Below are 57671 nucleotides of genomic sequence, written 5' to 3'. Positions count from 1 at the left end.
TAATTCCCCATCAATGAGTTCATAATTATCATGATCACCGTACTGATTAATAAATTCATTGACTGTGATCAGTTTTAGGGCTGATTGTACCATTATCATTTGTCCCCATGATTAGGTAGATATTAATAACGTAAGTTGCTAGTTAGAGAAAATGTCAGAATCAGGATGTCCAGGATTTAAGGATTAACAGGATAATAACAGCATTTTGATTAGCAATTACCTATTACCAGCCTTAACTAAATAACTAGCAACTTGAAGTTAATAATTAACTAAACTGTTCGATAATTCCCCCACCTAATACCTTATCCCCTTCATACCAAACCGCAGCTTGTCCAGGGGTAATGCTGAATTGAGGTTCATCAAATACCAAACGCACGCGGGAATCTTCTAAAGGAATTACTGTCACGGGTACAGGTGCGGAACGATAACGAATTTGCACTTCTGCACGAATGGGGGTTGCTGGTTCAGCAATGGAAACCCAATTTACTCGGTTTACTGTACATTCTGCCTCAGTTCCTTTAGAGCGATCGCCTACAACAACACGATTATTTACAGCATCTAGTTCGATTACATACAACGCTTCTGGTGCAGCAATTCCCAAACCCTTACGCTGTCCGATTGTGTAATGATGCACTCCATCATGCTGTCCCAAAATCTTACCAGTAGTATCGACAATATCACCTGGTTTAGGAGCTAGATATTTATCCAAAAATGCCCGCATGGAACCGTTGCTTTCCACTAAGCATAAATCTTGACTTTCTGGTTTATCGGCGGTTTTTAAGTTAAATTCAGCCGCCATACGTCGGGTGTCAGTTTTGTTCAATTCACCCAAAGGAAATATAGAACAACTTAGTAAATCTTGAGACAAATCATAGAGGAAGTAAGATTGGTCTTTGTTGCGGTCAACTGCGCGTAACAATTGGTAACGCCCGGTGGTTTCATCGTAGCGAATTTTGGCATAATGACCGGTAGCGATCGCATTGCATTCCAATTGTTCACGGGCATATTTTACCATTGGCCCAAATTTCACCGTCTTGTTACATTGGGAACAAGGCAACGGCGTAATCCCCACACTGTAACCAGTGACGAGGAAATCAACAATTTCTGTTTGAAAGACATCCCGAATATCGACAACTTCATGGGGAACGCCCAATTGTTCACAAATTTGAGCCGCGTCGATCATTCCTTCAGAGCAACATTGCCCTTTGCCTTTCATGAGCCAAAGAGTCAAACCGATTACATCATAGCCCTGATTGTGTAAAATAGCAGCAGCGACAGAACTATCAACGCCACCTGAAAGACCAACGACGACTTTTTTCATAATCCTAAAATCTTTTTAGGTTCAGTAGCTGCTAAGTTTGCAGCCTAATGGTAAATTACATTTTTTCAAAAGTTGGCTCCTGGTACTGGTAGAGGTTTTTCTGACCAGGACAACACTGGAGTAGTAAGACTGTTCAATTGTAGCACACATCCCTGAAAAGCCTTGATAGGAAAGCACTTCGGTTTTGATGATATTTAAATTTCCAGAATCGGCAATTGCTTGATTAAAATGGCTGGTAGAAATTTTTATTTTGCGATCGCTAGTTAAAAAATATGCCTACTTTAAAAACAAGTCAATTTACTCCCGTACCCATACTTTCCTTATTGGTGGGTGGATGCTTGGTGCTGACTTACCAATATAGACCAGCACAAGCCGAAATACCCAACAATGGTTTTTTAATAGCACAGACAGAATCACCTTTTGCTGAAATTCTCCTCAGTCAGCAGTCATTACCGCAGTTACAACAAATGGAACCTGTGGAGTTTTATCAAAAAAACTCAAATTCTCAGCCTTCTTCAACCGCACAAATTAGTCAATATGGTGAAAATTTTGAGCGGTATTTTGTCTACGTTGATGGTGACAACTCCCAAACATTGCAACGAGTTCGTCAGATTGAGAACAGCGCTTATATTCGACAGTATAATGGGCGTAATATTATCCAAGCAGGTGTTTTTAGCAAACCCTTGAATGCTCAACAGCGAGTTAGAGAACTAGAATTAAACGGTATAAATGGCGCTCGTATTGTTAACTTCTCAAACACGGAGGCAGTTTCCTACTATTCTGGTAGTAAAACATCCTATTCTACATCAACCAATGTTAATAACGCTAGTTCCAGTGTTCAACAGAAACAGTCTAATTTTTACTATGCGATCGTTCCCAGCAGCTATAATAATCTGCGCTACCTTAAAGACCAAATTCAACAGAGAATTGGTAGAAATATCAGTGTTTTCATGAGAACTCAGCCACGAGGAGCGCATATAGCTGTGGGGCCTTTTGCAGAACGTTCAGAAGCAGAACAATGGAATAATTATCTGCGAAATTTAGGTTACGGTAATACCAGAGTTTACTATGGAAAGTGATTGGAAACTGGGGACTAGGAACTGGGAAAAAACTCTTACCAATTACCAATGACTAAAGAACAAGTTATCGTTACTGCTGCCCAAATGCGCGATATTGAAGGGCGGATATTTGCCGCTGGTATGCCTGTTGCAGCTTTAATGGAAAAAGTAGCAGGATTGATTAGCGATCGCTTACAGGCTATTATTCCCCAAGGAAAATGTGTAGGAATTTTAGTCGGGCCTGGTCATAATGGTGGTGATGCTTTAGTTATAGCTCGTGAATTACATTTTCGTAGTTATCAAGTTTGGATTTATCAACCTTTTGCTAAACTCAAAGAATTAACTTCTCAACATCTTCAATATGCTCAAAGTTTGGGAATTCCTTGTTATCAAGAATTTGATAAATTACCAAATTGTGATTTTTTAGTTGATGGGTTATTTGGATTTGGTTTAGAAAGAGAAATTACCGAACCCATCGCTTCCGCAATTAATCATTTTAATGAATGGAATCAGCCAATTTTTAGTATTGATTTACCTTCAGGTTTACATACAGATACAGGTGAGGTTTTAGGAACTGCAATTCGGGCAAATCACACCTTTTGCTTGGGTTTGTGGAAACAGGGTTTATTGCAAGACCAAGCATTAGCATATATTGGCAAAGCTGAATTAATAGATTTTGATATTCCCCTAACAGATATCCATGCTGTTTTGGGAGAAGTAATTAAAGTCAAACGCATCACTGTAAAAACGGCACTTGCAACTTTACCTTTACCCCGTCCCCCAATTACACACAAATATAAAGTAGGACATTTATTATTAATTTGTGGCTCAAGACGATACGCAGGTGGAGCAATTTTAACAGGTTTGGGTGCGCGTGCTTCTGGTGTGGGGATGTTATCTATTGCTGTACCTGAATCTATTAAACCTTTGTTGGTTTCCCATTTACCCGAAGCTTTAATTATCGGTTGTCCAGAAACGGCAACGGGTGCGATCGCTCAGTTACAATTACCAGAAAATACCGATTTGAGTTCATTTAGTATAATTGCTTGTGGCCCTGGCTTAACTAAAGATGCCGTGCCGATAGTACAGCAAGTAATTGCTAGTGAAGTTCCTTTAATACTCGATGCTGATGCTTTAAATATCTTGGCACAATTAGGAACCATCCCCACTTTACAACAACGTCAAGCCGCAACCGTACTCACACCCCATACAGGTGAATTTCAGCGCTTATTTCCCGAAATTCCCTACACCAACAGAGTGGATGCAGTGCAGACAGCAGCCAAGCAAACAGGGGCTGTAATACTATTAAAAGGGGCAAGAACAGCCATATCTAATCCCCAAGGTGTCGTTTGGATAAATTCTGAAAGTACGCCAGCTTTAGCCCGTGGTGGTAGCGGTGATGTGTTAACTGGGTTAATGGGTGGACTATTGGCACAAGTCGCAAATAAACAAACTAATATTGAAGATGTTGTGGCAACTGCGGCTTGGTGGCATTCTCAAGCGGGAATTTTAGCAGCATCAGAAAGGACAGAATTAGGTGTTGATGCTTTTACTTTGACGCAGTATTTAATGAAAGTTCTGCTGGTTTGGAATCAGCGATAATTTTAGAGATCCGAACCTACGCACCCAGAGGAATAACAGTGGTTGCGATGCGATCGCTCTGCAAGGAATTCCAGAAGAACATATACTGCAAGATCAGCCGATAATTATAGTGTCAATCCGCTTGATTAAAAATGCGAACCATTGGGGAAATTAACGAAAAAATCAACCGGAAATGCGCCGTAGTGTGGACGGTTGAAGAATTAAAAACACGAGTAACAGAAATCGGTGTCACCAAAGCTGCTAAAGAAGTTGATGTGATTACCACCGGCACCTTTGAACCAATGGAGTCAAGCGGTGCAATTATTAACCTTGGACACACTGACCCACCAATCAAAATTCGGCGTTGCTGGTTAGATGGAGTACCAGCATATTCTGGTTTTGGCGCAGTAGATTTATACTTGGGTGCTAGTTGCGCTGCGGAAACCATTGACGGCGAAGAACTTCGAGAACGCGGTGGTGGTCATGTGATCGAAGATTTAATAGCAGGTAAACCCGTACAAGTCAGAGCATTAGGACAAGTTACTGATTGTTATCCGAGAGCAACATTTGAAACCAGTGTTACCCGTGACACCATCAATCAATTTTATCTATTTAATCCGCGTAATCTCTATCAAAATTTTATCGTGGGAGTGAATGGAGGCGATCGCCCACTTCACACTTATTTGGGTCCCCTCCAACCACGTTTAGGGAATGCAGTTTACTCAAATCCTGGTGCAATTTCCCCCCTACTCAATGATCCCGACTTACAACTGGTGGGGATTGGGACAAGAATATTCTTAGGTGGTGGTATTGGTTATGTAGCTTGGGAAGGTACGCAGCACTTCCCCTTACAAAAACGGTTAGCCAATCGCACACCCATTGGCCCATCAGCAACTTTAGCCTTAATTGGTGATGCCAAACAAATGGATACGCGTTGGGTGCGGGGCTGTTACTTCAAAAGTTACGGGTCTTCTTTAATGTTGGGAGTAGGTGTACCACTTCCGGTTTTGAACGAAACAGTAATTGCACACTGCGCTGTACTAGATCAAGACTTAGTAGCACCAATAGTAGATTTTTCCATCCCCCGTCGCGTCCGTCCCACCTTTGGTTTAGTGAGTTACGCTCAACTCAAATCTGGAAAAATCACCATTGAAGGTAAAGCGGTGCGAGTTGCACCACTAGCCAGTATGTTTCTCTCACGACAAGTAGCTCTAGAGTTAAAACAGTGGATAGAAGCCGGCACATTTACCCTTACAGAGCCAGTTTCCCCCATACCAATGGATCGAGCTTTTTTACCCCAAGACCGCTGGACAGACTTTTAGAGACTTCCAACTAAAAAAATATCCCGTCGTTGTGACTGCAAGGGAGCAGGGAGCAGGGGGAAGAAAAGTCGCTTTGATAGGAGTGAACTTGGATCATCCATCTTTTTTGTGGAGTTCTTTTAACAACAAGTGCTGAGTGGTAATTACACTACTCAGCACTCATCACTCAATCTTAATGACTCAATACTCAGCCCTCAGCACTTAAAACTCGGTACTCGGTACTGAGTACTCAGCACTCGGTACTCAGTACTCAGTACTCAGCACTCGGACTACTCCTCTACTGGTTTAGCCTTCTTGACTGGCTTAGGAGCAGGAGGTTTTGGCATAGGTTTAGATACCGCAGCAGCATCACCACTTGTTTTTTTGATCGGACGTGGAGTTTCTCCATTGCGTTTGGAGGGGAATGGTCGTCTACCAGGTCCACCACTACCACGAGGGCCACCTTTGAATGGTGGTTTGCGTTTTTTGGGTAAATCAGCGATCGCTTCCGCATTATCTATAACTAATACATCAGCTTCTCGTTTGACTTTAAAATCCCAAAACTTACCCACAGCTTTGGTAGTCAGCACACCCCGTAATTTCAACTTAAAATACTTAGCTTTATCAGTTGGTTTCCGTGGAGCCTGCTTAATCTTGACAACCAAACTTCTATCATCAAAAGATTGGAAAACTACCTCACCACGCACAGAAAACTCACCATCAGGTAGTTCTGATGAGGCTTTTGGGGTTTCGGAAATTTCTTCTTTACCAGCGGTAGCGCGGGGGGATTTTTTTCCTAAACCATTTTCTGTCCTTTCTAAGACTAGCGAACTTACATCTTGCTCATCTTCTGAGGAATCTTTGGCCAGATTTTCTGGCTCCCAAACCCCCACAATTTGGATATGTAATGAGTCGTTTTCTTGTCTAGTGCGGGGATAAACTACCCACAGATGTTCTTTTTCTAGGTCTAGGTGATTCTTGACTAAACTCATAATCCGACCTAACAGGACAGAATTGAGTTCTACATTATCAGCAGTTAGTAACGTTCCTTGGGTAAACTGTTCACTGCTGGCACAGTAACGGCCTCGAACTAAACCAATTGCTCGATACTGCATTGGTTCACTAGGAGGTGGAATTGGTTGTAGCCGATTGGCTAAATGCCCATTTCCAACAGTCTCACCAGAGTTAACGGGCGCATGATCAGATTTTGACACATCAGCTTCTGCTGTTTGAACATTAGCAGTTGCATCAATTTTAGTTGGAGCCTCTTGAGAGGCAGTAGAATTGGAAGATTCAGGAGACGGCATCAGGTCGGAATTCATAAAAACTCCTTGCGGCGGAGACACATCCCAATTATGGGATTTTACAAAAGTAGCTGGAAAGAGCGTTTGTATGACTGATAAAAGTATATTTCCTTTTAATCTAGCCATTCCAGAGCGCCCTGTGCGAACAGAAAGGCGCGAAATTTGGCATTTAGAGACTAAATGTGTAATTTAGCGCCTTTACACTAGTTTCGGAAGCATAGCATAGCTACAATTCTGAATGCTCCTCCTAAAGTCATCACTTACTTTAGCAGTGTAGATAGTTATTTGTTATAAAATTCACAGTCGGATGACCGTATTCCGCAAAGTTTTGGAAAAATTTAACTTTGCGATTTGTGTAAATGTTAATGTCGTTGAAATTCACCAGGAGAAAAATATTGTGTCTCAACCACGTAATCGGTGGATAATTCGGATCGTTTTGGGTTTAGCTGTTGTAGCTTTTATTGGGGTTTCCCTGATACCCATACTTGGAGCCTTAAATAATTCTCAACCTACAAGTCAAAATCCTAATAGTAATCCTAATAGTTCTTCTTCACCTGATCGAAAGTCACAATTGGCAGATACAGTTAGGGGTTATGAACTAGTTCTGCAAAAGGAACCAGAAAATCAAACTGCACTAAAAGGACTTGTCGAAGCACGGTTACAACTACTCAGTCAAAAAGGCAGAGGTGAAGTTAAACCAGCTGATATTCAAGCAGTAATTGACCCTTTAGAGAAGTTAGCTAAACTAAATCCACAACAGTCAGAGTATGGTGTACTGCTGGCACAAGCGAAGCAACAAATTGGCGACAAGGAAGGAGCCGCACAAAGTTACCGCTCAATCTTAGCAACAAAACCAGGGGATCTCAAAGCTTTGCAAGGAATGGTAAATTTACAAATTAGTGAAAAACGTCCTGAAGCGGCTATTGGCTTGCTACAGGAAACTTTATCTAATGCTGCTCAAGCTAATACAATTCAGCCTGAAAGCGTTGATGTGGTCGCTGTCCAGGTGCTTTTAGGTAGTGTGTATGCTTTTCAGAAAAACGAACCTCAAGCTATTTCTGTATACGATCAAGCAATCAAAAAAGATCCCAAAGATTTTCGTCCTGTGTTGGCCAAAGCTATGTTGCTAAAGGATCAGGGTAAGGTTGATGAAGCTAAACCTCTGTTTGAGAATGCCACGGATTTAGCACCTGCTCAGTATAAAGATGAAATTAATAAAGCCGCAGCTTCTAATCCTACTCCCACGTCATCACCTACAGGATCACCTACGCCCTCAGACTCACCTACGACTACTCCGTAAGGTGCAAGAGATAGAGGACGGGGAGAAAGAATTCAAAATCAATGATTTGTATCTGGGGTTTTTTAAAATCGTGTAAAAAGGCTGCCATCTGGCATAGTTGTATTGTTAAAGATTGCCTCTCCAGTCCAACAACTATGCCAATTCTTAACATCTAACAGGACAGCATTCGTTAAATTCGCACTGAATAAATTTGTTCCATGAACACGCTACATCTGATGAACCATTACACCACTTGTAAAGCTCATAAATTTCATGAAGAATTGGAAACTGTAAATCTTTGACTAAAGTATCAATATCGGCGTGAGAAAGTCCTGGTTGGAAAGGAGAATGGAACTGTGGTTGATTCTCCCAGTACCATACAGCTATTTTTTCTAGTACTGAAGTCAATTCCGACATCCAAAAATGCTACTATTTCAATGTTATGCACGATATTTTTTCCAAATTGACTTACAGACATTCCAATACTCGCGGTCATCGTTAAAGTAACCTAAATCATCCCAAAACTCACGTTCTGCTTCGATTACATCGGCGATGCCTGTCATCATACTGGTAATGTTGGGAAATACTGGCTTTCCTAATTCATCGTTTAACCAGTCAACGTCCCAAACAGGTGATGATTCCTGCTGTTGATCACTCCCAACTATGACAATAAGACCATTCTCGTGACTAAAGACCGGAAAGTGATACCAAGTTTTAGTGATCTGATCCTCATCGTTGTTCTCAAACCATAAGTCCACTGATTCCTTGAGAGGAATTACTGAGGCATTCGCCATGTAATCAATGTTGTAGAAATATACATCTGTCTGGGGCATCTGACGTGCTGCTGTGGGATTCACTCTTCCATTACACCATTGATAAATTTCATAAACTTCTTGCGGTACTTGAAATGGTAACGCCCCAAGCCAGTTTTCAACATCTTCAAATGGGAGTCCATGCGGGAAGGTTTGTATTACTTCGTAATCTGTATCTCTATACCAAGGCGTAATTCTTTGTAAGGTTTCTATCAGAGAGGACATTTTTTAACAAATCCCAATTTATTAAACAAAAAGTTTTTCAAAATTCTCGGATCAGCACTAAATAAAATGTACTAAATAGAAAGGTTTATTTAATACCAACAATCTTTTCAATTTAACCCACTATATTCACATGGTCAGAGTATAAGGGGCTTTTTGTATCTTAGGTAGGATAACTATTCATGAAACATCCATCTGCTAGAAACTTCCAACCTAGACGTTTAACTTCTTCAGAAGTCATCACATAAAGGAATATATCTGGTGACGCATTATGTTGTTTAAATTGATAGCCAGTTTTAAGAATCATAGGATTAATTTGACTGGCTAAAATTAAAGGATCATTTGGTGCTCCATCAGGGATGAGTGAATACTGATCACCATTCAAAATAAATGATATAGTTCCTGGACTTACTTCTTGGATATTTTGAGGTAGAAAAGCACCGCGAGATATTGCTGATAGCTTTTGAATTGTTTCTACAAGGGAATCAAAGTTGTATGGATTAGGATATTCGGCATAAAGAATATCGGCTGCTGCTCTCAAAACCCGTTTTTTATCCAATGGTACAAGTAGTACATCCCATCCTGGTATGAAAAGCTTGGAGATATCTGTTCGTGTTTCTGCTTGACGCAGACGGATGATCTCATCAGCTAATTCGTCATCTGATAAACCAATGTACTCTTCAAAAAAACCAAAATCTTGATAAAATCTGGTTTTTGCTATTAGCCACTCTCGCGTATACATAAGGCTGCACGTTAGGACTGTTGAGTTTATTTCCCTTCTATAGCGGCGACTATACCGAAGATTATGAATAGAAAGCCGCCTATGAAGGTGATTTGTCGTTCAGATATCTTACCTGCAATTAATTTACCACCGATAACTGCGATCGCAGCACAAATTGCGTGTCCTAATATTGCTCCCGCTGTCACACCAATGGCGTTGTTACTTGCTGCTAGGGCTATTGTGGCAAATTGTGTGCGATCATACATCCAGGATTCTCCGTAATTTAAGCCATATTTATCTTGACGAAGATTTACTACTTCTACAAGAGGCAATAAAGAGTATTGATGAAATGCGATCGCTACATCTGATGAACCATTACACCACTCGTAAAGCTCATAAATTTCATGAGCAATTGGAAACTGTAAATCTTTGACTAAAGTATCAATATCGGCGTGAGAAAGTCCTGGTTGGAAAGGAGAATGAAACTGTGGTTCATTCTCCCAGTACCATGCAGCTATTTTTTCTAGTGCTGAAGTCAATTCCGACATTAAAAATGTTCCTAACTCAATGTTAGATTTGATCAAGATAGAATAGATAGCTATTCATGAAACATCCATCTATCAGCTAGGAACTTCCAAGCTAGACGTTCAACTTCTTCAGAAGTCATCACATAAATGTATATATTTGGTGACGCATCTTGTTGTTTAAATTGATAGCCAGTTTTAAGAATCAGAGGATTTATTTGACTGGCTAAGATTAAAGGATCATCTGGTGGTCCATCAGAGATGAGTGAATACTGATCACCATTCAAAATAAATGATATAGTTCCTGGACTTACTTCTTGGATATTTTGAGGTAGAAAAGCACCGCGAGATATTGCTGATAGCTTTTGAATTGTTTCTACAAGGAAATCAAAGTTGTATGGAGGAGGATCTTCGGCATAAAGAATATCGGTTGCTGCTATCAAAACCCGTTTCTTATCCAATTGTAAAAGTAGTCCATCCCATCCTGGTATGAAAAGCTTGGAGATATCTCTTCCTGTTTCTGCTTGACACAGACGGATGATTTCATCAGCCAATTCTTCATCTGATAAACCAATGTACTCTTCAAAAAAACCAAAATCTTGATAAAATCTGGTTTTTGCTATTAGCCACTCTCGCGTATACATAAGGCTGCACGTTAGGACTGTTGAGTTTATTTCCCTTCTATAGCGGCGACTATACCGAAGATTATGAATAGAAAGCCGCCTATGAAGGTGATTTGTCGTTCAGATATCTTACCTGCAATTAATTTACCACCGATAACTGCGATCGCAGCACAAATGGCGTGTCCTAATATTGCTCCGACGGTTACACCAATGGGATTGTTATTGGCTGCTAGTCCAATTGTGGCAAATTGTGTGCGATCGCCCCACTCGGCTATAAATGTTAATGCAAAAGATTTCAGCAGCATCGACCAAATGCTTTTTTGCTGACTGTCTAAATGTGCCTTTTCTACGGCTTCTTTTGCCTCTTCTATGACTTCTTCCTCAGCGTGAACAGGCATTTTCCACGCATCGTAGAGCAGTTTTAAACCAAAGGCAATAAATAAAGCTATTTCGGCATAATAAACATAAAGTTTTGAACCTTGTGTTAAAGCAGACAATACTTGTCCAAATATCACTGATAAAACTGTCATTGCTGCTAAAGCTGCTGTCACACCAACGAATACTACTCGTCGGGGATGCTGCATTGACAAAATTACGGCGATAAAAAAGGTTTTATCACCTAATTCGGAAATGGTGATTAAAATTAAACCTGCGGTAAATGCTGTTAACAATCTCTCAAGCTCCTGTAGGATTTTTTACCTGTGTGGAGCTTCTAATGAGAGTTTAATGACCTCACTGAAGCTCACACAATCGTTTGTTGTGAACTCAGTGAAGGTCTCGCTTTCAAATATTTTATTATTCGCCATCCGAACCAGGCTCATCGCCAGTATGTTGACTCAGATGTACTAGCTTTTACGCCAGCAGCTACTCCCCTTCTATTCGTTATAAATTATACGTTTATGTTGGTTGGGTGTCAAGGGTTTGGGAATTCAAGAGAAACGTTCGCGGAGCGTGTCGAAGACATACCACAGAGGCACAGAGGACACAGAGGTAAGAGGTTTTAGAGAGATTTTGCGTAAGTTCTGAATTGACTATTGACATTTAACTCTCGTTTTGAGAGAATATATTTATTCAAATTTGTAAAAATATCATTGTCGTTCTGAAAATAACGAAGTGTAATGCAGAATTTCAATTCTACATTTATTGAATGTATTGAAATTCTTCATTCGGCTATTGTTACTTTCATAATGACAGTAATATTTTTGTAAATGTGAATATACTTTGTTTTAGTTTGTTTCGTGTAGTGGAAAGGATAAAACCCATGATTTATATCAATCAATATCGTTTCAAACCCAAAATATATGCACTTAATGTCTATACGCTCCCTCCGCGAAGATGCCGCTAAATATCCCGATATCAAAAAACAAATTGATAGTTGGTATGCAACTGTTAAAAAATTCGAATGGCAAAATTTAGAGGATGTGCGTAAAATTTACCGAAATGCTGAAGCAGTTGGTAATTTTACTGTTTTTAATATCAAAGGTAATGATTACCGTTTAATTGTAGGGATTAATTATGAAACACAGAATGTATACTACAAATACTTGCTAACTCACGCGGAATACAATAAAGATAAATGGAAAAATGACGATTACTTTTGACAATAAAACTTATAGTCAATTACTAGCAGAAATCGCTCCTCAAGTAATTGAAACAGAGGAAGAGTATGAACGCCTTTTAAAAATTGCAGAATTTCTAACTTTTAAAAAGAATCTTACTCCAGAGGAGCGAGTTTTATACAAATTGATTGTCAGACTAATTGAAGATTATGAGGAAGAAAATTATCCAATGGATAAATCTACACCTCATGAAATATTGCAACATATCATGGAATCTAGCGGAATTCGTCAATCTGACTTAGTACGTATTCTTGGTTCTAGCAGCGGTGTGGTTTCAGAAGTTGTCAACGGTAAACGTTCAATTAGTAAAGCACAAGCTAAAGCATTGGGAGAATATTTTAAAGTTTCTCCTAGTTTATTTATTTAGAGTTCGAGTTTCCCCCATTTTTATTGATGTATTTTTTGTCTGAATCAGGATATCCAGGATTTAAGGATTTTCAGGATTTTTACTGATGGATTATTCGAGAATACCAATATAGTCTTCTTGTCTGAATCAGGATATCCAGGATTTGAAGATTTTCAGGATTGCTATTGGTGGATTATTCAATAATTCCAAGATATTAAAGATTTACAATATTTTTATTGATGGATTTTTTAAGAAGACCAATAAATTAAGGAACATTTATTACTAAAAATCCTGTTCGCGTAGCGTGGCGTATGACTCCTAGGTCGTCACGCAAGCTATAGCCATATCAAACAAAAAGAACATCCTGTAAATCCTCAAATCCTGGATATCCTGATTCAGACAAAATAAATATCCTCAAAAACCCAACATAAAACAAAAAATAACATCCTGTAAATCCTGATTCAGACAAATTTATTAATCCTCTCCCAAATTTGTTCTAATAAATTAGGATTATCCATATCAACATATTCCATATTAGGCGCTTGTCTAAACCAAGTTCTTTGGCGTTTTGCAAATTGTCTTGTGTGTAAAACAATTAATTCCTTAGTTTCATCTAAAGAAATTTCACCAGCTAAATATTGCTTAATTTCTTGATATCCTAAAGTATTCAATAAAGGCAAATCAGCACCATACTTTTGAGATAAATATTCCACTTCAGCAACTAAACCATCCGCAATCATTTGTTCAGTGCGTCTACTAATTCTAATATCTAAACGTTCCGCATCACAATCTAAACAAATTTGCAAAATCGGATAATTTGGTGGGTTTTCTCCTTGTTGGTCAGAAATTGGGATTCCGGTAACATAATATACTTCTAATGCTCTTAAAGTCCGCACCAAATCGTTAGCGTGAATTTTCTTGGCTGCGATCGCATCAACTTGTTGCAATATCGGGTAAAGTTGACTTTGACCAAGAGATTCTAATTGCGATCGCAATTCTGGTTGAGGTGAAACTCTCGGAATCTTCATTCCCTGCACAATAGAACGGATATACAAACCAGTTCCACCCACCAACAAAACTGGAGAAACTTCCAAACTACTAATTAAAGCTTGTGTTTGCTCCTGATAATCTGCTAATGTCATTATCTCAGTCGGATCACAGATATCTATTAGATAATGTGGCACTAATTCCTGTTCTGCCAAAGTTGGTTTAGCCGTGCCAATATCAAAATCACGGTATACTTGACGAGAGTCAGCACTCAAAATTACAGAACCCAACCTTTTAGCTAAACTTAAAGCCAAACCCGACTTCCCCGTCGCCGTCGCTCCACAAATTACAATTAATTTAGTCATTAGTCACTGGTTATTAGTCATTTCTTATTTTCCCCCTGCTCCCTGCCCCCTTTCTTCTTCTGGGTTCCATCCCCCATATAAACTTCCCATTAAATTGCTCTACAGACGGCAGCAAGGCTTTTATGTTATAATTTTGGGGTGATTTGACTTTTTTCAGCCTTTAGGCAAGTTCAACCCCAAACATCAGGAGAATTTTCATGACGAGCAGTTACAGTGCCGATCAGATTCAAGTTCTGGAAGGTCTGGAAGCCGTCCGCAAACGTCCAGGGATGTACATCGGTACTACAGGGCCGCGAGGACTCCATCATTTAGTTTACGAGGTGGTGGACAACTCTGTTGACGAAGCTTTAGCAGGTCACTGCACCCATGTTGAGGTAGATATCAACGCTGATGGTTCCGTGACTGTAACAGATGATGGTCGGGGTATTCCCGTCGATATTCACCCAAAAACCGGAAAATCGGCTTTAGAAACAGTATTAACTGTACTCCACGCCGGCGGTAAGTTTGGCGGTGGTGGTTATAAGGTTTCTGGTGGTTTACATGGGGTGGGGATTTCTGTAGTTAACGCCCTATCTGAGTTTGTGGAAGTTACAGTTTGGCGGGATAGTAAGGTACACAACCAGCGATATGAACGGAGTTTTCCTGTTACGGAATTGGTTGCAACGCCTTATAAAGAAGCTAGAACTGGTACTTCGATTACCTTTAAGCCAGATACACAAATTTTTACCACCAGCATAGAATTTGATTACATTACTTTATCAGGTCGCTTACGTGAGTTAGCGTATTTGAATGCAGGTGTCAAAATTATCTTTAGTGACCATCGTTTAGAACTTCTCAAAAGCGATACACCCAGAATAGAAACCTATGAGTACAAGGGTGGGATTAAAGAGTATATCGCCTACATGAACCGGGAGAAGCAGCCCTTACATGAAGAAATTATTTATGTTCAGGGAGAAAGAAATAATGTTCAGGTAGAAGTTTCGTTACAGTGGTGTACTGATGCTTATACTGATAATGTCCTAGGTTTTGCTAATAATATTCGCACGATTGATGGTGGTACGCACCTAGAAGGTTTAAAAGCAGTTCTAACTCGGACTTTAAATGCGATCGCACGCAAGCGGAATAAAATTAAAGAAGGTGAATCTAATCTGAGTGGTGAACACGTCCGCGAAGGTTTAACAGCAGTCATTTCCGTTAAAGTCCCAGATCCAGAATTTGAAGGACAAACCAAAACAAAACTTGGTAATACAGAAGTTCGTGGTATTGTCGATTCTTTTGTCGGAGAAGTCCTCACAGAGTATTTAGAATTTCACCCCGGTATTGCTGATTCTATTTTAGATAAAGCTATTCAAGCCTTTAAAGCCGCAGAAGCAGCCCGTCATGCACGGGAATTGGTACGCCGCAAATCGGTGCTAGAATCTTCACCACTACCAGGTAAATTAGCAGATTGTAGTTCCCGCGACCCTTCAGAATCTGAGATATACATCGTGGAAGGCGATTCAGCGGGTGGAAGCGCCAAACAAGGACGCGATCGCCGCACCCAAGCAATTCTGCCTCTTCGTGGTAAGATTCTTAACATCGAAAAAACCGACGATGCCAAAATTTATAAAAACAACGAAATTCAATCACTGATTACAGCCTTGGGTTTAGGCGTTAAAGGTGATGAATTTGACGCATCCCAGTTGCGTTATCACCGCATTGTCATCATGAGTGTAGCTGGAGATGAACCAACCTTAGTCATGGACAATTCGGGAAAAACAGAATTTGTCCATATTGGGCGGTTCATTGATGACTGTGCAGAAGGACGACGTAACGTCAAAGAATACCAAGTTGTCTGTTTTGACCAAAAAACCCACGCCACCCGCTTCCGTCCCCTCAAAGCCGTCATTCGTCACGGACATGAGGAAGCTATGTACAAGCTAACCACCCGTTACAATCGCTCTGTCAAAGTCACATCTTCTCATAGTGTCTTTGTTTGGGAAAACGGACAGGTTATTCTCAAAAAAGGTAACGAAGTCAAACCAGGCGATACATTAGTCGCTAGTCGTCGCCTTCCTCGTCCCTCTACTAGCCCCACACGCATAGACTTACTAGAGACTTTCTACAATGCTGAGTTAACAAAGTCACTCTATCTCCAAGGTGAAGATGTGCGTCGGGTTGCTAGTCAGCGTTTGTTAGCTAAAGTAGAACGCCCAGACTTATTGAGTGAACCCCGGATTTTGCTTGACTCACAAGCATGGAAACAACTGATCAAAGCCCGACAAACAGCCGGAGTTAGTCAGAAAAAGGTAGCCAGCGTCTGCGGAGTAAAACAGCCTATTACTATCAGTCATTGGGAGAGAGGAATTAATCGCCCAATTTTGTCCCAATTCCTCAGTTACGTTGAAGCAATTGGCTGGAATGACAGTATTACCTATGAGCAGTTACCATCCAAAATAGATGAATTGCTGACTCAAGACGACAGCAGTAAAAATGCTAAATGGAGAGAGATTAGTAACTACAAGCCTTTGGATGAGTTTACATCCCTGGAAATTGCCCAATTAGGTGATGATGTACAACTTGTTCCTCAAGCGCACAGCAACAAGGCATTTGGACGTTATCTGCCTATTACTCGTGAGTTAATGTGGTTTTTGGGTTGGTACGTTGCTGAAGGTACACTTAGCCAGCACCAAGTTAGCCTCAATTTAGGCAAAAAAGATGAGCGTTTTATCCCAGAATTGACAGCAGCTATTGAGTCAGTTTTTGGCGAAACACCACGCCAATATCATGATCCTGAAAGTGATGGGATTAAACTTTACTTCCACAGTGTTGCTGCTGCTAGATTGCTGCAAGCTTATGGTTTAGCCAAACTAGCACATCAGAAACAACTACCTGATCTACTGTTCAGTCTCCCTGAACACCTGCAAATGGCTTTTGTTGAGGGTTATTTCCTCGGTGATGGAACAACAGGTGGTAGTCATTTGTCATTTACGACTAACTCACCAGAGCTAAAAGACGGGTTACTATACCTGTTAGGACAAATGGGTTTGATTGCTGCTAGTAGCCAACATCAGCCCGCAACCGCTCCTGATGCACTAATTCAAACACGCCACCCGTATTACAGCATTAGGATATGTGGTAAGGAGCAAATATCTCAATGTCGCCAAATTTGGCAGCGTCATGGTAATGCTTATAAGCTAGAAGCATTGTTAGCAAGTCCAACTCGCAAAGCCCAAGATTACGTACACATCAGTGATGATTTAATGGGTTTACGGGTGATTCGTGCTGAGGAAATAGAGTTAGTTGGCGACTATGTTTATGACTTCTCGGTTGAGGATGACGAAAACTTTGTGTGTGGTACTGGTGGTTTATGCGCTCATAATACTGATGCTGACGTAGATGGAGCGCATATCCGCACATTGTTATTGACTTTCTTCTATCGTTATCAACGGGCATTGATTGAAAATGGTTTCATTTATATTGCCTGTCCCCCACTGTATAAATTAGAACGGGGACGCAGTGAACCTAGATATTGTTATAGCGATCGCGAATTACAACAGCATATCGCTACCTTCCCAGCCAACGCCAACTATAACATCCAACGATTCAAAGGTCTGGGAGAAATGATGCCCCAACAACTCTGGGAAACCACTATGAACCCAGAAAGTCGCACTCTCAAGCAAGTTGAAATTGAAGACGCAGCAGAAGCTGATCGGATCTTCACCATTTTAATGGGCGATAGAGTCGCACCACGTCGGGAATTCATTGAAACCTATGGTTCTAAACTTAACCTCACTGATTTAGATATCTAACTTACAATCCAGATCAGCGTGAAAATTTGTCATGGGTAATAGGTTTATACCTATTACCCATTAATTTTGGCAGTTCTTATCATACAGAGGTCAATCCGAAAATTCTCTCTATAATTCCTCATTATTCTTCGCAGAAGCAGACAAATACTAACCATAAACATATTTATTTGCCAATATCGTCATATTAAGGTTATGGTAAAAAATAATGTCTGACTTGTCTTTGATGAGCTTTTTCATACATGATCGATCATCAACTGAAAAAGTGATTTATTTAAGAGTTGCCGGAAGAACAGCATAATTGCCTATTCCCCTTTCTTAATTATTAGCGGCGATTCTCCACAGAAGGAACTACTCTGAGCATAAAGCCATCACGAAGTAGTACTTCTGATAGAGCCTAGAGGCGTAAGCCATACCCCTATTTTCCAGTCAGACAAATGATCTAGTATTTTCGATGACAAATTATTTCTCGACTGATTAAAATATCTTTGTATACAATAAGAACAGTTTGTCAAGTTGCATAGGGCTGAAATCTCAGCATTGCGCTAATGTGTTAATAAGACCGAAACGAGTAAAATCTAAATTCATCTCTCAATCGGCTTATTCTGCCACAACCTTAACTCCTTAGTCCAGGTTATTGGCATAACATATACAAGGTTCAGTGTTTGGGAACAAGCACCACCACCGTTTCACGAATATCAGAACAGCCCAGCTTCGCTTTCTCAAAAAAGTAATTTATGAACGACTTGTCAACATGGGTGCATTAATACTACTAATTTGAGTTCATATGCAATGTGCTGTTGCCACAAAACTATTGTTGTGCTTAAAATCTAGAATCTCCCAGAAGCAAGAGTGCCTACCTTTTAATCTAATGAGAATGCCACTGCAAAACCAAAAAGTTTTAGACAAGATTTAATGGTGTGACTACCGTTTTTAATGTCTTTTTGATAAAAGTGGCTTCACCTTGCCCAATGAGTTCATGATTAATACACAAAAAGAGTGCAATTTCTGTGAAACAGGCTACAATCGGAACAGTCTTGACAGGTAAATTTGCTAGCAGTCATATCTATGTATGTCTAAAGTAGTGAATTCCTTGATCAAGGTGCGTCTGGTTGAAAACCAGTCCATCAGAAGTTGTGTACAACGGCGACAGCGATAAATTTTTACTTTCCGAACAGCCAATCACCTCAAAGTGATAGTTGCTACTTTGAAGTAAAAACTCCGCCTCCCAAAGAGGCAATACTACCGGAAATATAGGGAAATCACTCAAAAACCTATTTTTGGTAAGCAATTAGCTCGATAAAAAGAGCAGTAACCACATCTTGAGTAATTGATTCTGCAAGGAGCATGAGGAACGCGGCATGAACCAGGCTAACAACGTACTCGATAGCATATATCGGCCTGACCTAGAAATGATAAATCCGCCTGAGATCGAAGAAGAACTCTTATTGATAGAGGAAGAAGAAGAGGACTTACTCATTACCGATGACGGCGAAATTGATGATTTTTTAGAGCCTCAGTCTGATGAGGACGACGCAAAGTCTGGAAAAGCCGCTAAATCGCGTCGTCGGACACCAACAGCTAAGAAAAAGCATTACACCGAAGATTCGATTCGCCTTTACCTGCAAGAAATTGGTCGTATTCGTCTATTACGAGCAGACGAAGAAATCGAACTAGCACGGAAAATCGCCGATCTTCTAGAATTGGAAAGAGTGCGCGATCGCCTGCAAGATCAGCTAGAGCGTGAACCGCAATTTAAAGAATGGGCAGAAGCCGTAGAATTACCTCTACCAACTTTCCGTTATAGACTACACGTTGGTCGCAGAGCTAAAGACAAAATGGTGCAATCAAACTTGCGCCTTGTCGTCTCAATCGCCAAAAAGTACATGAATCGTGGCTTGTCTTTCCAAGACTTGATTCAGGAAGGTAGTCTTGGTTTGATTCGCGCAGCAGAAAAGTTCGACCACGAAAAAGGTTATAAGTTTTCTACCTACGCTACATGGTGGATTCGTCAGGCAATTACGAGAGCGATCGCTGATCAGTCTCGCACTATCCGTCTACCGGTTCATCTCTACGAAACCATATCACGGATCAAGAAAACAACCAAGCTACTATCTCAAGAAATGGGTCGCAAACCCACCGAAGAAGAAATTGCAACTCGCATGGAAATGACCATCGAGAAACTGCGGTTTATTGCTAAATCAGCCCAGTTACCAATTTCTTTAGAAACGCCCATTGGTAAAGAAGAAGATTCCCGCTTGGGTGACTTTATTGAATCTGACGGTGAAACACCAGAAGATCAAGTTTCTAAAAATCTTCTTCGTGAAGACTTAGAAAAAGTTCTTGACAGTCTCAGCCCCCGTGAACGCGATGTTTTGAGACTACGTTACGGCTTGGATGACGGACGGATGAAAACCCTGGAAGAAATCGGCCAGATTTTCAACGTCACCCGCGAACGAATTCGCCAAATTGAAGCGAAGGCACTCCGCAAGTTACGTCACCCCAACCGTAACAGCGTTCTCAAAGAATATATTCGGTAGTTATTGGTTATTTATTAGTCATTGGCTTTTTGACTGAGGACAAATAATCAATAAAACCAAAAATAAATAACCTGGTGGTTTTCATTAACTACCAGGTTCTTTCGTTTATATACTAAAAACGGGTTAAAAGTGCCATTCTGTAGCAAGATCCCGTAGGGTACGAAATGTGCCACGTCGTGGAGCTTTGCTAACGCGTAGCGTGCCGTAGGCTCTAAAATCTCCGAGATACTTCCCTGCACTACGTTACGGTCAGTATGACATAAGTCCAAGTTTGACCCGTTTGCAGTAGAGATAATTTTTTTTGGATCTTTAAAGCTTACAGGATACCCCAAAAATGTAAGAAGCCTTGACCGGAGAAAAGTTCGATTAAAGCGGCTGATAAAAAGCCAATCATCGCCAAACGACCATTCCAAATTTCTGCTTGTGGGGTGAATCCCCAACGCCAGCCATTGCGATCTTCAGGTATAGAAGTAATAGTTTTTGTTGCGTTAGTCATGATTCGCACTCCGAACTGGATTTACTAAGCTTCATTGCTTTATGTAAACTAATATAACAATATTTCTCAGAAATGCAATGTTTATTTCAAACTACATGATCTGGTTCTAAAACACATGAATGTTCAGAATCGCCGATTTCTATTTGTATAGTCGAGTGTTTGATACCAAAATGCTCTTGAAGTTCATGGCAAACTTCCCACAAAAAAGAGTCGCCAGGATAACCATTTGGCATGACTAGATGGACAGTCAGAGCAGTTTCAGTTGTACTCATTGCCCAAATATGCAGATCGTGAATTTTCAAGACACCAGGCCGCTCAAGTAGGTAAGTTTTCACAGCTAAAGGTTCAATTTCCATTGGCACGGCATCAAGTGCCAAGCTGACAGATTCTCGTAGTAACTGCCACGTCCCAGCTACTACAACTACTACCAGGACTAAACTGACTATGGGGTCAAGCCATACCCATTTGGTAACTAAGATAGCGATGCCTACTAATACCACTCCGAAAGATATTAAAGCGTCAGCAGCCATGTGGAGGAAAGCGCCACGAATATTCAAATCAGTTTTACGACCTGACATAAACATCAGGGCAGTTGCAGAATTAATAATAACTCCCACTACTGCAACCGTAATCACCGTACCTCCAGCAACGGGAACAGGATCATTAAATCGCTGAATAGCTTCCCAAGCGATCGCACCCATAGACAAAAGTAGAATCACAGCATTTGTCACAGCTGCCAGAATTGAGGAGCCACGCAAGCCATATGTATAACGGGCTGTGGGAGGACGACGAGCGATCGCACTTGCACCCCAGGCCAAGAGAAGTCCCAAGACATCACCCAGATTATGACCAGCATCAGCGAACAAAGCTAGAGAATGTGCTAAGTAACCATACGTGACCTCAACCAGGATAAACCCGACGTTAAGAACCGTACCAATAGCAAAGGCGCGATTGAATTTTGCCGGGGCATGAGAGTGATGATGGTGTTGATGATGATGGTCATGGTTCATAACTTTTTCAGAGTAGGACTAAGAAATTTGTGTATTTTACATTCGCACTTCAATAAGAGTCATAATTTTCTCATCACGGTTGAGTTGTAAGATATTCTCACCTTTAGCATCTCTATCTAAGATTGGTACTGAGTCTATAGGGATTCGCACCACTCGCTCTCTATTGGTAACTAGTGCCACTTCTGCACCTGGGATAGCGCGGATCATCCCAGCGAGATTGTCAGTTTTATTGTGGAACTTCAGCATTTGGATACCTAAATCACCACGATTAGCTGCCCTTAAATTACTTGCTGGCATCCGTTTGCCGTAACCTTCTTCCGTAACTAGCAATAAGTGGTCATCCTTGTTAACAATCTCACAACCAACCATGTGCTGATTTTTCAAGAGTCGAAATGCCTGTAGTCCCATTGCAGCACGACCCATGATTGGTAATTGTTCATCATTGACTGCAAACCGCAACAACCGACCACCAGAATTAGCTAAAATCAGATGTTGTCCCGTACTGGTGAACTGAGTAAAAGATAATTCATCATTATCTTTGAGCTTTAAAATTGTCATCCCGCGCCGACTGAGGTTAATCAGTTCTTCTAGAGCAAAACGCTTAATTCGACCTTGTTTGGTCAGGAGAACCATTTGAGTCGTATCTGGTGATTCTGGTAAGACAAAGCGGCTGACAATACCTTCTAGATTGCCTTGAGCAGTACTAGTGAGCATGGTAATTAATGGAGTTCCCCGTGGAGAACGTCCAGTTGTGGCGGGAATTTCTCCTACTGTGACAGGGTAGACTTTGCCTCCAGTACTGAGTATTAATAAATCTTTGTCGGTTTCCGTGGCATCGGTTTGAATAATAAAATCGTTTTCATGCAAACCGTTTTCTGCTTTCGATTTTTTCCCGGTTGGAGAAAGACGACGCACGTAACCCCGCTGGGTAAATTCTAAAATTGCTGGTTCTGCGGGTTGTTCCGATTTGAGATTTTCTTCATCTGCGGCTACTTTTTTGTCACCGCCTTTTTCGGTGTTAATTACTACTTCGTTTGTAGATATTAACTTTGTCCTTCGGGGATCGCTGTATTTGCGTTTGAGACTTCGTAGGTCTTTTTTCAGTACTTTTAATAATTCGTGTCTATCGTCGAGTAATCTCCGCAAAGAGGTAATTTGCTCGTTGAGTTGGTCAAATTCCTGCTGCAAATTTTGCTGTTCTAAACTAGTGAGGCGGCGTAATGGCATGGCGAGAATGGCATCTGCTTGCACTTCACTCAAGTCTAGACGGCTACAAAGTTGCATTTTCGCTGTACTGCCATCAGCAGCTTGCCGTAAAATGCTAATAACTTCATCTAGGTTCGATAGAGCTTTTCGTAAACCTGCGACTAGATTTATTCGGTTTTCGGCTTTACTTAACTCATAACTGTAGCGACGGTTAAGGGTATGTTCTCGGAAACTCAAAAATTCCTGCAACATTTGGCGCAAGCTTAACTGGCGGGGTTGTCCATCTGCGATCGCTAACATAATTGCCCCAAAGGTACTTTGTAAGGCAGTTTGGCGATATAAATGCTGAAGAACTTCTTCGGGGTTAGTATCGCGTTTGAGTTCAATTACCACTCGCATTCCTTCGCGATCGCTCTCATCCCGCAAATCAGAAATGCCGTGTAAGCGTCCTTGATTGACTAAATCTGCTACTTTTTCGATCCAAGCAGCCTTATTCACTTGATAAGGCAACTCTGTAATAATAATCGCCGTCCGCCGCCTACTCCCCCTAGTGGCAGGAATTTCCTCTAATGTAGCCACACCACGCAAAACAATCCCACCTTTGCCTGTGGTGTATGCTTCCCGAATTCCTGAATTACCAACAATTTCCCCACCAGTAGGAAAATCCGGGCCGGGAATGATGTCAAATAACTTTTCATCTGTCAAATCTGGGTTGTCAATTAAAGCAATCAACCCATCAACTATTTCCCCTAAGTTGTGAGGTGGGACATTTGTCGCCATTCCCACCGCAATACCAGAACAACCATTCAGCAACAAAAATGGTAACTGAGCAGGTAATACAGTCGGTTCTTGCTGGGAATTATCAAAGTTGCCAATAAATTCTACAGTTTCTTCACCAATTTCCGTCAGCATTCCCTCATGACCAATGGGTGCCAGGCGCGTTTCTGTATAACGCATCGCCGCTGGTGGGTCATTATCAACACTACCAAAATTACCATGTCCCCCTAGCAAGGGATAGCGGCTGGAAAAATCCTGCACTAACCTGACTAAGGCATCGTAAACTGATTGATCTCCGTGGGGATGGTACTTACCTAGTACATCTCCCACCACACGGGCGCATTTCCGGTAAGGTCTATCTGGTGTTAAACCGAGTTCGTGCATCGCATACAAAATCCGCCGATGCACAGGCTTTAAGCCATCACGCACATCCGGTAACGCTCGCCCGATGATCACACTCATGGCATATTCTAGGTAAGACCGTTGCATCTCGGTGTGCAGGGCTGTTGTGATGACCTGTCCTGTTGAGAGCAGGTTTAACTGTTTTGCCATGAAGCTCTTTTCCCTGAATTTTAACTACACAAAAGTCACTGAAACCTAACACTGTAGAAACCACAGCATAACGGATGAAATAGGATTTTTAACACTAGCTTGATCCTCATAGGATAAAAAGCAGTAGTATTATCCTTGATGTTGGGGATACACATTGATTATTGAAAAGGTGGTAGACCACTGTTTTGATCAGGTGGTCAAACCTCTCACCCTTATAAGTTAAATTCTCATGAAAACTGTTTTAATTGTCGAAGATGATCTGATTAACGCTCGGGTTTTTTCCAAGATTTTGACCAAACGCGGTGGCTTGGGTGTAAAACACACGGAAGATGTGGATGAAGTAATGAAAATTGCCCAAGCTGGAGAAGTTGATTTGATTTTAATGGATGTTTCTCTATCACGTAGTATGTATCAAGGTAAGTCTGTTGATGGTATCAAAATTACGCAAATGTTAAAAGCTGACCCAAAAACGGCTAACCTACCTGTAATTTTAGTGACAGCACACGCCATGGAAGGCGATCGCGAAAACTTTCTCAAACAAAGCGGTGCTGATGGCTACATCTCTAAACCAGTTGTTGACCATCAACAGTTTGTTGATCAGATCATGGCACTTTTACCCAAAACAGAGCCTTGAGAATTGACGGCTGATGTTAGCAAGGTTCACCCATAAATTAAATAATTTGATTTTGGGCTACTTTTACATAGCAGGAGACGGTAGCAGGGGACAGAGAAATCTTAACAGCCGTGAAAGTCTGTTAGTTTCTGGGTGTTGTGATAGCTGCACTCGCCGTTGGCGAAGTCTATCCTCAAGAAGGAGTGCAGCTATCGCCGTAAGTCCTGGGGATAGGCTACGCTTTTTTGGCATCTCACCAGAAGACATCCGTTTTATGTTTATTGCTACCTGGCAACTGCCACACTTATATAGAATATATGTACTATAAATGGGTAAAGGTTAGCAACTATTAACTCAAGTTGCTAGTTATCTAGTTGAGAACGGTAATGGGTCATTGGTCATTGGTCATTAGTGAATAATTTTCTGTTTTAATCCTGTAAATCCTTAAATCCTGGATATCCTGTTCGCGAAGCTCGGCGTATGCCTACGGCAGCTACGCTAAAGCCATATCAGACATTTTCCCTAACTAGCAACTTACGTTATTAATCTGAGTTATTATTTATTGATTCTGAAGGAAGGTCAGAGATAGGGAGATGGAGAGAGTCAGAGTTTTTAGATAACTCCACAAAATAAATTATCTAATTTCATAGAATCAAAACGACTTTTTTCTCCCCCTGCCCCCCTGCTCCCTGCCCCCCTGCTCCCTGCTCCCTGCCCCTCTGCCCTATTTTTCAGGCTGTTGTTCGGTTGCTGGTGTTTCTTGGGGTTCTAGGGCTGATTGAATCTGGGGTAATTCCAAGAATTTTTGCGTATCTAGCAGCAGACGTGTACCCCAGAGATTTTGCTTGAGAAAATCTAAATCACCATAGCGTTGATCTATGCGGATTGCTGCTTCTCCCAGAGATACTCCTTGTTGAGTATCACCTTTATTATAAAATGCTACAGCTAAAGCCAATAAAGGTTCTGCGGCTTGCTTATCAATAGCAACAGCTTCTTGCCATTGTTTAATTGCCCCTTGAACATCACCTTGTTCGTATTTGATTAAGCCGATGTTGTTAATTGCTGGCCAGAATTTTTTATCTTGAGAGACAGCTTTATTGAATTGAGCGATCGCATCGGGTAAGCGACCTAACATATAGAAAGCATTACCCAAATCGAACAAACCTTCTGGATCATTGGGTTTTAACTGCAAACCTGTTTGGTAATGGGCTACAGATGCTTGATAATTTTGTTTCTGAAAATTAGCTGAACCCAAAGCAAAGAGAATATCCGCATTTTTGGGATTAAGCGTTTGAGCTTTTTGCAACGCCGCGATCGCTGCATCAAACTCTTTAGCTTGCAAATGCAAACCACCTAAAAGCAACCATACTTTATCATTTCCAGGAGCTAATTGAGTAGCCAACCTCGCTCGTGGCAAAGCCAAATCAATTTGCTGAAACTGTGCTAATTGAGCTGCTTCCTGAGCCAAACTCAAACCCTGGGTTTCCAACTTAGCTGTATCAAGTTGTACTGTATGAGGTATTAGTGCCTGTGCGTGAACTGCTTTTGGCATACTCCACAAACTACAGACAAACAAAAGAAAAATCAAACGAATGTGTTTTGGCACACTACCGCCTCTAAACCACAAATCAAAGAATCTCTCAAATAGCTTAAACGATATCTGCTCTAGAAGAAAGGTAAATTCTACAAAAAGAGTAATGAGTACCGAGTACCGAGTTTTAAGTACCGAGTACCGAGACTGGGAAGAAAAGCGAAAAGTTGCTTTGATTTCAGAACCAATGGATCATCTTTTTGTGGAGTTCTCTAACAGCCCTCTTCAAAATTGGCGACTCCCTAACTTCCTGACTCCCTACTCGGTACTCGGTACTTAAAACTAGGTACTTTTTTGATGACTTTGGTCATACATGAGTTTATTGTCACTAGTGACTTTGGTCATATATGAGATGTGGAGTACTTGTTCGATAATTGCTTACAGTAAGACTAGGTTAAATTATTAAACGGCTAAAAATTGCGATCGCGCGATCTCTAAACTGTGCGATCGCTACATACGTTAATTTTATACATAAAATTGAAAATGGCAATTGATACATCAAACCCTGTAGATTCATCTCTGTCAGTTCCCCAAGCCAAGAAAAAAAAAGGCAAAAATCAGTGGCTACCTTGGCTAATCGTCCTGGGACTGATGGGTGGAGTTAGCTATCTAGCCTATCGTCAGTTCGTAATTCTTCCCAGTCAACAAGCAAAAGGTCGTGTTGTTACTCGGCCTGTAGAAAGACAAAGCTTGTCAATTACAGTGGCCGCCAATGGCACAGTCAAGCCAGAAAGATCAATCAACCTCAGTCCTAAAAATTCTGGCATCCTCAAAAAACTACTAGTGAAAGAAGGAGATACAGTCCAACAAGGACAGATTGTAGCTTACATGGATGATTCCAACCTGCAAGGGCAACTCACCTCTGCCAAAGGGCAAATAGCACAAGCAGAGGCCAATCTACAAAAACTGATTGCAGGTAATCGTCCCCAGGATATTGCTCAATCACAAGCACAACTGGATGAATCTTTAGCAAATTTACGCAAAATAGAAGCAGGTAATCGTTCCCAAGATATTGCTCAAGCACAGGCACGTTTAAAAAGCGCCCAGGCTAATTTCAGTAAAGCTGAAGATGACTTTCGACGGAATCAACAACTTTTCAATTCAGGTGGAATTTCTCTACAAACTGTTAACCAAAAATTAGCAGATCGTGATAGCGCCCAAGCTCAAGTCAATGAAGCCCAACAAGCACTGGCATTACAGAAAGCAGGGTCACGTCCAGAAGATGTCCAACAAGCACGAGCCGTAGTCCAACAGAGACAGCAAGCTTTGGGACTCCTAAAAGCAGGAACGCGTCAAGAAGATATTGACCAAGCTCGCGCTCAGATGATGTCGGCTCGTGGCTCTCTCCAAAACGTCCAATCCGACATCAATGACACGATCATTCGCGCTCCTTTTGAGGGTGTAGTCACGAAAAAATACGCCGACCCTGGTGCTTTCGTGACTCCCACAACTGCCAGTAGTTCCGTATCCTCCGCTACTTCGTCCTCTATTTTGTCTCTAGCTTCTACTAATGAAGTTGTCTGCAACTTAGCCGAAACCAATATTTCCAAAATCCAAATTGGTCAAGAAGTCACAATTAAAGCAGATGCCTACCCAGGAAAAACCTTTACTGGGAAAGTCAGTCAAATTGCTGCTCAAGCCATAGTTGAGCAAAATGTTACCAGTTTTGAAGTTAGAGTCTCACTCTCAGACCCTCAAAACTTACTCCGGTCTGGGATGAACGTCTCAGCAGATTTTCAAGTCGGTAAATTGGAAGATGTCTTAGTAGTACCAACAGCCTCGGTAGTGCGTCGAGAACGTTCCACAGGTGTGTATGTAGCGGGCGCGGATGGCAACCCTGTATTTACTCGCATCAAAACTGGTGTGACAGTGAATAATTTTACAGAAGTCAAATCTGGATTAACAGGAAACGAGAAAGTATTACTCAGTTTCCCACCAGGATCACGACCACAATCAACACCAAGAGGAGGAGTTTTTCCTGGTCTAGGAGGCGGTGGTGGCGGTGGCGGCGGTCGTTCCAGACGCGGTGGTTCTTAGTATTAATGAGTAATTAATCTCTAATCACCCCACTCTTACTAGTAGTCTGTCAAATAAATTTTGACGGATAAAGGAACGAACCGCGAAGACGCAAAGAGCGCGAAGGAAGAAGGAAGAAGGAAAATTTATTTAACCGTCAATTAGTTCTTGACAGACTACTAGATGCTTTTTCTACTCCAGTACTTACGCACAGATAAAGGAAAATCGTTCGCGCAGCGTGCCGTCAGGCATACCGCAGAGGAATAAGAGTTTAAGAGGTTTTTGCGTAAGTCCTATACTCACCACTCACTACTCGGTACTTGTAATTATGGCTAAAGCTTATTACGCAAATAAAGCGAAGAATACCCGCACCGTTCCATTGCTGGAAATATTTTTAATGGCGGTAGAGACACTATGGAGTAACAAATTACGCACAGGATTAACGATGTTGGGGGTAATTATTGGCATTTCTTCAGTTATTGCCATTACTTCAATCGGTCAGGGGGTGCAAAAGGGAGTTGAGCAACAGATTCAAGCTTTGGGTACAGACGTGCTACAAATCTTTGCGGGTGCAGCCAGAAGTGGGAATGTGAGACAAGGATTAGGCTCTAGTAGTACCTTAACTTGGGAGGATGCGAAAGCGATCGCTACACAAGCACCATCAGCTGAACTTGTATCTGCTTATCTCCAACAGAATGCACAAGTTGTTTATGCAGGACAGAACACATCAACAACAATTATCGGCACAGATTTAAACTATCCAGAAGTTAGAAATACCCACCCCCAACAGGGGAGATATTTTACTCAAGAAGAGCTAGATAATGCTGCCCAATTTGCCATTATTGGGCCGACAGTTCAACAAACACTGTTTACTCAAAGTAGTAATATCATCGGTGAAAAAATTCGCATTCAAGGAGAAGCTTATGAAGTGATTGGGGTAATGGAACCAAAGGGTTCTCAAGGAAGAACAGACAGAGATGACCAAATTTTCATCCCTCTAACTAGTATGTCAAAAAGACTGGTTGGTAATAATGCTTTGGTAGGCGTTTCTGTAAATGGAATTTTAGTTAAATCTGCTAATCAAGAACAATTAGAAGCTGCACAATTTCAAGTTACAAATCTCTTACGTCTGCGTCACGATATCTATCCACCGCAAGCCGATGATTTTCGACTTACTAACCAAGCTGATATCGTTAATACCTTCACTGGTGTTGTGGGTTTATTTACAGTAATGATAGTAGCGATTGCTGGAATTTCTTTAGTTGTAGGCGGGATTGGTATTGCCAACATCATGTTAGTGTCTGTTGTAGAAAGAACGCGAGAAATCGGTATTAGAAAAGCAGTTGGAGCGACTAATTCAGCCATCCTCAATCAATTTCTAGCCGAAGCCATCGTCATTTCCATTTCTGGAGGAAGCATTGGTATTAGCAGTGGCATCATCATTGCTTTTATAGCAGCAACTATATTTAAATTTCCGTTTATTATTTCTTTTTTATCAATTATCGTCGGCTTCGCACTTTCACTGAGTGTTGGTTTAGTAGCTGGAGTAATTCCCGCCAGAAATGCGGCTAAATTAGATCCCATAAATGCCCTAAGAAGCGATTAAATTAAACCTCCGCGTACCTCTGCACTAACCTTTGCGCTCCTCTGCGTTTAAAATTAACTCCTCAATGATATGACAACGATGATTTGGCTGGAATCTATTACTAAAACCTACCATTTAGGAGAAGTTGATGTTCCCATACTTAAAGGAATTCAACTTTCTATTGAAGAAGGAGAATATGTCTCAATCATGGGTGCATCAGGTTCAGGTAAATCTACCCTCATGAACATTTTAGGATGTTTAGATCGTCCCACCAGAGGAAACTATATTTTTGAAGGGAGAAATCTGACTACTTATGATGATGATGAATTGGCATATATTCGCAATCAAAGAATAGGTTTTGTGTTCCAACAATTTAACCTTTTGGCGCGTTCAACAGCTTTAGAAAATGTGATGTTACCGATGGTTTACGCCAACTTACCCAAGCCAAAACGCCGGATTAGGGCTTTAGAAGCTTTAGAAAGGGTTGGTTTAAGCGATCGCATTGCTAACCGTCCTAGTCAACTTTCTGGGGGTCAACAACAACGAGTGGCGATCGCACGCGCTTTGGTTAATAGACCTGCTTTAGTTCTAGCAGATGAACCAACGGGAGCTTTAGATACTGAGACTTCCCATGAGGTGATGAATTTGCTCACAGAACTTAATCAGCAAGGAATTACCATTGTCATTGTTACTCATGAACCAGATATCGCTGCTCAAACTCAAAGAATTATCAGAGTTCAAGATGGTTTAATTGTTAGTTAATTCAGAAAAATTATGTTATTTAAAGTGCATTCTACCTGGGTTGGAATAGTTATTGCTCTCATGCCCACCTTAGCAAGTGCTGCAACTCCACCAATATCTGACTCCAATCCCAATCCTTTACTATTTCCTACCCGTCCAGAAGAAGTTAAAATTCAGGAAAATGTACCAATTACATTAATCCAAGCTTTGGAATTAGCACAGCAAAATAATAATGATTTACAGGTAGTTAAATTAGAATTAGAACGCAGTCGTTCGGCATTAAGAGAATCTAAAGCTGCTTTATTTCCTAACATTGGTGTTAATGGTCGCATCACTAATAATGGGGATGGTTTTATTAACAATTCATCTTCATCATCTAGCACTTCTTTTAATGGTCAAGGACAAATTAATTATAACCTTTATACCTCTGGCAATCGCCAAGCTAGTATTCGAGCAGCCGAGGAACAATTAAGAATAGATGAATTAGACCTGGAAACCCGATTATTAGATATTCGTTTAAATGTCACAACTGAATATTATGATTTGCAACAAGCAGATGAACAAGTCAGAATTAATCAGTCATCTGTAGAAAATTCCCAAGCTAGTTTGCGAGATGCTCAAGCTCTACAATTAGCCGGAGTAGGTACAAGATTTGATGTTTTACAAGCTGAAGTTAATTTAGCAAATTCTGTCCAAAATTTAACTAATGCTATTTCACAACAACAAATTGCTCGTCGTCAATTAGCAACTCGATTAAATTTATCACAGTCAATTAATATCACTGCGGCAGATTCTGTAGAATTAGCTGGTTTGTGGCAGCAACCACTGGAAGAAACTATTATCCAAGCTTTTCAAAACCGTCCAGAATTACAACAGTTTTTGGCACAACGCAATATTAGTGAGCAACAGCGACGACAGGCACTTTCACAACTAGGGCCACAAATTAGTTTGAGTGGTAGCTACAATTTACTAGATCGTTATAACGATAGTACTAGCATTAGCGATGGTTATTCTCTCGGACTGCAAGCAAGTCTAAATCTGTTTGATGGGGGTGTAGCAAGGGCGCGAGCGGCTCAATCAAAAGCTAATATTGCGATCGCTCAAACTCAATTTTCTAACCAGCGTAATCAAATCCGCTTTGACGTTGAACAATACTACTTGCAGTTACAGTCCAATTTGGATAATGTGCAGACTTCCACTGTAGCTATAACTCAAGCTAAGGAAGCTCTAAGCATAGCTAGACTCAGGTTTCAAGCTGGTGTCGGTACTCAAACTGAGGTGATTTCCGCCGAAAATGACCTGACAATATCTGAAGGTAATCGAGTTACTGCTATTTTGAATTACAACCGCGCTTTGGCTAATTTACAAAGAACAGGCAACAGAAGATAAGGAAATCACTATAACTACACAATACCTTTACCAATTTATGAGGATGAATAGACTATGATTTTGGGAAAGGTATTGAATTCTAATACAAAATTCTTTATAGAATAACCTGACAAATTAAAGTGGGTATATACAAATAGACTAAATGATGTAACAAAATGTAAAATATTAAAGCCCCTTGCGTTCATGGAGCTTGACTGCTTCGCTCTATTAGCAATGACATAAGTGGATTATCATGGTAACGAGGCAGAAGGGAAGAGATTTTGAGACAAATTTATTTTTTGTTAAATACTTCTATTTTTTTGAAAATAAAAGATGAGTTCTCATATACCTCAATATACTATATATAAAAATAAAAAAATGCCTTTTTTTTATAAACTTAGATTTACTCCTTCTCAGTTAGTAAGTGTGACAGTATTGCTAACATTTTTATTGTTTATCCCTCAAGTTTTGCTCAACTGGCAGGCATTTTACAACTTTAATTATATTACAAAACAAGAATTTAACCTCCAAAGACTAAGTGATAAAATTACTTATTTTGATGAAGTATTAACTATGTCAGCCCGGATGAATGCAGCGACAGGTAATACTTTTTGGGAAAACCGATATCGCGAATTTGAACCTCAGCTTGATTTTGCTATTAAAGAAGCTATTAAACTTGCTCCTGAAACATATAAAGATACAAATGCTCAAAGAGTTGATGTTGCTAATCAGAAGTTAGTTGCAATGGAATATCAATCTTTTGATTTAGTTAATAACAATCAAAAACAGGCTGCACAACAACTATTATCCAGCCGTGAATACGAAATACAAAAACGGATTTATGCTGATGGTGTTGCTAAACGGAACCAGAATATATCCTTGGGATTGCAACTAAAAGTTGCTGCGTATCGCCAAAGAATGATTTGGGCTATTTTGGGTTCTATTATAAGTTTAACAATACTTATACCAGTCTGGCTTTCAGTATTACGTTTATTGCAAGAATACTTAAAAGCCAAAAAAAATGCTCAAGCTGCATTAGAAGAAACTAATTCCATGTTAGAAATACAAGTTGCAGCTAGAACAGAAAAATTAAAACAAAAAAATATTCAATTACAACAGACATTAGTAGAACTACAGCAGACGCAAGTGCAACTGATTCAAACTGAAAAAATGTCTTCACTAGGTCAGTTAGTTGCTGGTGTTGCTCATGAGATTAATAATCCTGTTAATTTCATTTATGGCAACTTGATACACGTTAAGGACTACACTCAAAAATTATTAACTCTGATTACCCAATACCAGCAAGAATGTTCTCATTGCCATCCCCAACAAAATCTTGTGGATAAGGATATAGATTTAGATTTTATTATTGGTGATCTCCCCAAAATATTATCTTCAATGCAAGTAGGTACTGAACGTATCAGTGAAATTGTCTTAAGTTTAAGGAACTTTTCGCGTCTTGATGAAGCAGAAATGAAACCAGTTAATATTCATGAAGGTATTAATAGTACGCTGTTAATTGTACAAGACTTAATTAAAGGTCATAAGAAACAGCAGGAAATTACAATTATTAAAAACTATGGAAGTTTGCCTCTAATTGAATGTTATGCAGGAGGATTAAATCAAGTATTTATGAATATAATTACTAATGCTATTGATGCTCTCCGCCAACAGGAAGTAGATGTGCATAAAAATATTAAACAGCACTTCAGTTCAATTATTATCAATACTCAAGTAAAAGATGAAGACAACATAATTATCAGTATTAAAGATAACGGTACAGGAATCAGGGAAAATTGTAAACATAGATTGTTTGAGCCGTTCTTTACTACTAAACCCGTAGGTAAAGGTACTGGATTAGGATTATCTATTAGTTACCAGATTATAGTAGATAAGCATAAGGGCAAAATAGATTATATTTCTGAGCCTGGAAAGGGAACAGAATTTTTGATTGAGATTCCTATTAGGCAAATAAAGCCAGCAAGTATATAGCAGATAAGAGTGATCATTACTTCTTTTGGCAAAGGGTACATCAGCCCTCTTTTTATACTCTTTTTTGGCTACAGCATTTCATTTACATAGTGTTTCATAAATAAGCAGCTTGATTATTTTTTCTTCTTCTTGACATTACCATCAGCAACAGTTAAATTAATAAGTGAATACACACTTATTTATGGCACGCACACCAAAAATCACTAATGAACAAATTTTAGATGCAGCCCGTGAAATCTTTCTGCAACAAGGATTTGGTGCTTCAACCTTGGAAATTGCTCAAAAAGCCGGAATTTCCGAAGCTTCCATCTTCAAGCGATTCTTAACCAAAGAAAAATTATTTTTTGCGTCAATGGGAATTCCGGAAAGACCTCCTTGGGTAGAAGAAATAGATTCTCTAGCTGGGAAAGGAAATCTCAAGCAAAATCTTATTCATTTGTGTCTGCAAACTTTAGAATTTCATCGTCAAGTGATGCCACGATTGATGATGTTGAAAGCTTGCGGGAATCTGCTTCCAGAAACAGCAACTATGATCAGATCAAAACCTATCCGTGAGGTTAAAGTATTCACTAATTTCCTGGCTCAAGAAATAGAAAAAGAACGGCTTCGCCCTAGTGATCCTCATACTATTGCTATGATATTGCTAGGATCACTAATGAACTATGTTTTCTTAGAACAGATGCACCCCACAGAAATTATCAAAACAGAAGAAGCGAAATTTGTCGAGGATCTCGTAGATATTGTTTGGCAGGGAATTGCACCTATTCAAGAGTAATTACATAGACTAAATTTTTTGGAGAATTAATAAGTAACTACTTACATTTTAATTTTTAATGTTTAGGGAACCTACTCCCCAAGTTTGATTTTTTTAGCACAAATAGATCAAGTTCACCCGATCAGATGATGGCTAATTTTATATTTAATTGCTAGTATAAAAGGAGAATCAGTAATCAAAATCTATTAATTACAAGGGTTTTTGCAAACAGTATTTTTGAGTATTCAGTTCAAAATAAATTAATAACTTTTAATTCTAGTAATCACCACCAAATAATATGACTACTCACAAAGAAATTCCCCTAATCGGCAAAAAAATTAAGTACCCATTTCGCTGGTTAATGGGGTTGGTGGCATCTGGTATTTTGATAATTGGCACAACCACAGCCTTAAAAATAATAAATCCAGAAAACCGTAAACAAGACATTACTAAACTCACTGTTCCAGTTGCAGGAAAAAGTGTCACAGTGCGGATTACTGCTAGTGGGAAAGTGCAACCAATACAAAGCGTGAATATTAGTCCTAAAAATCCGGGAATTATCACCGAATTGGATATTGAACAGGGAGAAAAAGTCCAGAAAGGGCAAATTATTGCTCGTATGGATAACTCAGAAATTAAAATGCGAATTCTCCAATTTCAAGCTAATTTAGAACAAGCTAAAGCACAATTAGCAGAGAGTCAAGCCGGGAGTCGTCCTGAAGAAATTGCTCAAGGAAAAGCGCGTGTAGCCCAAGCTGTAGCCCAGTTAGCTATCATTCGGGAGGGGAATCGTTCTCAAGAAATTGATCAAGCGAAGGCTGCTGTAGACTCAGCTAAAGCGCAAGTAGAACTAACCCAAGCTAGGGTAAACCGTTATCAAGGATTAGCGAAAGAAGGGGCAATTTCTCAAGATTCTTTAGAACAATATATCAGTGAAAATAAAAGAGCGAAAGCTAGTTTAGAAGAAGCTCAACGGCGATTATCACTACAAAAAGTGGGTAGCCGCGATGAAGAGATTAAAAAGCAAGAAGCTGTAGTAATTCAAGAACGAGAAGCGCTTCAAAAGTTAAGAAATGGTAGTCGTATTGAAGAAATTGCTCGACTCAAGGCTTCTGTAGCGGCTGCATATGCTCAGTTACAACAGCAGCAAGTACAGTTGGCAGATACCGTTATTCGCGCTCCTTTTGCGGGGATTGTGACTCAAAAATACGCGAATATAGGGGCTTTTGTGACACCAACAACTTCGGCTTCTACAAGTACGTCAGCAACTTCTAGTTCAATTGTGGCTTTAGCGACGGGTTTGGAAGTTTTAGCTCAGGTTCCAGAAGCTGATATTGGTAGAATTAAGCAAGGACAGCAGGTAGAAATTGTTGCTGATGCTTATCCAGATCAAGTATTTAAAGGACGTGTCCGTTTAATTGCTCCTGAAGCGGTGGTGGAACAGGGTGTGACATCTTTTCAGGTGCGGGTTTTGATTGATAGTGGTGCGGATAAATTGCGCTCTGGATTAAATGTGGATGTGACATTTTTGGGCGATCGCATTAACGATGCTTTAACCCTACCAACTGTAGCAATTCTCACTGAAAATGGCAAAACTGGTGTACTTATCCCAGATGCAAATAATAAACCTCTATTTAAAGAAATCACAATTGGAGCGCAAATCAAAGATGAAACTCAGGTTTTAGAAGGCGTAAACAAGGGTGATTTGATATTTGTAAATCCACCCAAAGATTACAAAATTGAAAAAGCCAAAGCCGAAAATAAATAATGATCAAAAGTTAAAAAATAATTTCGATAAATGAAAAGCTGACATAGCAAAAATTTCACAATCTAATAAAATTGTATGAACTTTTTAGAAAGCGTCCAAATGGCAGGTAAAACCCTGCTGGCTAACAAGTTACGTAGCGCCCTCACAATGTTGGGTATTGTCATTGGTAATGGTTCAGTAATTGCGATGATTGGGATTGGGGAAGGGGGACAAAAGTTTGTAGCCAATCAACTAAATTCCTTGGGGCCAAACGTCTTATTTGTGATTCCAGGTAACGAGGAAACTCAACGGGTTGCTAGAGATGTGACTAGAACGCTGGTTTTAGAAGATGCTAATGCGATCGCAACTCAAGTACCCACAATAGCAGTAACTACAGCAGAATTGAATAGTAGACAGGTGGTGACATATAAAAATAGAAATACCGATGTCAATATTATTGGGACAACTCCCAGCTTTTTGAAAGTTCGAGATTTTGAAGTAGCCACAGGAAGGTTTTTCACCGACATAGATATGAAGCGCAGCAACCAAGTTGTAGTGCTAGGTGCAAAATTGAAAGAAAAACTTTTTGGTAATACTAACCCCATTAGTCAGCAGATCAGAATCAAAAATGCCAGCTTTCAAGTAATTGGGGTGCTAACAGACAAAGGTTCAAATTTAGGTGTAAGTTATGATGATGCAGTATTAGTCCCAATTCTCACATCAGCAAATCGGCTAGTGGGAAGAACCTCTCCATACGGATTAGAAGTAACCTACATTGTTGCCTCTGCGAAAGATGCCGATAGCGTGGATGCAGCAGAGTTTCAAATTACCAATTTACTACGACAACGCCATAAATTAGTTGGTGAAAATGACTTTACGATTCGTACCCAAAAGGATGCTTTGCAAACAGTAGGTCAAATTTCCGGTGCGTTGACAACCATGTTAACTGCGATCGCCGGAATTTCTCTTTTAGTCGGTGGTATTGGTATTATGAATATTATGCTGGTTTCTGTCACCGAACGCACCCAAGAAATTGGCTTAAGAAAAGCAATTGGTGCTACCGAACAGGACATTTTACTTCAGTTCATTATTGAAGCAGTGATTGTTTCTATAATTGGTGGTTTAGTTGGTACTACAGTTGGAGTCGGCTGCATAGTTTTAGTATCAGTCTTAACTCCTTTAGAAGCAAGTATTTCCGTCGTTTCCATTACAATGGCTGTGGGTATTTCTGGGGGAATTGGATTATTTTTTGGCGTAGTTCCAGCCCGTCGTGCGGCACAACTTGATCCGATTGTGGCTTTAAGAAGCGCCTAAAGAGTAATAATTTCCGAGTTCTGAGTTTTGTGAAAAATTAAAAATTCAGAAAATTTTATTTTCATTAAAATAGTTTATACCATGATGCGCTATCAGGAAAAAGGAGGATGTTCACCCATTGCATATAGAATACGACGTAAATTGACTAAGCCTTCTCGATTTAAGCGTAAAAGTTCAACAGTAGCTCTTCCTATAGGAGTTAAACCAATAATTAGAGTATAATTTTCATTCCAACTGAAATGTTCTTGCCAATTTTGTTGTTGGGGATGATAAATAGGAACAATTTCTCGGCTAACTGGGTCTTGAATTTCAGTTTTGTTATATTTATAGTTATTACATCCTTGACAAGATAAAGCTAAATTATCAAAATTACTTTCACCTCCTTTACTTAATGGTTTAATATGTTCAATAGAAAAACTATGTGTAGCAAATTTTTCTTGAGAATAGCAATATTCACAGCAACTTTTGGCTCTTAATCTCACTTCTTGTTTAAGTTGATTTGTGAGTTTACTGTCAGTCATTATTAATTGGTTTAATACCCATTTGTGTGATTAAAGTAGTGAGAGGAAGTTGACGTATTTGAGCTAATTGAGTTAAATATTCTAAACGTTGAGCTTGATGATTTTCTACTTGTTCTGTTAATTTTAACAGTTGTTGATATTCTGATTCTGTTAAAATTTCCTGATTACGTTTTCCAATTAAATTTTGATACAAGTCTTGCAGTTCTTGAGGTAAATCTTGATGAATATTTTCCAATAATTCAAACTCCTTTAGCGATAAACTAGGAGCTATTCTTTGAGCTTTAATTTGGAGAATCTGCTCAATAAACTGCTCTAACTCAGGCTGAGTTAATTGCTGGGCTGCTTGAAGTAAATCTAGTGCAGACAGTTGGGCATCAACTTTAACCGTAGGCATAATGCTATAATAATAAAAATCATATTCTATGAACATATTGATTATAACTGATTATTGAGAAATGCAAAACACATTAAGAAATATTGTTTTTTATGAATGATTCAGAAGTAGTAGCAATCACTATTTTATTGGATATATCTGACACTATTAATTTAGATCATGGTAAAAATTATTAAGTGACAAATGTGACACACATTCTTGTTAATGAAATGATAATTAATTTTTGTAAAAGGATAAATCTCTGTGAATAATACTCTTTCTTTAACTGATGCAAATATTCCTAACTCTGAACCAAAATCAGGAATTATCCGGCTTGAAAACATCTTTAAAGTTTACGGTAGTGGTGAAACAGAAGTAAAAGCACTAAACGATATCAACTTAACTATAGAAGAAGGCGAATATTGTTCTATAATGGGGCCTTCTGGTTCTGGAAAATCTACAGCCATGAATATTATTGGTTGTTTAGATCGTCCTAGTTCTGGACATTATTATTTAGACAATCTTGATGTAGCGCAAATTGGTGATACAGAACTGGCGCATATTCGCAATAGAAAGCTAGGATTTGTATTTCAACAATTCCATTTATTAAACCAATTGACAGCAATGGAGAATGTGATGCTGCCAATGGTGTATGCTGATGTTAAGCCTGGGGAAAGAAAAGAACGGGCAATTGAAGCATTGATAAAAGTAGGTTTAGAAAAACGTCTCAATAACAAACCCACCCAATTATCAGGGGGACAACAACAAAGAGTAGCGATCGCTCGCGCCATTGTCAACCGTCCTGTTGTTCTCCTTGCTGACGAACCCACCGGCGCACTGGACTCCCACACAACTCAGGAAGTTTTAGATATTTTTGAGGAATTAAATGCAAGTGGTATTACCGTAGTTATGGTGACTCACGAAACAGAGGTTGCACGTCGAACCAAGCGGATAGTTTGGTTTCGTGATGGTGAAATTGTCCATTCTCACATTAAGCCAGAGGAGTTACATCAAGTTGTTGTGTCTTGATCATACTCCCTCAAAAATTCTACTCAGTATTCAAAAAGTACCATGTTACAAATCACCAATAAAACAGTTATTCCTCTTAGCGAAATCAGCATTAGTGCAATTCGTTCCCAAGGTGCAGGTGGTCAAAATGTCAATAAAGTGGCTACAGCCATTCATTTGCGCTTCGACATCAACGCCTCCTCCCTATCACCGCTTTACAAAGAACGTTTGCTGAATTTGGGAGATCAACGCATTACTAAAGATGGGATAATTGTCATCAAAGCCCAGCAACATCGTACTCAAGAACAGAATAAAGAAGACGCACTCAAACGTCTCCAAACTTTAATTAAAAGCGTCACCATTACCTCTCCAAAACGCAAGCCCACAAAACCCACACGCAGTGCTAAAAATAAACGCATTGACAGCAAAACCAAACGCGGTGAAATTAAATCCCTACGGGGCAAAATTACAGAATGAGCCGCGCAACTAATTTTTATAATTACCTCCTACCACCAAAAGAAGGATATTTATTAATTAGCTAATTTATCTTTTATCTATCCTGTTATAGAGAGTATACTCTATCTTAAGAAACAAGAATTTAGTAAAAGATTTTGATAAACTTGTACCAGTGATGTAGATATTAATTAAGGTTTTAATTATGCCTGATAAAGTGAAGCCTAGCTCGAATGAAGCAACTACTTATGATGCACAATTAGCTGCTGAAAATATAATTAGTGGTAATGAAAAAGCACCAAAAGTAGATTTTGAAGCTGATTATGCAGCTGCACAGCAGTTCAGTGTCAGTGAAATTGATCGCACAGGTGAAGGCAAAACTGCTGCTGAAGCGGCTACTGCACCTAAAGATGAAATCTCTGAACCAGAAGAGACAAAAACTGAAGCGCAATCAACAGGTAATCCTGATGATTATATAGAGATGAGTAAGGAAATAGGTGCTTCTAAGACGGAGGGTATCACTAGTGTTAGTGATGAGTTAGTACAACAAGCTTTGCAAAAGGGTAAAGCCCCTCAGAAGTAATTCCAATTACAGCACTTCCCGGTGTTATGAAGTACAAGAATGCCTCCGGCACGCTACGCGTTAGCAAAGCTCTCGCGTTGTGGCACACCAGTCGCCTACGCTGGTAAACCCGCCTACAGCGCGATGAGGGGGCTAAGATGTACCTCATAAGAGTGGAAAACGCTATATTTAACATCAAAAACTTATTTTTTGCCAATGCTCAATCTTGATTAGGTTGGGCTTTTAACAACTTTTGATCACCTCTAATAATTCACTAGGATGATCAATTAAAAAATTCGGATGTTCTTTAGCTAGTGCTTCTGCTGAATTGAACCCCCAGGTGACTGCAATCACTTTGATATTCGCTTTTTTTGAAGCTTCAATATCTCTAGTTTCATCACCTACATAAATAACTGATTGCGTTTTAATTTGCCTTTGCCTTAAGACATTATTAATTATTGTAGTTTTTCCAAAAATTGTTACTCCTGAATGGATAAATTCAAACAGATAATCTAAATCATTGCATTTGAGAAATTCAGTTACATTCTCTTGAGAATTAGAAGTAATAATTCCCAGTTGATATCCTTCATTTTTGAGTTCTATGAGGGCTTCTGGAATTCCGGATATAGGGTGAAATTCTTTAATTTTGTTTTTTAATTCTCCTTTGACTTTTTTCAGTAAAAAAGGAATTTTGAAGACGGAAATACCTGAATATCTAATAATTTCTCTAGAAGTTAAATTTCTCAATAGAGCTAGTTCATCGGGGGTAATTTGTATATAACCAAACTCTAAAGCTAAACGATTGGCAATAGTTACAAGAGCATCTACTGTATCCGCAATCGTTCCATCAAAGTCAAATATTATTACTTTTTGGGTCATTCTTTAGCCTAGATGCGTCAAGATTAGCACGAGCATTCCGTCGTAACATTTCTGGTTTAATCCGTCGTAAGGCTGATGCTGGAAATTGTTTATCCCACTCCTCTTCTGAGATTTGCGCTAATTCTACCAGCTTGGGTGCTAAATTCCCAGGATAAGGTTGAAAATCTGTTACATCTGTTTCCTGAGCAAAACGCTGATTCCAAGGACATACATCTTGACAAATATCGCAACCGGCAACCCAGCCATGTAAGTGAGGTGTAAGTGTTTCTGGCAAGTTATCTGCGCGGTTTTCAATGGTATGATAGGCGATGCAACGATTGGCATCTACTACAAATGGCTCGGTAATTGCCCCGGTAGGACAAGCCTGTAAACAACGGGTACAAGTTCCACAATGTTCTGTAGCTGGGCGATCGCTCTCTAGTTCTATATTAGTTAATATTTCTCCCAAAAAAACCCAAGATCCATAATCTCGCGTAATCACATTACCATTCTTGGCAATCCAACCAATACCAGCTTTTTGCGCCCAAACTTTATCTTGCACTGGGCCTGTATCTGCGTAATATCTGGCTTTTACACCTTCACCCCATGATTCTAGCCCGGTAGCTAGTTGTTTGAGCTTTTTGTGCAGAATTTTATGATAGTCCCGTCCCCAACCATAACGGGAAATTTTTCCATATTCTTCACCTTCTGGGCGTTGATCTGGTGTGTAATAATTTAGCGCCACACAAACAAGCGATCGCACTTCTGGCATCACTAAACGAATATCCTCACGCTTAGGATTAGCCATCCATTGCATATCAGCATGAAAACCCAACTCCATCCATGCTTGCAACCGTTGCGTTACTATGGCATCTAGCCCAACTACAGATGCAATCCCAACTTTATGAAAACCCAACTCCCTGGCTTTCTCTTTTACCTCGCTGCTGGTGAGTGGAGACTTATTCATCAAACTTTATGGGTTGAGGGAAATTCAAATTGGAAATTTTATCGAAGTAAATAAGGCTAAAACCCTTTTTCACCATGCTCCCTGCCTGATCCCAACGACAATTTTTAACGCCAACCTACTTAGTACCCAAAAGAGACTATGGGTGGGAAAAAGCAACCTTGCATTACAGTATTTTATAAAAAAAACTAATAAATCAAATAAATTTAGCAAAAGTTATAGCTTAATTAATATTTCTTAACTAATTGCTTCAATCTTTGGGCAGAGTAGCTTCTAGCTTGAGACAGTTAGCACCATTAGTCTGCAACCGATACTCTACCTTGTCCATGAGACGATTCATAATCAGCCAGCCATAACCACCTTCTTTTTTTTCCGTCGGCTCAGGAGGAAAATAGGTAGACATATCAAAACCTTGTCCATAATCCCAAATTTCCAACAACAATTTGCGTTCTTTGAGTTCTAAACGCAGCAAAATTGGCAAATTAGGCTGATCTTTGTGAGCATGACGTACAGCGTTAGTATATGCCTCCACCACCGCCAAGCGCAAACGACTGGATTGTGCTGACCAATCCACTGATTCTCCTAGATGGATCTTCAAGCATCCTAGCAACCAAGCTTCAACGATATTTACAAAAATCAAGTCACTTGGTACGTGAAGCTCACTTTTCATTACTTATATAACCTCCAGAGAGAGGATAGTTTGGTCATCTTCTTGCACATGGTTATCTGCTTGAATACGAGTTAATAAATGTTTGAGAGACAGTGGCTGAGGTTGCTCTTGGATCAGTTGCCAAAGACCTTCCTGATTTAGCATGGTAGGCTGAATAGATCGACTACTACCATCAGTATTTTTAGGTAACTTTGAATACAGTGATACTTTGGCTTCCGTAATACCATCACTAGCTAATAGTAATGTGTCTCCAGAATTAAGTTTCAATCGCTCAGACTGTGATTGCCACTTTGGTAGGATACCCAAGGGGACACTGCGGATTTTGAGGTAATTTGGTTGAGTCACCAAATTTTCTGACTGTGACCACAACAGTGGATAAATATGGCCGGCATTAGCATAGACAAGTTCCTGAGTAGCCGGGGTGTAAGATGCAATAACAAGAGTAATAAAGTAATTGTTACTGATTAAGTCATCAGATAAAGCATAGTTAAGATTCTGCATGACAATATTCGGCTCGGCTGGTGATTCTTGGGATAATTCCCGACGTAATAAAGAAATAGCACTAGCCATAAATAGAGCTGCTGGAACACCTTTACCGGAAACATCACCGACTGCTAACCATAATTCACCTTTAGGATGAACAAACACTTCAAAAAAATCTCCTCCTACTTCCCTTGCTGGGTAACAGCAGGCTTGTACCTTGAGACCGTCCAAATCAGGTAAAGTTTGACGGAGCAGATTATTTTGAATTTGGCGAGCTACTTCCAATTCCAGGTGGATTTGCTGTTGTTTTTCTTGCAGGCTTTGGTAGAGTTTGGCTTGGGAGAGAGCTAAAGCTGCTTGTTCTGCCACACCTGTAATGAGTTGAATGTCTTCCTCTGGCCAAGGATGCTCACTGCCCCATTGATAGAGAGTCATTACAGCTAGTAAGTGCTGTTGATAGGTAAATGGTACAACTAAGCAGTGATAAGGTTTGCCATGATGTGTATCTTGAATTATTTGATAGTGTTGAGTTTGGAGAACTTCTTCAATTAGGGAGATAGGGTTGAAGGGTAGACTAAAATCTGGGTCTTGGGAATCTTGATAGGAAAACTGGTTTTGTGTTAGGAGATCGTCCTCTACAAGTCTTAGTACACAACTAGTAGCAGAAAAGGTTTTGCCAATAGTACAGACAATTTTTTTTAAGATACTGTCATAATCAAACGATTGCCGAATTGCCGTGGTGACGGCGTTAAATAAAGATTCTCGTCTTAGGGCATGACGTAGTTCTTTTGTCCGCTTTTTTACTAATTTATATGTATCACAGCCTTGCTCGACTAATGCCTTTAACTGTTCAGGCTTCCAAGGTTTAGTGATGTATTTAAATACCTGACCAGAGTTAATTGCATCAACTAAATCTTCGACATCAGTAAAACCTGTTAATAAAATCCGGATTGTATCGGGAAAGCGTTCCACTGTGCGACTGAATAATTCCGTGCCGTTCATATCTGGCATTCTTTGATCAGAGATAATTACGGCCATCTCCCCTACTTGATCTAAGATTGCCAAAGCATCATGGGCATTATTTGCTTTATATACTTTAAAATTTCGCCAAAAAGTGCGGTAGAGTAAGTCCAAGTTATCTGGCTCGTCGTCTACGACCATGAGCTTGAGTTTTTCTTTATCTTTCTCGGTCATCTTATCCAACAAGCTATCTTCCCTCCACCAAGACTGCTTTCTTGCATTATTAGCCCACGATTCCAGAACGCAAGGCACGTACTGCTGCTTGGGTACGGTCATCAGCACATAGCTTGTTCAGAATATTGCGAACGTGAGTTTTTACAGTTCCAATTGTGATGTAAAGTCTCTCCGCAATAATGGCATTGCTACAGCCTTCCACTATTAATTGTAATACTTCTAATTCCCTTTCTGTGAGAGAGTAGGCTTCAATAGGCTGCTGAGTTTCTGATGATTCTGAAGAATTGGCAGAAATTTTGGTATCTGAGGATATGGATGTTAGTCTCTGTGGACTTTGTTGTGCTTGTTGCAATACTATTCGAGCGATCGCTGGATCAATCCAAGCATTCCCATTGTAAGTTACTCGCACTGCTTCCAGTAAATTATCGAACTTGATATCCTTCATGCAGTAGGAATCTGCTCCGGCCGCAAAAGCTGCCAATACTGCCTCTTTATTATCCCTTAGAGTCAAAATTAACACTTTTGTGTCTAACTCTGCACTACCAGCAATAGCTTTGAACTCTCTTGTTAGCTCAATACCATCCTTATCTGGTAAACCAATATCGACAATCGCGATATCTGGTTGTAGTTTTTTTAACATTTTTAGCCCCTCAGCCGCATTGACAGCTTCCCCCACAACTTCAATCTCTTCCTTTTGCATTAGTGCTGTCCGAATACTCACACGAGTGAGATCATGATCTTCAATTAGCGCGATCCGAATTTTACTCATAGTCAACTTTTCTTTGATTAACACTTAGTTTTACACTTTTCATGACCAAAAAAGCATAAAAATCTGAGCTTAAGTTCTTGAACAAACTTCCCTAACCTGTTGGAAATGCCTTCAGGAGCATCTACACAGAATATTTAAGAGAAATTGAGCAGTTAAGTAGTCGGATAAAATTAATTACACACATTGTCTTTCTGCTTCCTGTTCCCTATTGAGAAATATATTTGATCAGGGGGATGCCAAAAACCTTAGAATGTGCTTTCGGCTCAGGAAGAAACACCTGTGATTTAGACAAGAAATAAAGGCTAAAAGCAGGATGAATTCTGCTTTAACACTAATTAATTACGCTGTTGTCGAATATATTTTTTAACTATTTCTCTGGCACTTAATTATTGTATTATATACATAGGTTAGGAACTATATACAAGCTATAGTAAATCAAGCCGGATTGCTAAATTTAGTAGCTACTCTAAACAAAATAAAATATATCTATTAAAAATTATGTTGGGATTAGAGAATATCTTTTTCAATTCAGATCAATTCATAGCACATGGACACTGCTATCTATGGAAAACTAATTTAGTTTTACTACACGTAATATCAGATGCCGTAATTTCCCTAGCTTATTACTCAATTCCCATTACAATATTTTACTTTGTTATTAAGCGTAAAGATTTGCCATTTTCGCGGATTTTTATGTTATTTAGCGTCTTTATAATTGCCTGTGGTACTACTCACATCCTACAAATTTGGACTCTTTGGCATCCAACTTACTGGTTGTCAGGGTTAGTTAAAGCTGGGACGGCGATGATATCTTTAATTACAGCAATAGAACTTTTGCCTTTAGTTCCACAAGCAATAGCTCTTCCTAACCCTAGTCAACTAAAACAGATAAATGAAAATCTACAAACAGAAATATCTGAGCGGATACGTGCAGATCAAGAACTCAGAAAATATCAAAATCATTTAGAAGAATTGGTTGCTCTCCGCACTCAAGAAATTACTAATACTAACGAGCAATTGAGACAAGAAATAGCTGAACGTGAACGTATTATGGAAGTTCTCAAACAAAGTGAGGAACGCTATCGTTATTTAATAGAAGCAATACCTCAACTTGTCTGGACAACTGATGCAGAAGGTCAGTGTGATTATTTCAATACAAATTGGACTAAATATACGGGATTGAGTTTTGAGGAATCATTGGGTAATGGTTGGCTAAAAGCATTACATCCAGATGATGTAGAAAGTTCTTATACAGTTTGGTTAAATGCTATGGAAAGTGGTACTAAATACGATAATCAATATCGCTTTAAACGGGCTAGTGATGGATATTATCGTTGGCAATTAGCTCAAGGATTACCACTTAAAGATGAGCAGGGTTGTGTAGTGAAGTGGTTTGGTACCTGTACAGATATTCATGAATATAAAGAAATAGAACAAGAACGCGCCCACTTACTGGAATTAGAACAAGTAGCACGGACTCAAGCCGAAACAGCTAATCGAATTAAAGATGAATTTTTAGCTGTACTTTCCCATGAGTTACGTACACCTCTAAATTCGATCTTAGGCTGGGCGCAGTTATTGCAAACCAAGAAACTCGACGAAATCAAGATATCTCAAGCTATAGCAACAATCGAGCGCAATGCCAAATTACAGGTGCAACTGATTGAAGATTTACTTGATGTTTCTAGAATTTTACAGGGTAAATTGAAACTGAATACAGTAAAAATCAACTTACAATCTATAATTGTATCAACTATAGAGACAATAAGTTTAGCCGCAGCAACTAAACTTATTCAGATCAATACAGTGTTTTCAGAAAATGTTGGGGAAGTGATGGGTGATCCCACTCGGTTACAGCAAGTTATTTGGAATTTGCTTTCTAACGCTGTTAAATTTACACCCAAGGGAGGAATGGTAGAAATTCAGTTAGAGCAGGTTAATGATGATGCTCAAATTACTGTTAGTGACACAGGTAAGGGGATTAGTTCTGAGTTTTTGCCATATATATTTGATTACTTTCGGCAGGCCGATAGCAGTTCTAATAGAAAATTTGGTGGATTAGGTTTGGGTCTAGCAATTGTGCGGAATATAGTAGAAGTGCATGGAGGTATTGTCTTAGCAGAAAGTCCTGGTATAGATCAGGGGGCAAGATTTACTATCAGGCTACCGTTAATGAAAGATAACTATTCTGAGATGATTGATGAAGAGAATAATTTTTCACTCTTAACTGACAACTCTTGTTTGTTGAATGGAATCAAGGTTTTAGTTGTTGATGATAATATTGATGCTCTTGATTTTGTGACGTTTGTTTTAGAGGAAGATGGGGCTGAAGTGATCACAGTATCTTCAGGATCGGAAGCAATAGAAGTGTTATCAAAATCACAGGTAGATGTGTTAATCAGTGATATTAGTATGCCAGAAATGGATGGTTATATGCTGATACGCCAAATAAGAAGTTGGAAGGCAGAAGCAGGTGGGAACACTCCAGCGATCGCACTGACTGCTTATGCTGGAGATTATAACCAACGTCAGGCCAGAGCCGCAGGGTTTCAGCTACATCTGACAAAGCCCATAATGCGAGAATCTTTAATTAGTGCGATCGCACAAGTCATGAATTTACCGCAGAGTTAATCAGAGACTTAGCAAAAGTATGAATAACCTTGAGTATTAAACAGCAACAGATGGTTCTTTAGGTGGACGTTCTTCCGAATAAATCTTCTTTGGTAAAGTCTCTACTGGTGCTGCTGGATATTCAAAAAGCCACTGATTTAGCAGAATGAGCGATAACCTTGGCTATCTCCCTTCTACTTCCCTGAACGGTTAGCACTATTTTTTGTTTTCTAATTTCTCTATTTCTTTCTCTGTCCGTTCGTAGGGTTTTGTCTTTGGTTGCCAGGAGGGAAACAGGTTAATAACAAAGTTGTTCATAGCTGTACGAGTCTGGGTACTGGCTTTTCCTAAAGCACCGGGTAACACCTGATCTCCCCCTGCTACAAACAGTAGAAAGCCAATGAGTATCAAAGGCATATATCGTTTCATATCTAAATTACCTCACAGACAGCACTATCACAATTAATAAATATCTATCTCACCAGTATGCTCAAGGATTTAGCTAAATGACAACTCCTCTTTGATGTCAAAGTTAGTATCTATGTAGTTATATTGAGTTATTTGCATATATTGTCTGCAATGAGAATATGAAACTAAATTGTCTTAATTTCTCAATGTGAAACAAATTATTAACTTAAAATTTTCAGGGGAATTTCAATCAAAAACTCACAACCTTTACCAACTTCAGAAACACACTTAATTTGACCACCATGTTTTTCTACAATAATTTGATAGCTCACAGATAAACCTAAACCAGTACCTTTTCCTGGTTCTTTAGTGGTAAAAAAAGGTTCAAAAATACGTAATTCCATCCCTTTCTCAATACCACAACCATTATCAGCAATGCAAATCAAAACAGAATTTTTCTCTGTAAGTTCTGTCCGAATCCAAATTTTAGGCTGGCCAGTTAATTTTCCATCTGCTGTTGATTTTTCTAATGCCCAAATTGCGTTATTGATAATATTCAAAAACACCTGATTTATCTGGGCTGCATAGCAGAATATAAGAGGTAAATTACCATACTCCTTAATGACTTGAATGGCTGGAAAATTTGTCTCTGTTTGCAGTAATCGATTTTGAAGAATTGAAAGTGTACTATCAATGCCTTCATGTAAATTAATAGGCTTCTTTTCTGCTTGATCAAGGCGAGCAAAAATCCTTAAGGAAAGAACCAGTTCACGAATACGGTTAGCCCCACTCATCATGGAATTGAGCATTTTTGGCAAATCATCAGCAATAAAATCTAAATCTAGAGATGCTATTTGCTGTTGAATTTCTGCTGTTTGTTGAGGATAGCTTTTTTGGGAAAGATGTATGAATTTAAGTAAATCTTGAGCATAATTATTAACATAGGGTATATTACCATAAATAAAACTAATTGGGTTGTTAATTTCATGGGCTACTCCAGCTACTAACTGTCCTAAAGCAGCCATTTTTTCACTTTGAATTAACTGGCTTTGGGTTTCCTGCAATTCTTTCAGAGTTTGAGCAATTTCTTCTTTTTGACGTTGTGTCTGTTTCAACAATTCTGCTTGCTGCAAAGCTACACCAAATTGTGAACTAACTTGGGTGAGTAAGTAGACTTCATCTTCTTGCCAATCACGGGTTTCTGCGTTTTGATAAACTGCTAATAAGCCCCAAATTTTATGCTTATAAAGGATAGCAATAATTACATAAGCCTTGGCTTGATAGCTTTCTAAAACTTTGATATAACAGTCGCTAAATCCGGCATTATAAATATCATTACAAACACGATATACTTCACCTTTAGCAAACTGACCACCTCCTGTATCTTGTAGATATGTATCAGTAGAAGGTTCAATTAAATCTTTTAATAGGCATTCACTGATATTTTCTCCTAATTCTGGTTGTTTGAACTGTTCTTCCATGAGAGTAACCCAACCCTCGGTGACAGCTTCAAATACGAATTCACCACTCCAATCGGGATTGAAGCGATAAATAGCAACGCGATCGCTATTCAGTAACTTTCTGAGTTCTTCGGTAGTGGTGCGGAAAATGCTTTCTAAGTCTAGGGACTGGCGAATTTTTTCGATGGTTCTAGCTATGGTTTTTTGGCATTCTGCTGCTTTTTCTCTGGCTTTAGCTTGTGCAAGTTGTGCAGATTGCAGTTTCATCTTTTCTATGTAATCTGCTTGCTGTAAGGCAACTCCCAGATGTTCAGCAATTAATTGCACAAATTCAATTTCTGATGCTTCCCATTGCCGAGGTCCACTACACTGATGAATACACAGTAAACCCCATAAATCCTGACATTTCATCAGGGGGACTGTTATATTGGCACGGACTTGGAATTTTTCCAACATTTTCACATGGCAATCACTAGCAACATCTTGATAAATATCCGATATTGCCTTAATCCTCCCTTCCCGATAAAGTTTGGTATACTCCTGTGCAAAGCAGTGATCATGCAGTTTAGTAGCTAAGATGGAAACTGATTCTGCACCTACATCTTCATAGATAAATTCGCCTTCCCATTCCAATTCAGGATAAAAGCGAAACACCCCAACCCTATCTGTGTTAAGCAACTGACGAACTTCTGTAACTGTAATTTTGAAGATGGCGTTTATATCTAAAGACTCACGAATGTGGGCAATTACTCTAGACAGAGCTTTTTGTTTTGCATCCAGATTCTGAGAAGATGTTATATCTAACTGATATTTTTTTTTGGATTGTCGTGGTGTCAGTTTCATGATCAAATATTTTTCTATACCCCACAGAAATTTATATATCGACAAACAATTTTTAGATTGATACTACAAATAAATCTAAGGGTTTTTACCAGTAAGAAGACATTTTAAAAGTTCTGAGTGATGTATCAAATACTTTTAGATACCCCTGAATACCCCTAAATCCCTATTTAAAAGGGGGACTTTGATTCCTGTTTGCCCTCCTTAAAAAGTCAATACGTGCCTAAAGTCACAGATCACTACTTTTAAAACAACTTTTAAGAAATTATTGCTCAGTCTTCTCTAAGGTAACAATAAATATGGGTATATGTTGAGTATATACATATAAATATTGTAGGGACACGATTTTGATCGTATCCCTACAACAAGATTTATCACCGCAGAAAACAGCACTATATGTGCTGAAATAGAATCATCTCCGCTTGACAGTGCTGCGTCTAAGTTCGCGGGTTTCGTCTTCTCGACGACGGCGATCGCGCCAATCTGCTAATGTCAAATAAACGACACCGCCTGTAACTGACACTAACAGCACTACGGCAACCAAAGCTAAAATACTCAAAAATGGACTTTCCACGATTCCTCTATAGTCCGTTGCGTCCCCAAACTACCATTGAAATCGACCAAGTGAACACAACCAAAAGTGATACCCAACCCAGTGTCAAAATCATAGTTCCACTTTTCACATAATTACAAAACGGCTCTAATATTTATCATACCGGGAAAAGGCAGTTGATTCGTTAATGGACTTGATAGCAGATTTGGCAAAATTATGGAACTAATGGCAGAACGGTTAGAATCGGTAAAAGCGGGAATCATGGGCAGTATATCTCTGGGTTTAGCTTTCCTGATTACCAGTCTTTTCAATGGGTTTGTGCTAAATGAGTATCTTTCGATACTTGTTACTCAGGAATTGAATTTAGTTAATTTAGAAGTATTGGCGAGTGGTGTAATAGCAGGTTTTTCTGGATTTCTATTTGGTGTCACCTACCGCTATATCATCCGTACAGATACAAACCCTCACCTGAAAACTGGTGGAATTTGGGCTTTTGGTTTGGTGCGAGGATTAACTCAAATAGAAGTTGGCTGGAATTATACTGATACCATTTTCCCTTTTTTGATATTTGCCGGGGAAAGTATATTATGGTTTACCTTTGCCGCTATTATTCTTGACACAGCTATTTTAATGGGTTGGCTCAAACCCTTTTCATAACTTATGAGTAATAATTATTTTCTGATAGTCGATCTTGAAGCTACTTGCTGTAATCAACGTAGTATACCGCGTCACGAAATGGAGATTATCGAAATTGGTGCGGTAATGCTGAATAGAAAAACCTGGGAGATTGATTCTGAATTTCAACAATTTATCCAACCTGTTCGACATCCCCAACTTACAGCTTTCTGCACGGAATTAACAAGTATTACTCAGCCACAAGTTGCAGCAGCACCTCTATTTTCAGAGGTAATTACCCGGTTTAAAGAATGGATTGATTCATTTCCTCATAATATATTTTGCTCTTGGGGTAATTACGACAAAACGCAATTTATCCAAGATTGCAAATTTCATCATGTCTCTTATCCTTTTGGTTCTGAACACAGAAATATCAAAACAGAATTTTCTGAATATTTGGGTGTATCTCATAAGTTTGGTATGGCACAAGCCCTTAACCATTTAGGTATGGAATTGCAAGGCACACATCATAGAGGGATTGATGATGCCCGTAATATAGCAGCTATTTACAGATATATGCAAACCATTAAGTAGTTTGGTGTTCAAAATAGTCATTGGGGCAAGGGTAAGGATTCAGGATACAGAATATTTGATATAGCAGGGAACAGAAGAGAAAAATATTCTTCTTCCTTATTTCCTATTCCCTGTTCCCTGCACTCACAGATAACTTTTATGGCTTACGCTACGCTATCAGCAAACCCTACTTAAAAGAAGTGGATGATATGATCTGAAGGTTTGACGATGTACAATAAAATAACCATTTATATAACATCGGGCTAAAAACAGATCATATTGATAATGTTATCAAATCTAAAATTATCGGTTTTGAGACTTTCTTAAGACTTAGAAACAGTATTGATGGTTTTTTCTAATGACTGCAATGCTGTTAACAACTTATCTTTTTGGGGTTTAGAAGCTTTAAGTTCTCCACTGATTTCATCCATACTTTTTTCTACAGCTTCATAATTAGCAAGAGATTTAGCTTTGATCCCGTCTTCTACTTCTTTCCAAGCATCTTCAAATTGATCAAATTCTTTTTTAGCTTGGACAAAATCGCCTGATGTGACTGCGGTTTTCGTTTTAGATACTACAGATAACAAACCATCATTACCTTTGGTAGATGTTGTTGTCGGGGCTGCTACGGTAGAATTGGTGATTGGTGCAGGTGTAGTTTCGGTGGTAGCTTTTTCGGTATCAGTACAGCCAATCAAAGTTAGTAAGCTGATACTTGAAATAATCAAAATTGACTGAAAACGCTTCATTGTAAATTCCTTGATTAATTAAACGGTGAATATGCGACTTATATCTTACTATTTCCTAGAGTTAAGATAAGAAAAGTAAAAAACTCGGAAAGATTGAGCAGAAAGGCAACAAATCTGATATATTCTCTGGGGTATGTTTATACTATCTCATACCACACTCATATAACCAAGATGATTTTTATGGAGGATTACTTATGAAACGGGCATTTCGCAAATATCACCGCACCCTTGCCATTATTATTTGTCTACCACTTCTATTAACAGTATTGACGGGAATGTTGACGACAATTGTGAAAGAATGGCCGATTAATACGGGAATGTCGTCTAACCTGCTTTTGAAAATTCATACAGGAGAAATCTTACATTTAGAAGCAATTTACCCGATTTTGAACGGATTGGGACTGATTGGGTTGTTAGTGACAGGAATGAGTATGTCGGGATTATTTGATCGAAAAAACCGGAAAAATGTCAATAATTAATAAAATTGAATTATTTTACGTCAGTTACCCGCCAGCTTAATTTGAGGTTAACCCAGAAATTCCAGATTGTGGCAACTGCGATCGCTATAAAGTTAGCAATGTAAGTTTTGTGAATCATAATATTAAAGTTCAGAACTACAAATTTAATAGGAATATCAACGACATTGAAAGCCGGAAAAATAAACTTCAAAACTAAATTCAATACCAGGAGATTCAACACCAATCCTGCCAAGCAAATCACATTAAACTTCAAAAATCTCTTTAATCTTGGCTTCCAACCTTTTTGCTGCATCGAGACATCCGCGAATGTCCAAGCATCATTCCACAAGAAATTATTGAAAATAGCAGTTTCACCAGCAATAATCTTACTGGGGTTTAGAGGTAAAGCGAGAGTTGTAGGATCATTCAGTAAGTAAAGCAAAGTCATATCCACAAATACTCCACTTAATCCCACTGCACCAAAGCGGAGAAATCGACCAACAGGGAAATTAACTTTTCTCCTAATTTTGCCTATGCGTCCAGTAGATACCCGTAATCTGACTAGATGATGGATATACTCTAAATATTGCTTCCATGTTACCTTGCTTTCGCCTTCTGTTCGTTCGCGGAAGACATAACCAGCTTCAGCAATTTCACCCACTTTGCCCCGGCCGATCACCTCTAGAAGAATTTTATAGCCTACAGGATTAAGAGTGGCATTAGCGATCGCACTCCGCCTCACCATAAAATAACCACTCATCGGGTCAGACACTCTTCCCAGCACCCCTGGTAATATAATCAATCCCAATACTTGCGCCCCACGAGACAAAAAGCGCCTAATCACACTCCAACTACTAACACCACCACCATCTACGTGACGACTGGCTAAAGCCAAATCTGCCCCATCTTCTATCTTCCCTAAAAGTTGCGTCAACACCTCTGGTGGATGCTGTAAATCCCCATCAATCACACCTAAAACACGCCCTGTAGCTACTTGCCACCCACGAATTACTGCCGAAGACAGTCCCCGTTCCTCTTCTCGTCGCATCACCCGCAACTGAGGGTAATCTGGTATCAGTGATTGTGCTACTTCCCAAGTCCGGTCTGGGCTATCATCATCCACCACAATCAGTTCATAATTACCAGGGATAGCCTCATCCAGTAAGTGACTTAAAATATTGACCACATTTTCGATATTGTCACGCTCTTTATACGTAGGAATAACTAGAGATAGAAAAATTGAATGATCTACAGCCACATCAACGGGTGGATATTCAGAAATCTTTAATACGCCAGTGGGAACTGATAACAGAGAGTTCGACGAGTTGGTATTCATAAATTAAAATTTGGATACCTAAGTGTAAAAATTTACTTTTAATGCGAATAGTCTTTCCGTGTAGGATTCACTATACTTTTTATACATCTTTTTTATCCTCTTAGCAATTGTGCAGTTCTAATGTGAAGTATTGGAAAAGTTTTTTGTTCCAGTATTTTCATTTAGTTCATCGTAACTTTATATTTAAATATTGATTTTTATGTAATACTACTTAAAAGATACTTAGTGATAGCACATTTAATCATTCGCAGTCAACATCAACTGCTCATAACTTAATCTTACAAACCTATATTCAATTCTAGAAAGCATGAACAAAATCTCTAGAATTCTTCCTCCTAATTGGCTAGGATCTTTAATGATAGTATTATTAATACTAGCCATATTTTTCCGCTGTGTTAATATTGACAGAAAAGTTTACTGGCATGATGAAGCATACACATCACTAAGAATTTCTGGATATACTAAATCAGAATTAATCAATGAAGTATTTAATGGAAAAATTCTACCTATTGAAACATTAAAAAAATTTCAGCGCACAAATTCTGAAGCTGGATTAACAGATACAATCAACTCTTTAGCTGTAGATGATGCTCAACATCCCCCACTTTATTACGGAATGCTGAGATTATGGATGCAACTTTTTGGTAATTCAATTACCAGTGCCAGAAGCCTATCAATTCTAATTAGTTTATTTTCTTTACCTTGCGTTTATTGGTTATGTTTAGAATTATTTAAATCACCAATAACTGCATGGATAAGCGTTGCCTTGATGACAGTATCACCCTTTCATGTCTTATATGCCCAAGAAGCAAGACAGTTTGCTTTATGGATTTTAACCACATTATTAAGTAGTGCAGTTTTCTTGCAAGCAATCAGGATTGGTAGTAAAAAGATTTGGGGATTCTATGCCTTAACCGTAGCATTAGGACTGTACACATTTTTATTTTCTGGACTAGTAGTAATTTCCCACGGCATTTATCTATTATTCATAGAAAAATTTAGGTTTACCAAACAATTTAGAGCCTATTTAGTCGCAGCTATTATTGGTTTCATATCTTTCATACCTTGGCTTTTCAATATTATTAACAACCTATCTGCAATTGAAAGTTCTACAGCTACTGCACAAATAAGACAATCTTTATCAGTTTTAGTTTCTACTTGTATTAAAAATATCAGCTATTTGTTTGGGGACTTTTGGATATATGAACAATTTATCCCAGATTTAGATTTACCAATTTTGCGATTGGGAAGATTTTTAGTTCCTTTATTTTTAATTTTAACCATATATTCATTCATATTTATTTATCGTCGAACCTTACCGCAAGTATGGTTATTTGTTTTTATTTTGAGTGGTGTATCTGCCTTAGCGCTCATCTTACCTGATGTGATAATTGGGGGTAAGTTAAGTATTCGTCCTAGATACGTAATTCCTTCTTACATAGGTATTCAATTATCTGTTGCTTATTTGTTAGCAACTCAAATAATTACTCCTAAAGACATAGTTCGCAAATTTTGGAAATCAGTATTAGTTGGTTTAATTTCTGTTGGTATTCTATCCTGTGCAGTTAGTTCTCAGGCAGATGGATGGTGGACTAAAGGGAGAAATACCCATTCAGAAATAGCTCGTATTATCAATCAATCAGCAAATCCACTTTTAATTAGTAGTACCTATTCCTTAAATATTGGTAACTTGATGTCCTTGAGTCATCTACTAAATGAAAAAGTGAAAATACAACTAGTATTAAATTCAAAACCTGCTGTGCCTGAGATTCCTGAGGGGTTTAGTGACATATTTTTATATAGTCCCTCACCAGAATTTCAAGCGGAACTAGAGAAAACATATAAATTAGATACTGTTTATGAAGATGGTAAGCTGTCGCACCTGGAGAAAAAATTTAGTAAAGCTGCTTAAATTAATTTAAATTTCCCCAATAACCTTCGCCAACCCGAAGTAATTTTTCAATCTCAATTCCTTCTGAAAATCTTTAATTGTCTGAATCAGGATATCCAGGATTAGAGGATTTACAGGATTTTTTATGAATATTTATCTGGGAATATTTC

52 protein-coding genes and 1 pseudogene (1 of these 53 running past the window's edge) are annotated in these 57671 nt (G+C 39.2%); 27 read left to right on the top strand and 26 right to left on the bottom strand.

The window, feature by feature from the left end; genetic code table 11:
• Both VB713_RS01730 and mnmA read right to left on the bottom strand, forming a co-directional pair.
• Positions 1 to 93, bottom strand: the start of a protein-coding gene (locus VB713_RS01730; RefSeq protein ID WP_323309859.1) for a Uma2 family endonuclease. Its footprint begins 519 nt before the window's first position; only the first 93 of its 612 coding nucleotides appear in the window; the start codon lies at positions 91 to 93; its stop codon lies off the left edge, out of view.
• Between the two features lie 172 nt (positions 94 to 265).
• A complete protein-coding gene (gene mnmA / locus VB713_RS01725) occupies positions 266 to 1321 on the bottom strand; it encodes a tRNA 2-thiouridine(34) synthase MnmA (RefSeq protein WP_323309858.1) in 1056 nt (351 codons plus the stop codon).
• A gap of 272 nt (positions 1322 to 1593) precedes the next feature.
• Here mnmA and VB713_RS01720 point away from each other — a divergent pair, with 272 nt between their 5' ends.
• The 3 genes from VB713_RS01720 (at position 1594) to VB713_RS01710 (ending at position 5282) form a co-directional block, all read left to right on the top strand.
• Entirely contained in the window at positions 1594 to 2400 is an 807-nt protein-coding gene (locus tag VB713_RS01720) for a hypothetical protein (protein ID WP_323309857.1), read from the top strand.
• A gap of 48 nt (positions 2401 to 2448) precedes the next feature.
• Complete coding sequence (locus VB713_RS01715; protein WP_323309856.1) at positions 2449 to 3981, top strand: NAD(P)H-hydrate dehydratase; 1533 nt, start codon at positions 2449 to 2451, stop codon at positions 3979 to 3981.
• 131 nt (positions 3982 to 4112) lie between these two features.
• Positions 4113 to 5282 (top strand): homocysteine biosynthesis protein, encoded by a 1170-nt coding sequence (locus VB713_RS01710; protein WP_323309855.1) that lies wholly within the window; start codon positions 4113 to 4115, stop codon positions 5280 to 5282.
• Between the two features lie 269 nt (positions 5283 to 5551).
• Here the strand turns inward: VB713_RS01710 and VB713_RS01705 are convergent, their stop codons facing one another.
• Positions 5552 to 6583, bottom strand: coding sequence for a hypothetical protein (locus tag VB713_RS01705; protein ID WP_323309854.1), 1032 nt, complete (start codon positions 6581 to 6583; stop codon positions 5552 to 5554).
• Between the two features lie 379 nt (positions 6584 to 6962).
• Between VB713_RS01705 and VB713_RS01700 the strand changes: the two genes are divergently transcribed.
• Entirely contained in the window at positions 6963 to 7865 is a 903-nt protein-coding gene (locus VB713_RS01700; RefSeq protein ID WP_323309853.1) for a tetratricopeptide repeat protein, read from the top strand.
• A 419-nt stretch (positions 7866 to 8284) separates the two neighbouring features.
• Here VB713_RS01700 and VB713_RS01695 read toward each other — a convergent pair whose 3' ends face one another.
• The 5 genes from VB713_RS01695 to VB713_RS01675 form a co-directional block, all read right to left on the bottom strand.
• Positions 8285 to 8881, bottom strand: a complete 597-nt coding sequence (locus VB713_RS01695) for a hypothetical protein (RefSeq protein ID WP_323309852.1) — start codon at positions 8879 to 8881, stop codon at positions 8285 to 8287.
• 160 nt (positions 8882 to 9041) lie between these two features.
• On the bottom strand, positions 9042 to 9620 hold the full coding sequence (locus VB713_RS01690; protein ID WP_323309851.1) for a hypothetical protein: 579 nt from the start codon (positions 9618 to 9620) through the stop codon (positions 9042 to 9044).
• Between the two features lie 26 nt (positions 9621 to 9646).
• The gene (locus tag VB713_RS01685) at positions 9647 to 10147 is read right to left on the bottom strand and encodes a TMEM165/GDT1 family protein (protein ID WP_323309850.1); all 501 of its coding nucleotides are present in this window, start codon (positions 10145 to 10147) and stop codon (positions 9647 to 9649) included.
• A gap of 50 nt (positions 10148 to 10197) precedes the next feature.
• Entirely contained in the window at positions 10198 to 10767 is a 570-nt protein-coding gene (locus tag VB713_RS01680) for a hypothetical protein (RefSeq protein ID WP_323309849.1), read from the bottom strand.
• 26 nt (positions 10768 to 10793) lie between these two features.
• Positions 10794 to 11417, bottom strand: coding sequence for a TMEM165/GDT1 family protein (locus VB713_RS01675; RefSeq protein WP_323309848.1), 624 nt, complete (start codon positions 11415 to 11417; stop codon positions 10794 to 10796).
• Between the two features lie 630 nt (positions 11418 to 12047).
• On the opposite strand from VB713_RS01675, the gene VB713_RS01670 reads away from it, so the two are divergent.
• Both VB713_RS01670 and VB713_RS01665 read left to right on the top strand, forming a co-directional pair.
• A complete protein-coding gene (locus VB713_RS01670) occupies positions 12048 to 12347 on the top strand; it encodes a type II toxin-antitoxin system HigB family toxin (protein ID WP_323309847.1) in 300 nt (99 codons plus the stop codon).
• Positions 12331 to 12732, top strand: coding sequence for a transcriptional regulator (locus tag VB713_RS01665; protein WP_323309846.1), 402 nt, complete (start codon positions 12331 to 12333; stop codon positions 12730 to 12732). The genes VB713_RS01670 and VB713_RS01665 overlap by 17 nt, the downstream gene beginning before the upstream one ends.
• 440 nt (positions 12733 to 13172) lie before the next feature.
• Here the strand turns inward: VB713_RS01665 and miaA are convergent, their stop codons facing one another.
• The gene (gene miaA, locus VB713_RS01660; protein WP_323309845.1) at positions 13173 to 14063 is read right to left on the bottom strand and encodes a tRNA (adenosine(37)-N6)-dimethylallyltransferase MiaA; all 891 of its coding nucleotides are present in this window, start codon (positions 14061 to 14063) and stop codon (positions 13173 to 13175) included.
• A gap of 197 nt (positions 14064 to 14260) precedes the next feature.
• Here miaA and VB713_RS01655 point away from each other — a divergent pair.
• The 3 genes and pseudogenes from VB713_RS01655 to rpoD all read left to right on the top strand — a co-directional run.
• A pseudogene (locus VB713_RS01655) lies at positions 14261 to 15781 on the top strand (DNA gyrase subunit B); the annotation flags it as partial.
• Positions 15770 to 17854, top strand: a complete 2085-nt coding sequence (locus VB713_RS01650) for an LAGLIDADG family homing endonuclease (RefSeq protein ID WP_416242400.1) — start codon at positions 15770 to 15772, stop codon at positions 17852 to 17854. The pseudogene VB713_RS01655 and the gene VB713_RS01650, both read left to right, overlap by 12 nt.
• A gap of 1358 nt (positions 17855 to 19212) precedes the next feature.
• On the top strand, positions 19213 to 20391 hold the full coding sequence (rpoD, locus tag VB713_RS01640) for an RNA polymerase sigma factor RpoD (RefSeq protein WP_323309844.1): 1179 nt from the start codon (positions 19213 to 19215) through the stop codon (positions 20389 to 20391).
• A 316-nt stretch (positions 20392 to 20707) separates the two neighbouring features.
• Here the strand turns inward: rpoD and VB713_RS01635 are convergent, their stop codons facing one another.
• From VB713_RS01635 to gyrA, 3 genes are all read right to left on the bottom strand, one after another.
• Positions 20708 to 20887, bottom strand: coding sequence for a chlorophyll a/b-binding protein (locus tag VB713_RS01635; RefSeq protein ID WP_323309843.1), 180 nt, complete (start codon positions 20885 to 20887; stop codon positions 20708 to 20710).
• Between the two features lie 86 nt (positions 20888 to 20973).
• A complete protein-coding gene (locus tag VB713_RS01630; protein ID WP_323309842.1) occupies positions 20974 to 21897 on the bottom strand; it encodes a cation diffusion facilitator family transporter in 924 nt (307 codons plus the stop codon).
• 36 nt (positions 21898 to 21933) lie between these two features.
• Entirely contained in the window at positions 21934 to 24432 is a 2499-nt protein-coding gene (gene gyrA, locus VB713_RS01625) for a DNA gyrase subunit A (RefSeq protein ID WP_323309841.1), read from the bottom strand.
• A 229-nt stretch (positions 24433 to 24661) separates the two neighbouring features.
• Between gyrA and VB713_RS01620 the strand changes: the two genes are divergently transcribed.
• Entirely contained in the window at positions 24662 to 25066 is a 405-nt protein-coding gene (locus tag VB713_RS01620; protein WP_323309840.1) for a response regulator, read from the top strand.
• A gap of 703 nt (positions 25067 to 25769) precedes the next feature.
• On the opposite strand, the gene VB713_RS01615 is transcribed toward VB713_RS01620, so the two are convergent.
• The gene (locus tag VB713_RS01615) at positions 25770 to 26651 is read right to left on the bottom strand and encodes a tetratricopeptide repeat protein (RefSeq protein WP_323309839.1); all 882 of its coding nucleotides are present in this window, start codon (positions 26649 to 26651) and stop codon (positions 25770 to 25772) included.
• Between the two features lie 91 nt (positions 26652 to 26742).
• On the opposite strand from VB713_RS01615, the gene VB713_RS01610 reads away from it, so the two are divergent.
• The 9 genes from VB713_RS01610 (at position 26743) to VB713_RS01570 (ending at position 38153) form a co-directional block, all read left to right on the top strand.
• The gene (locus tag VB713_RS01610) at positions 26743 to 26916 is read left to right on the top strand and encodes a hypothetical protein (RefSeq protein ID WP_323309838.1); all 174 of its coding nucleotides are present in this window, start codon (positions 26743 to 26745) and stop codon (positions 26914 to 26916) included.
• A 203-nt stretch (positions 26917 to 27119) separates the two neighbouring features.
• A complete protein-coding gene (locus VB713_RS01605) occupies positions 27120 to 28673 on the top strand; it encodes an efflux RND transporter periplasmic adaptor subunit (RefSeq protein WP_323309837.1) in 1554 nt (517 codons plus the stop codon).
• Between the two features lie 307 nt (positions 28674 to 28980).
• Positions 28981 to 30258, top strand: coding sequence for an ABC transporter permease (locus VB713_RS01600; RefSeq protein ID WP_323309836.1), 1278 nt, complete (start codon positions 28981 to 28983; stop codon positions 30256 to 30258).
• 69 nt (positions 30259 to 30327) lie between these two features.
• Complete coding sequence (locus VB713_RS01595; protein ID WP_323309835.1) at positions 30328 to 30999, top strand: ABC transporter ATP-binding protein; 672 nt, start codon at positions 30328 to 30330, stop codon at positions 30997 to 30999.
• Between the two features lie 12 nt (positions 31000 to 31011).
• Positions 31012 to 32367: a TolC family protein gene (locus VB713_RS01590; protein WP_323309834.1), complete on the top strand. Its 1356-nt coding sequence runs from the start codon at positions 31012 to 31014 to the stop codon at positions 32365 to 32367.
• A gap of 357 nt (positions 32368 to 32724) precedes the next feature.
• Positions 32725 to 34338: a sensor histidine kinase gene (locus VB713_RS01585; RefSeq protein ID WP_323309833.1), complete on the top strand. Its 1614-nt coding sequence runs from the start codon at positions 32725 to 32727 to the stop codon at positions 34336 to 34338.
• A 181-nt stretch (positions 34339 to 34519) separates the two neighbouring features.
• On the top strand, positions 34520 to 35113 hold the full coding sequence (locus VB713_RS01580; RefSeq protein ID WP_323309832.1) for a TetR/AcrR family transcriptional regulator: 594 nt from the start codon (positions 34520 to 34522) through the stop codon (positions 35111 to 35113).
• A gap of 277 nt (positions 35114 to 35390) precedes the next feature.
• A complete protein-coding gene (locus VB713_RS01575) occupies positions 35391 to 36860 on the top strand; it encodes an efflux RND transporter periplasmic adaptor subunit (protein ID WP_323309831.1) in 1470 nt (489 codons plus the stop codon).
• A gap of 75 nt (positions 36861 to 36935) precedes the next feature.
• On the top strand, positions 36936 to 38153 hold the full coding sequence (locus VB713_RS01570) for an ABC transporter permease (protein ID WP_323309830.1): 1218 nt from the start codon (positions 36936 to 36938) through the stop codon (positions 38151 to 38153).
• A gap of 92 nt (positions 38154 to 38245) precedes the next feature.
• Here the strand turns inward: VB713_RS01570 and VB713_RS01565 are convergent, their stop codons facing one another.
• Both VB713_RS01565 and VB713_RS01560 read right to left on the bottom strand, forming a co-directional pair.
• The gene (locus VB713_RS01565; protein ID WP_323309829.1) at positions 38246 to 38674 is read right to left on the bottom strand and encodes an HNH endonuclease; all 429 of its coding nucleotides are present in this window, start codon (positions 38672 to 38674) and stop codon (positions 38246 to 38248) included.
• Positions 38667 to 39068 (bottom strand): STAS/SEC14 domain-containing protein, encoded by a 402-nt coding sequence (locus tag VB713_RS01560; RefSeq protein ID WP_323309828.1) that lies wholly within the window; start codon positions 39066 to 39068, stop codon positions 38667 to 38669. Before VB713_RS01560 ends, VB713_RS01565 begins: the two co-directional genes overlap by 8 nt.
• A gap of 243 nt (positions 39069 to 39311) precedes the next feature.
• Between VB713_RS01560 and VB713_RS01555 the strand changes: the two genes are divergently transcribed.
• From VB713_RS01555 to VB713_RS01545, 3 genes are all read left to right on the top strand, one after another.
• Entirely contained in the window at positions 39312 to 40076 is a 765-nt protein-coding gene (locus VB713_RS01555) for an ABC transporter ATP-binding protein (RefSeq protein WP_323309827.1), read from the top strand.
• A 42-nt stretch (positions 40077 to 40118) separates the two neighbouring features.
• Positions 40119 to 40532 (top strand): alternative ribosome rescue aminoacyl-tRNA hydrolase ArfB, encoded by a 414-nt coding sequence (gene arfB / locus VB713_RS01550; protein WP_323309826.1) that lies wholly within the window; start codon positions 40119 to 40121, stop codon positions 40530 to 40532.
• 181 nt (positions 40533 to 40713) lie between these two features.
• Complete coding sequence (locus VB713_RS01545) at positions 40714 to 41091, top strand: hypothetical protein (protein WP_323309825.1); 378 nt, start codon at positions 40714 to 40716, stop codon at positions 41089 to 41091.
• Positions 41092 to 41313: 222 nt separating this feature from the next.
• On the opposite strand, the gene VB713_RS01540 is transcribed toward VB713_RS01545, so the two are convergent.
• From VB713_RS01540 to VB713_RS01520, 5 genes are all read right to left on the bottom strand, one after another.
• Positions 41314 to 41949: an HAD-IA family hydrolase gene (locus VB713_RS01540; RefSeq protein WP_323309824.1), complete on the bottom strand. Its 636-nt coding sequence runs from the start codon at positions 41947 to 41949 to the stop codon at positions 41314 to 41316.
• Entirely contained in the window at positions 41924 to 42895 is a 972-nt protein-coding gene (gene queG, locus VB713_RS01535; RefSeq protein ID WP_323309823.1) for a tRNA epoxyqueuosine(34) reductase QueG, read from the bottom strand. Before queG ends, VB713_RS01540 begins: the two co-directional genes overlap by 26 nt.
• A 247-nt stretch (positions 42896 to 43142) precedes the next feature.
• Positions 43143 to 43562, bottom strand: a complete 420-nt coding sequence (locus tag VB713_RS01530; protein ID WP_323309822.1) for an anti-sigma regulatory factor — start codon at positions 43560 to 43562, stop codon at positions 43143 to 43145.
• A gap of 3 nt (positions 43563 to 43565) precedes the next feature.
• Positions 43566 to 45239, bottom strand: coding sequence for a SpoIIE family protein phosphatase (locus VB713_RS01525; RefSeq protein WP_323309821.1), 1674 nt, complete (start codon positions 45237 to 45239; stop codon positions 43566 to 43568).
• Positions 45240 to 45288: 49 nt separating this feature from the next.
• The gene (locus VB713_RS01520; protein WP_323309820.1) at positions 45289 to 46008 is read right to left on the bottom strand and encodes a response regulator transcription factor; all 720 of its coding nucleotides are present in this window, start codon (positions 46006 to 46008) and stop codon (positions 45289 to 45291) included.
• Between the two features lie 498 nt (positions 46009 to 46506).
• Here VB713_RS01520 and VB713_RS01515 point away from each other — a divergent pair, with 498 nt between their 5' ends.
• Entirely contained in the window at positions 46507 to 48639 is a 2133-nt protein-coding gene (locus tag VB713_RS01515; RefSeq protein ID WP_323309819.1) for an ATP-binding protein, read from the top strand.
• Between the two features lie 195 nt (positions 48640 to 48834).
• On the opposite strand, the gene VB713_RS01510 is transcribed toward VB713_RS01515, so the two are convergent.
• From VB713_RS01510 to petN, 4 genes are all read right to left on the bottom strand, one after another.
• On the bottom strand, positions 48835 to 49047 hold the full coding sequence (locus tag VB713_RS01510) for a hypothetical protein (RefSeq protein ID WP_323309818.1): 213 nt from the start codon (positions 49045 to 49047) through the stop codon (positions 48835 to 48837).
• A gap of 200 nt (positions 49048 to 49247) precedes the next feature.
• The gene (locus VB713_RS01505) at positions 49248 to 51329 is read right to left on the bottom strand and encodes a GAF domain-containing protein (protein ID WP_323309817.1); all 2082 of its coding nucleotides are present in this window, start codon (positions 51327 to 51329) and stop codon (positions 49248 to 49250) included.
• Between the two features lie 409 nt (positions 51330 to 51738).
• On the bottom strand, positions 51739 to 51900 hold the full coding sequence (locus VB713_RS01500) for a hypothetical protein (protein WP_323309816.1): 162 nt from the start codon (positions 51898 to 51900) through the stop codon (positions 51739 to 51741).
• A gap of 7 nt (positions 51901 to 51907) precedes the next feature.
• Positions 51908 to 51994, bottom strand: a complete 87-nt coding sequence (gene petN, locus VB713_RS01495; protein ID WP_013189847.1) for a cytochrome b6-f complex subunit PetN — start codon at positions 51992 to 51994, stop codon at positions 51908 to 51910.
• 101 nt (positions 51995 to 52095) lie between these two features.
• Here petN and VB713_RS01490 point away from each other — a divergent pair, with 101 nt between their 5' ends.
• Together VB713_RS01490 and VB713_RS01485 are read left to right on the top strand one after the other, a co-directional pair.
• Complete coding sequence (locus tag VB713_RS01490; RefSeq protein ID WP_323309815.1) at positions 52096 to 52536, top strand: hypothetical protein; 441 nt, start codon at positions 52096 to 52098, stop codon at positions 52534 to 52536.
• A 3-nt stretch (positions 52537 to 52539) separates the two neighbouring features.
• On the top strand, positions 52540 to 53088 hold the full coding sequence (locus VB713_RS01485) for a 3'-5' exonuclease (protein WP_323309814.1): 549 nt from the start codon (positions 52540 to 52542) through the stop codon (positions 53086 to 53088).
• Between the two features lie 302 nt (positions 53089 to 53390).
• On the opposite strand, the gene VB713_RS01480 is transcribed toward VB713_RS01485, so the two are convergent.
• Positions 53391 to 53816: a DUF4363 domain-containing protein gene (locus tag VB713_RS01480; RefSeq protein ID WP_323309813.1), complete on the bottom strand. Its 426-nt coding sequence runs from the start codon at positions 53814 to 53816 to the stop codon at positions 53391 to 53393.
• A 194-nt stretch (positions 53817 to 54010) separates the two neighbouring features.
• On the opposite strand from VB713_RS01480, the gene VB713_RS01475 reads away from it, so the two are divergent.
• Positions 54011 to 54295 (top strand): peptidase, encoded by a 285-nt coding sequence (locus VB713_RS01475; protein ID WP_323309812.1) that lies wholly within the window; start codon positions 54011 to 54013, stop codon positions 54293 to 54295.
• Between the two features lie 10 nt (positions 54296 to 54305).
• Here the strand turns inward: VB713_RS01475 and VB713_RS01470 are convergent, their stop codons facing one another.
• Positions 54306 to 55610: a glycosyltransferase gene (locus VB713_RS01470; protein WP_323309811.1), complete on the bottom strand. Its 1305-nt coding sequence runs from the start codon at positions 55608 to 55610 to the stop codon at positions 54306 to 54308.
• Positions 55611 to 55917: 307 nt separating this feature from the next.
• On the opposite strand from VB713_RS01470, the gene VB713_RS01465 reads away from it, so the two are divergent.
• The gene (locus VB713_RS01465) at positions 55918 to 57522 is read left to right on the top strand and encodes a glycosyltransferase family 39 protein (protein WP_323309810.1); all 1605 of its coding nucleotides are present in this window, start codon (positions 55918 to 55920) and stop codon (positions 57520 to 57522) included.
• Positions 57523 to 57671: the final 149 nt, after the last annotated feature.

The organism is Anabaena cylindrica UHCC 0172 (genome assembly GCF_034931625.1).
Taxonomy (GTDB): Bacteria; Cyanobacteriota; Cyanobacteriia; order Cyanobacteriales; family Nostocaceae; genus Anabaena; species Anabaena cylindrica_A.
This window is presented reverse-complemented; position numbering and strand designations above follow the sequence as displayed.

Coding starts and splice junctions, on each gene's coding strand:
- mnmA (WP_323309858.1), bottom strand. CDS start 1,321: ATGAAAAAAGTCGTCGTTGGTCTTTCAGGTGGCGTTGATAGTTCTGTC.
- VB713_RS01720 (WP_323309857.1), top strand. CDS start 1,594: ATGCCTACTTTAAAAACAAGTCAATTTACTCCCGTACCCATACTTTCC.
- VB713_RS01715 (WP_323309856.1), top strand. CDS start 2,449: ATGACTAAAGAACAAGTTATCGTTACTGCTGCCCAAATGCGCGATATT.
- VB713_RS01710 (WP_323309855.1), top strand. CDS start 4,113: ATGCGAACCATTGGGGAAATTAACGAAAAAATCAACCGGAAATGCGCC.
- VB713_RS01705 (WP_323309854.1), bottom strand. CDS start 6,583: ATGAATTCCGACCTGATGCCGTCTCCTGAATCTTCCAATTCTACTGCC.
- VB713_RS01695 (WP_323309852.1), bottom strand. CDS start 8,881: ATGTCCTCTCTGATAGAAACCTTACAAAGAATTACGCCTTGGTATAGA.
- VB713_RS01690 (WP_323309851.1), bottom strand. CDS start 9,620: ATGTATACGCGAGAGTGGCTAATAGCAAAAACCAGATTTTATCAAGAT.
- VB713_RS01685 (WP_323309850.1), bottom strand. CDS start 10,147: ATGTCGGAATTGACTTCAGCACTAGAAAAAATAGCTGCATGGTACTGG.
- VB713_RS01680 (WP_323309849.1), bottom strand. CDS start 10,767: ATGTATACGCGAGAGTGGCTAATAGCAAAAACCAGATTTTATCAAGAT.
- VB713_RS01670 (WP_323309847.1), top strand. CDS start 12,048: ATGCACTTAATGTCTATACGCTCCCTCCGCGAAGATGCCGCTAAATAT.
- VB713_RS01665 (WP_323309846.1), top strand. CDS start 12,331: ATGACGATTACTTTTGACAATAAAACTTATAGTCAATTACTAGCAGAA.
- miaA (WP_323309845.1), bottom strand. CDS start 14,063: ATGACTAAATTAATTGTAATTTGTGGAGCGACGGCGACGGGGAAGTCG.
- VB713_RS01650 (WP_416242400.1), top strand. CDS start 15,770: ATGAGTGTAGCTGGAGATGAACCAACCTTAGTCATGGACAATTCGGGA.
- rpoD (WP_323309844.1), top strand. CDS start 19,213: ATGAACCAGGCTAACAACGTACTCGATAGCATATATCGGCCTGACCTA.
- VB713_RS01635 (WP_323309843.1), bottom strand. CDS start 20,887: ATGACTAACGCAACAAAAACTATTACTTCTATACCTGAAGATCGCAAT.
- VB713_RS01630 (WP_323309842.1), bottom strand. CDS start 21,897: ATGAACCATGACCATCATCATCAACACCATCATCACTCTCATGCCCCG.
- gyrA (WP_323309841.1), bottom strand. CDS start 24,432: ATGGCAAAACAGTTAAACCTGCTCTCAACAGGACAGGTCATCACAACA.
- VB713_RS01620 (WP_323309840.1), top strand. CDS start 24,662: ATGAAAACTGTTTTAATTGTCGAAGATGATCTGATTAACGCTCGGGTT.
- VB713_RS01610 (WP_323309838.1), top strand. CDS start 26,743: ATGAGTACCGAGTACCGAGTTTTAAGTACCGAGTACCGAGACTGGGAA.
- VB713_RS01605 (WP_323309837.1), top strand. CDS start 27,120: ATGGCAATTGATACATCAAACCCTGTAGATTCATCTCTGTCAGTTCCC.
- VB713_RS01600 (WP_323309836.1), top strand. CDS start 28,981: ATGGCTAAAGCTTATTACGCAAATAAAGCGAAGAATACCCGCACCGTT.
- VB713_RS01595 (WP_323309835.1), top strand. CDS start 30,328: ATGACAACGATGATTTGGCTGGAATCTATTACTAAAACCTACCATTTA.
- VB713_RS01590 (WP_323309834.1), top strand. CDS start 31,012: ATGTTATTTAAAGTGCATTCTACCTGGGTTGGAATAGTTATTGCTCTC.
- VB713_RS01585 (WP_323309833.1), top strand. CDS start 32,725: ATGCCTTTTTTTTATAAACTTAGATTTACTCCTTCTCAGTTAGTAAGT.
- VB713_RS01580 (WP_323309832.1), top strand. CDS start 34,520: ATGGCACGCACACCAAAAATCACTAATGAACAAATTTTAGATGCAGCC.
- VB713_RS01575 (WP_323309831.1), top strand. CDS start 35,391: ATGACTACTCACAAAGAAATTCCCCTAATCGGCAAAAAAATTAAGTAC.
- VB713_RS01570 (WP_323309830.1), top strand. CDS start 36,936: ATGAACTTTTTAGAAAGCGTCCAAATGGCAGGTAAAACCCTGCTGGCT.
- VB713_RS01565 (WP_323309829.1), bottom strand. CDS start 38,674: ATGACTGACAGTAAACTCACAAATCAACTTAAACAAGAAGTGAGATTA.
- VB713_RS01560 (WP_323309828.1), bottom strand. CDS start 39,068: ATGCCTACGGTTAAAGTTGATGCCCAACTGTCTGCACTAGATTTACTT.
- arfB (WP_323309826.1), top strand. CDS start 40,119: ATGTTACAAATCACCAATAAAACAGTTATTCCTCTTAGCGAAATCAGC.
- VB713_RS01545 (WP_323309825.1), top strand. CDS start 40,714: ATGCCTGATAAAGTGAAGCCTAGCTCGAATGAAGCAACTACTTATGAT.
- VB713_RS01540 (WP_323309824.1), bottom strand. CDS start 41,949: ATGACCCAAAAAGTAATAATATTTGACTTTGATGGAACGATTGCGGAT.
- queG (WP_323309823.1), bottom strand. CDS start 42,895: ATGAATAAGTCTCCACTCACCAGCAGCGAGGTAAAAGAGAAAGCCAGG.
- VB713_RS01530 (WP_323309822.1), bottom strand. CDS start 43,562: ATGAAAAGTGAGCTTCACGTACCAAGTGACTTGATTTTTGTAAATATC.
- VB713_RS01525 (WP_323309821.1), bottom strand. CDS start 45,239: ATGACCGAGAAAGATAAAGAAAAACTCAAGCTCATGGTCGTAGACGAC.
- VB713_RS01520 (WP_323309820.1), bottom strand. CDS start 46,008: ATGAGTAAAATTCGGATCGCGCTAATTGAAGATCATGATCTCACTCGT.
- VB713_RS01515 (WP_323309819.1), top strand. CDS start 46,507: ATGTTGGGATTAGAGAATATCTTTTTCAATTCAGATCAATTCATAGCA.
- VB713_RS01510 (WP_323309818.1), bottom strand. CDS start 49,047: ATGAAACGATATATGCCTTTGATACTCATTGGCTTTCTACTGTTTGTA.
- VB713_RS01505 (WP_323309817.1), bottom strand. CDS start 51,329: ATGAAACTGACACCACGACAATCCAAAAAAAAATATCAGTTAGATATA.
- petN (WP_013189847.1), bottom strand. CDS start 51,994: ATGATTTTGACACTGGGTTGGGTATCACTTTTGGTTGTGTTCACTTGG.
- VB713_RS01490 (WP_323309815.1), top strand. CDS start 52,096: ATGGAACTAATGGCAGAACGGTTAGAATCGGTAAAAGCGGGAATCATG.
- VB713_RS01485 (WP_323309814.1), top strand. CDS start 52,540: ATGAGTAATAATTATTTTCTGATAGTCGATCTTGAAGCTACTTGCTGT.
- VB713_RS01480 (WP_323309813.1), bottom strand. CDS start 53,816: ATGAAGCGTTTTCAGTCAATTTTGATTATTTCAAGTATCAGCTTACTA.
- VB713_RS01475 (WP_323309812.1), top strand. CDS start 54,011: ATGAAACGGGCATTTCGCAAATATCACCGCACCCTTGCCATTATTATT.
- VB713_RS01470 (WP_323309811.1), bottom strand. CDS start 55,610: ATGAATACCAACTCGTCGAACTCTCTGTTATCAGTTCCCACTGGCGTA.
- VB713_RS01465 (WP_323309810.1), top strand. CDS start 55,918: ATGAACAAAATCTCTAGAATTCTTCCTCCTAATTGGCTAGGATCTTTA.